Below are 57,308 nucleotides of genomic sequence, written 5' to 3'. Positions count from 1 at the left end.
CCAATGTACAGCAACTCGCCCCGCAATGGACCGATCGCATTCCCTTATCTCGCGTAAGATTTCCTCTAAATCGTCTCAGATGTAACTTCAGTAACAGAAATAATCAGTTGAGCGGCCCCACCGCCTCCTCCACCGCGGCGATGAGCGCACCGCTCTGGATGAGCTCCGCGGCCGCCGCGATGTCGCGGTAGAGGGGGCGGTCCTCGGTGAGCCCGGGGACCACGCGGCGGATGGCGGCGTGGGCGGCGGCGACGCCCGCGCTGGGGCGGAGCGGGAGCCGCTGGTCCACGCCCTGGGCCGCCGTGATGAGCTCGATCGCCAGCGAGCTCCGGACGTTCTCGATCACCTGCGCGAGCTTTCGGGCGCTGATGCTGCCCATGCTCACGTGGTCCTCGCGGCCGGCGCTCGAGGGGATCGAGTCGACGCTCGCCGGGTGGCAGAGCACCTTGTTCTCGCTCACCAGCGAGGCGCTCGCCACCTGGGCGATCATGAACCCCGAGTGCAGCCCGCTGTGCGGCGCCAGGAACGGCGTGAGCCCGGTCGAGAGCGCGGGGTTGACCAGCTGCTCGACCCGCCGCTCGCTGATGTTCGCGAGCTCCGCCGCCGCCATCGCGGCGAGATCCAGGGCGAGCGCGACCGGCTGCCCGTGGAAGTTGCCGCCCGAGATCAGCTCGGCGCCGCCATCCGCCCCATCCCCGAGGAACACCGTGGGGTTGTCCGTGACGCTGTTGACCTCGCGGGTCAGCACCTCGGCGGCCCAGGCGACCGCGTCGCGCGTCGCGCCGTGGACCTGGGGCATGCAGCGGAGCGAGTAGGCGTCCTGCACCCTGGGGCAGTCCGCGTGGCTCTGCATGATCTCGCTGCCCCCGAGCAGCGCGCGCAGGTTGCCGGCCGTGCCGGCCTGACCCGGGTGCGGGCGGACGCGCATCAGCCGCTCGTCGAACGGGCGCTTCGAGCCCATCAGCGCCTCGAGGCTCACCGCGCCGGCGATGTCCGCGACCGTGCACAGCGCGGCCGCGTCCCGCAGCGCCAGCGCGCCGAGCGCGGTCATGTACTGGGTCCCGTTGATCAGCGCGAGCCCCTCCTTCGCCGCCAGCTCGATCGGCGCGAGGCCGGCCTTCGCGAGCGCCACCGCGCTCGGCAGGAGCTGCCCCTCGAAGCGCGCCTCCCCCTCGCCGATGAGCGTCAGCGCGAGGTGCGCGAGCGGCGCCAGATCGCCCGACGCGCCGACCGACCCCTGCGCTGGGATGCGCGGGCTCACGCGGCGCTCGAGCAGGGCGGCGAGCAGATCGAGCACCTCCGTGCGCACCCCCGAGTGCCCCAGCGCGATCACCTGCGCGCGCAGGACGATCATGGCGCGCACCTCGGCCTCGCCGAGCTCCGGCCCGACCCCGCAGGCGTGGCTCCGCACGAGGTTGCGCTGGAGCGCCCGGATGTCGTGATCCGCGATGCGCGTCTCCGCGAGCGCGCCGAAGCCGGTGTTGATCCCGTACACCGCCGGCGCAGCGTCGCCCGCCGCCGCGATCGCGTCGATCGCCCGGCGCGAGGCCGCCGCCCGCTCGCGCGCCTCGGCGCAGATCGCCACCGGACGACCGCGCCGCGCGACCTCCTCGAGATCCGCGAGCGAGAGCGATCGGCCGAGGAGCAACGGACGTGACGGATCTGACGGAGGTGACGAAGGCGGCGAAGAAGGAGAACCAGCGGCGGCGCTCGGCGTGGAAAGGGTCACGAAGGCGCACGCTAGAGCGGCGGATGCCCCGCGAAAAGCCAGCTGCTCGCCGTTGGCGGAAGAATCCAGTGCCCCGCGGGGATCGATCCGCCTATCCTTCGGGCGCGCGTTCCCGGCCGGGCGCTGGTGAGCGGCTGCTTGCTTCCGATGCGCTTCGCCTTTGTCACCCTCGCCCCCCTTGCGTTTGCTGTCGCGCTCGCCTCGCCGAGCGCCGCTCAGCCCGTCGAAGGAGCGAGCACCGAGCAAGCCTCGCCGAGCGGCGCTCAGCCCGCCGAGGGAGCGAGCTCCGGGCAAGGCTCGCCGAGCGGCGCTCAGCCCGCCGAGGGGGAGAGCGCAGGGCGAGGTTCTCCGCCGGCCGCGCCGGCCGCGCCGGCCATCGACGACTTCGAGGAGCGGCTCGTGCTCGACACCGGCCGCAAGCCGCCGCCCCCGCCGGATCCCACCCGGTCGACGTTCTCGCTGCAGGGCGAGTACCAGCTCCGCTACCGCGCCATGAGCGATCTGCCGCTCCGGGCGCCGCCCCTGTCGGCGCCGGGCGCGGCGACGCTCGGGCAGAGCCAGTACATCGCCCACTGGCTGCGCCTCTCGCCGCGCTTCCACTTCAAGGACAAGGCCTCGATCGTGGCGCAGATCGACGTCGTCCGGGGGCTCATCGCCGGGGACACCACGCGCGACGTCGAGCAGGTGCGCGACGCGCGCGCCGCCCTCGCGTGGTACGAGGTGCACCCGCGCACCCTCTACCTGGAGCTGCCGTGGGCGCTCGGCGTCGTCCGGGTGGGCCAGCAGAGCGCGCACTGGGGGATGGGGCTCGTCGTCAACGACGGCGAGCGCGCGAGCGTCTTCGGCGACCACGAGCGCGGATCGCTCATGGAACGCGTCCTCTTCGCGGCCACGCCGATGGGGAAGGGCGGGCCGCTCCACGTGACCGTCGCGGCCGACCTCGTGTTCGAGGACAACGCGGCCGACCTGCTCGGAAACGACGTCGAGGGGCAGGACGAAGGCGAGGGCGATCGCGCCGTCCAGGCGGTCGTGTCCGCGCTCTGGCGAGAGCGGTACGGCGAGATCGGGATCTACGGCGCCATGCGGCGGCAGGCGCGCGAGCGCCGCGCGAAGACGAGCTCGGCCCGGTTCAACGAGGTGCTCACGGCCGGCATCCTCGACGTGGCAGGCAAATTCAACGCGCCCGTGCCGGGGGGCGGCGCCCACATCTACGGCGAGCTCGAGGCCGCGGTGATCCTCGGGTCGGCGTCGTTCGCTCCGAGCGGGCCCCCGCCGCCTTCCGGCCACGGGTTCGGGCGCTCGCCCGTGGTGGTGCGCTCGGTCGGCGGCGCGGCGACGCTCGGCGCGGTGCACGTCGCGGGCCGCGGGGGGCGGCCAGGCGGGCGGTGGGGGCGCGTCGTCACGGAGATCGAGGCCGGCTACGCCTCGGGCGACGACGACCCGACGGACGGCGTCTCGCGGCGCTTCACCTTCGACCCGAGCCACAACGTCGGGCTCCTCCTGTTCGACGAGGTGCTCGCCTGGAAGACCGCGCGCGCCGCCACGATCGCCGAGCGGGAGCTCTTCGCCGCGTCCCCCGAGCCAGGCATCAGGTCGCTGCCGTCCAAGGGAGGCGTGCCCGGCGCCGCCTACGTGAACCCGCGCATCCTCGTGCGGCCGGCGCGCTGGCTCGACCTCAAGGCGGGCGCGGTCATCGCCGAGGCGACCTCGGATCTGGTCGATCCTTACGGCGCCCCGCGGGCGGGCGGCAGCCTGGCCAACTACGACGGCGGCGACAGCCGCCGCCGCGATCTCGGCGTCGAGCTGGACCTCGGCGTCGACGCGCGCATCGCGATGGGCAGGCTCGTCACCCTCCAGTTCGGCACCGAGGCCGGGGTCCTGTTCCCGGGCGGCGCCTTCGACGACGCCGCGGGCGCCGAGCTCCCCGATCAGTACCTGCTCACGCTCAAGCTGGGCGTGATCCACTGAGCTGGCCAGGGCGCGCCGGGCCCTCGGTCGAGCTCGCGCGTGACACAGCAGACGAGGGCCGCCCAGGGTGCTAGAGGGCGGTTGCGAGGGCCGCCCGCCCGCGCGCAGCAGCGGGCGCCCCTGGCAGACAGCAGGGAGAAACGATGCGCAAACGACTCGCGCTGAGCCACCTTCCGACACCGATCCAGCGCCCGCAGCGGCTCGCCGAGGCGCTCGGCGTCGACCTCTACGTGAAGCGCGACGACATGACGGCGGGCGCGGAGGCCGGCAACAAGATCCGCAAGCTCGAGTACCTGCTCGCCGCCGCGCGGGAGGAGGGCGCAGGCTGCGTGATCACCTGCGGCGGCCTCCAGTCGAACCACGCGCGCGCGACCGCGCTGGTGAGCGCCTCGCTCGGCCTGCGCTCGGTGCTGTTCCTGCGCACGAGCGATCCGTCGGCGGCCGCGCCGCTCGAGGGCAACGTGCTGCTCGACCGGCTCGCCGGCGCGGAGATCCGGCTGATCTCGCCCGAGGCGTACAGGGACCGCGGCGCCCTGATGGCCGAGGCGGCCGCCGAGATCCGCGCGGCGGGCGGCCGGCCGTACGTGATCCCCGAGGGCGGCTCGAACGGCCTCGGCGCGCTCGGCTACGTGCGCGCGATGGAGGAGATCCGGAAGCAGCTCGATCTCGGCCTCGCGGGGGGCAAGCCGTTCGACGTCATCGTGCACGCGTGCGGCTCGGGCGGGACGGCGGCGGGCACGGCGCTCGGCGCGGCCCGCTACGAGGTCGCCGGCGAGGTGCGCTCGATGGCGGTCTGCGAGGACAGGGCGACGTTCGCGCGGATCGTGGTCGGGATCATGGACGACGCGCGCGCGCTCGAGCCGCGCCTCGGCTCGCCCGCCCACCTCGTGATCGACGACTCGGCGAAGGGCCCTGCCTACGGGGTGTCCACGCCGGAGCAGCGAGCGCGGATCCTCCAGGTGGCGCGGCTGTCGGGTCTCGTCCTCGACCCCGTGTACACGGGCAAGGCGTTCTCCGGGCTCTGGGACCTGGCCGAGCGAGGCGAGCTCTCGGGCAAGCGGGTGCTGTTCCTGCACACCGGCGGTCTCCCCGGCCTCCTCGCTCAAGGGGCGACCTTCGCCGACGCCCTCTAGAACAGAGCAGAGCCCTCAGGGCGCGCCGCGCCACCACGCGTCGGCCATCGACGCGTCTTCCAGGGTGTCGATCTCCATGTAGCCGCCGTGGGTGTCGAGCTTGTGGAGGTCGGCGCCGGACTCGATCATGTGCTGGAGCAGATCGATGAGGTAGGCCCGCTGGAACGTGCGGCCCTCGCGGAACTCCGGCCGCTCCGAGAAGGCCTCGCGCGCGGCGTCGAAGGCGGCCAGGAACTGCCCGGCGCCCCGCGCCGAGAGCTTCATCACCCCGATGAACTCGCCGGTCGCGGACTCCGGAGGGATGCGGCGCGAGATCTGAAGGACGCGATCCCCCCCGGCGCCGCCGGCGCGGAGCTTCTCGGCGTCGGTCTCGGGGTGCTGCGAGCGGCCCACGTAGCGGCGCCGCCAGTCCGTGTCGCAGGCGAGCGCGATGTCGTGCGGAGAGCGGACCAGCCCCGCCACGATCTCGGGCCGGTAGACGATGTCGGCGTACGTCGAGACGAAGCCGCCCTCGAGGTGCTCGCGCGCGCAGAGGAGCGAGAGAAGGATGTTGTTCTGCTCCCAGTCGCGGTTCTCGACGTACGTCAGATCCGGGTAGGCGGCCCGGATGACGTCGGCCTTGTAGCCGCAGACGAACACGATATCCGACCGCCGGAAGCCGCCCGCGGCGAGCGCCTCGAGGATGCCGTCGAGCATCGGGCGCCCAAGGATCGGGACCAGCGTCTTCGGCAGCTCTTCGGTCAGGTGACGCAGCCGGCTGCCCCGGCCCGCCCCGATGATCACGGCCTTCACGACACCGCTGTTACCATGAACGGACTCGATCAATCACGGACAATCACAGAGAATCACGGGGAATCCCGCGGACATAGAAGCGACCCGCGGCCGCGCGGACCCGGCGCCCGTTACGGAATCGTGACCGTGAGCTGACCCCCTGCCGCGCGTCACCGGGTTAGGACGCGAACATGGAGATCGCGATCGTCCTCATCGCCCACTCTACGCTCTCGGTCTTTTTCCAGACCTTCTTCCTGCACCGGTACGCCTCGCATCGGATGTTCACGATGTCGAAGCCATGGGAGCGGATTTTCCACTTCCTCACGTACCTCACGCAGGGCTCGTCGTACCTCGTGCCCTGGGTTTACGCGATCTTGCACCGCATGCACCACGCGTACAGCGACACGCCGAAGGATCCTCACTCGCCGCGGTACTACTCGAATGTTGTCCGGATGATGCTGGACACCGCGCACCGCTACGACGCGATCTACGACCGCACGGCCGACGTGGAGCCGCGCTTCCTCGGCGGCTACCCCGAGTGGCCCACGCTCGACCGCATCGGCAACGCGTGGATCGGCCGGCTCGCGTGGGGCACCGGCTACGTGCTCTTCTACGTGGCCTTCGCCTCGCACTGGTGGCAGTTCCTGTTCCTCCCGCTCCACTGGACCATGGGCCCGCTGCACGGGGCGATCGTGAACTGGTGCGGCCACCGCTACGGCTACCGCAACTTCAACAGCGACGACGACTCCCGCAACACGCTGGTCCTCGACTTCGTGACGCTCGGCGAGCTCTTCCAGAACAACCACCACAAGTACGCGATGAGCCCGAACTTCGCGGTGCGATGGTTCGAGATCGACCCCGCGTATCAGGTCATCCGCGTGCTTGCCTGGGTGGGGATCATCCGGATGTCCGACAAGCGCCAGGTCGCCCGGCTGGAGCCCGAGGTCGCGCAGGCCGAAGGGTAGGGATGACTGGCCGCCGGCCGCGCGCGCAGCGCGGCCGGCCGTGAAGCGCGGCGCGCGGAGCCGAGGCCCCGCGCGCAACGGCTCACGCGAACAGCTGCCGGAACGCGCCGGGGACGTCCTTCGGACCGATCTGCTCCTTGCGCTTGTTGAACTCCGGCAGACACGCCTGGTAGGCCGCGTCCACCCGCAGATCGCTCCCGTCCCAGCTCGGACGCCAGATCTCCATCGTCTCGCCCGCGAGATCGATGACGTCCTTGAACTGCCCGCGCTCCTTCAAGATCTGCGTGCTGAGCCCGTACATCAGCAGCCCGCCGGGGATCGCCCCGAGCGCCGTCGTGGCCAGGGCCGGATAGCAGATGCGCGCCGTCTTCGCCCCGAACCGCTCCCGGATCTCCGCCATCGTCTTGCGCTGGAGGATCTTCGCGCCGGCGAGCGGGCCCATCGCGTAGACCGGATCGTCGCTCGGGTAGTCGTAGTCGCAGAAGGACACCACGCTCTCGCCCTTCGCGATGAGCCCCGCCGCGGCGAGCGGCTCGACCCACAAGAGCGACGACGTGCCCATGAACTTGTTGGTCCGCTCGATGTCCGCCTCGTTCGCGACGTCCACCTCGACGAGGCCGAGCTTGCGGATGTTCTCCGGGCGCGAGAAATCAGGGATCTGGAGCACCGGATCGAACGCGACGTCGAGGTCCTTCACCTTCGTCGGCCCGTGCTCCGCGTACCGCTTCATCGCGCCGGCCGCGATGCCGTTCACGAGGTGCACCGCCCGATACCGCTCCTTCAGCGCGGCGACGACCTCGTCGATCACCTGCGGCCTCGTGGCGTCGTTGTTCCAGAAGCGCGCGGTGAGCCCCTCGGCCTCCGCCGCGTCCGAGATCGCCTTCACGTGGTGCGGGCCGATCTGCATCTTCTCGCTGTCGAAGTGCACGGCGAAGACCGCGGCCCGCTCCCCGAAGAGCAGCTGCAGGGCGAGCGCCCGGGTCATGCCGTTCGAGCCGCCCAGGATCAGCACCGCCGTGTCCGGCGCGATGCGCGCGCCCGCCGGGCTGATACGGGCGCGGTGCGCCGCGAGCTGCTCGGTCGCCACGCGCGCGCCGTGCTCGGCCAGCGAGCCCACGAGCGCGCGGCGATCGAGGCCGCCGAGAGGAAGCTTCTTGAAGGTCTCTAGGTCATCCATCACGTCCGGGGTCTTACCGTCTCCAGCGCTCGGCGTCACGACTGGACAGCTGCAGGCCGTCCGAGCGCTCCCTGGGCGGCGCTCGAAGGGAAGCCCCGCCTCCGTCCGAGCCGTGATAGATAGATCGCGTGAAGACGGTTCTTGTCACTGGCGGCAGCGGGTTTATCGGGCGCGGTCTCGTGAAGGATCTGCTCGCGCGGGGTGATCGGGTGACGGTGCTGACGCGCGACGTGGCGCGGACGCAGGCGGCGCTGCCCGGGGCGCGCGTCGTGTCGTGGAGCTCGGACGCCCCGGGGCCGTGGTTCGAGGAGGTCGACGGCGTGGACGCGGTCGTTCACCTCGCGGGCGAGACCATCGTCAAGCGGTGGACCGAGGAGGCGCGGCGCGAGATCCTGAGGAGCCGCGTCGACACGACCCGCCTCATGGGCGAGGCGATCGGCAAGGCCAAGCGCAAGCCCAGCGCGTTCCTCTGCGCGTCCGCCGTGGGCTACTACGGCCCGCAGCCGGGCGACAAGGTGCTCGACGAGGACGCGGCGCCCGGCGAGGGCTTCCTCGCCGACGTCGTCGTCCGCTGGGAAGAGGCGGCCCGCGCCGTCGAGGAGCAGCACGGCGTCCGCTCGGTGCAGCTGCGCATCGGCGTCGTGATCGGCGAGGGCGGCGGCGCGCTCGACAAGATGATCGCCCCCTTCCGGTTCTTCCTGGGCGGGCCCGTCGGCGACGGCAAGCAGGTCATCTCGTGGATCCACCGCGACGACGTCGTGGGGATGACCCTGCTCGCCCTGGACAACGACGCGGTGCGCGGCCCCTTCAACATGACCGCGCCGCACGCGCAGACCGGCGACGAGGTCGCGCAGGCGATCGGCGCGGTGCTCCACCGGCCGTCGTGGCTCCGCGTGCCCGAGGCCGTGGTGAAGCTTGGGATGGGCGACGCGGCCGAGATCGTCACCACCGGGCAGCGCGTCTACCCCAGGCGGGCGGAAGAGCTCGGATACCAGTTCCGCTACGCCCGCATCGTGCCCGCGCTCGAGTCGATCCTCCGCAGCTGAGCGCCCGCGCGCGGGCCGAGCTCTCGCCGCCCTGCGCCCGGGCGCGGCCGCGCTCCGGCCGCCGTCGGAGCGGCGCGCGCTGGCGGGCAGCTGGGCGCCGCGGCACGGCGCCCAGCTGCTGCGCACACGAGACAAGAGCCGCCGGTGGCGCGCTGAGAAGTCGACCTCTGTCGAGCAGCGCACCATCGGGAGCCCGGACGGCGGTTTCCCAGCGCTCCCCCAAGCGCTCCGTCCGCTTCCATGCTTACGTCATCGCGCTCCGAGAATCTCTCGGGATGAGTTGGATTGGCGCGTGCAGGGTATCCCGACTGGATGTCGACGTGCACCCTCCAGAAGCGCCGCGAGAACCAAACTCGTTAGGGGAATCCCCTTGCCGCAGCGCACAATCGCGGGGTTGCTCGTCTGAGGCTCGTCCGAGGTGCGGTTTTTGGTGCGTGTGAGAGAGGGGAGGAGGCAGGCGCAGTCTGCGCTCGCTGCCCGGACAGCGGATCACCCCCGAGCTGCTCCGTTGTGGTTCGTCGTGGGCCTCGGCGCGGCTAGCGGGCGCGCGGTCGTGCAGGCGCGTGGTCGTGCAGGCGCGCTCAGGGGCTGAGGCCACGACTCTGGAGGATCTCTCGCACCACCGCCTGCGCGGAGCCTGTCAGCTCGGAGAGCGAGCCGCGGGCGAGCTCCACGAACTTCATGCCGCGCACGCGCTTGAGCGCCTCGACGGCCACGGCGCGCTCCTCGGCGCCGTCGTGCTGGAGGATGCCGAGGAGCATCTCGCCGGCCTCGAGGGTGTCGATCTTCGCGATCGCCCGCACGGCGCTGGCGCGCACGGCGGCGGCCTGCGACTCGCGGTAGATGCGGGCGAGCGGATCGAAGGCGTGGGCGAAGCGGAGCTCTTCCAGCGCGCGGGCGGCCTCGTGGACCACGGTGGGGTCGGGATCCACGAGCGCGTCGCGGATGGTGATGAACGTGCGCTTGTAGAGGAAGTGGGAGAGCGCGCGGACGACGGCCACCCGGATCTTCGGCTCGGCGCGGCGGAACAGGCGCTCGAGCGGCGAGAGGATCGTGTAGAGCTCGACCGTCGCGAGCTGCTCCGCGAGGCTGATGAGCTGCTGCGCGGGGGTGGCCTCGGGCGTCGCGCCCTCGACGGCGAGCGCGGTGAGCCGGGCGAGCATGGCGCGGCGGCGGGTGACCTCGGACCACTGCGCCGGGTCGAGCACGATGTCGCCGCACGCCTGGGCGGCGCTGCCGGCTTGCTCCCACTCGACGAGGTCGATGTGCCAGACGTCGGGGAAGCCGAGCTCGTGGCGGAGGTGCGCCGGCAGCGGAGCGGCGTCGATCGGCAGGTCCTGCGCGTTCACGTAGCGGCGGCCGGCGCGGGCGTAGTGCTTCTTCCGGGTCTCCTCGAGCGGCAGCTGCGTGAGCGCGCGGTAGACGCCGCCCACCTTGCTGTACTGCCCCGCTTCGCCGAGCGCGATCACGGCGGCGAGCAGCGCGTTCTCGGCGATCTCGGGGGGGGCGGCGCGCTTCTGCGAGACGGCGGACACCTCTTGCCACAGGCGGGCCTGCGCGAGCACGGCGAAGTTGGCGACGGCGGCGAGCCCCTCTTTCCGGGCGTACGCGGCCATCTCGCGGGCGAGCGTGGCGGCGGCGGAGATCTCGCCCTGCTTCTCGGCCGCGGCGACGGCCTCCTCGTAGGACTGGAGCGCGTAGTAGCGCAGGTGGTCCTCGCGCAGGATGCGGATGACGTTCACGTAGCCCTCGAGGACGTGCTCGAAGGCGCGGCTCTCGCGCCCGACGGCGATGAGGACCTGGTAGCAGTCGAAGGCGCGCTCGCGCTGGCCGATGGTCTCGTACCTGTCGGCGGCCTCCTCGAGCAGGTGGACGGAGGCGAAGACGGCCTCGCGCGCCGCCGCGGCGTCGCCCGTGCGGAGCGAGGTGCGGGCGAGGTTGAAGCGGGCGAGGCCGGCGGCGTAGAGGTCGCTGCCCGACGAGGAGAGCAGCTGGGCGAGGCGCGACCAGAGGGCGCGGGCGCGGGCGAAGTCCTGGCCGCGCTCGCGGGCGATGGCGGCCTGCGCGACGAGGCCGGCGGCCTCGTACTCGTCGGCGGCGCGGCCGTAGAGCCGCTTCTGCCGCTCGGGGTCCTGCTCGCGCTCGGCCCAGGCGAGCACGGTGCGCGCGCGGTCGATGGGCGGGACCTTGGCGATGAGCGGGCGCTGGCTCTGCTCGTTGCCGCCGTACCAGGAGACGGTGAGCGCGCTCCGCGCGTCGCCCAGCCGGACCAGCACGTCGCGGAGCTCGTCCGTCATGGCGACGTACTCCTCCTCGCGGGCGATGGTGTGCTGGAGGGCGCTGAAGAGCGCGTCGCGCGCGCGCGTGAGATCGCTCCTGGCCAGCGCGGAGCGGGCCTCGTCGCGGAGCTCGTGCAGGGGGCGGACGCCTTGGGTCATGCCGGGAGCGAGCGTAGTACACCGGCCCTGGCCGAGGGAGCGGCCGGCGCGTGCGCGGGCGACGTCGCCGGCCCGGCCGCCGGCGGCGCGGGGCGCGAGGGCGTGGCGTGTGGGGCGAGGGCTGAGGCATCCCCTCAAATTCTTCGGAAAATTCACAAGGAGACGGGGAGGCGGGGAGGGAAATCTTCAAATTACTCCCTGTCTCCCCGCCTCCTTGTTCAATTTCCCCGCTGAAAAGGGCTGCAAAATGAGGGGATTCCTCAGGGGCGCGGGGATGGAGTAGCCGTCAAATGGTGCATCGCGGGCTCGGCGTGAGGCGGCCCGCGGAAGCGTCAGAACCGGGCTGTCGATGCGGCGGCGGGCTGCTAGAGCGCGGCCGATATGAAGCTGTTTCACCAGACTCTGATGCTCGCCTGCTCCGCCGCGTTCTCCATCTCTTGCGGTGGCGCGGCCGAGCGCGCGCCGTCGCTCGACGAGGTGGGGAGCGCCGAGCTCTCCGCGTCGGCCGCGCCCGGGGCGCAGCGCGCGAGCCAGGCGACGCCCGCGCCGGGCGATCACCGCTTCTGCGGGTGGCTGCACGAGTTCCTTGGAGATCCCGAGTCGACGGAGCTCGGATATGACACCTTCGCGGCCCACGCCGGGGCGTTCGACGCCGTGCACCCGAAGTGGTGGCGCGTCGCCTCGCCGACCACGTTCGAGAACCACCCGCGCGGCCGGGAGGCGCCGTTCGCCGGCTTTCACGACCGGCGCGTCCTCGACCGCACGACGGCCGGCGGCGCGCGGACCCGGCTCATCCCCCTCATCGCCGCCATCGACCGGCCCGATGTCGTCGCGGTGCACGCCATGCTCCACGACCCTGTGCTCCGCGCGAGGCACGTGGAGGGCGTCGTCGCGCTCGTGATGGAGAACGGTTACGACGGGATCGACATCGATTACGAGCACCTCTCGTCCGTCCTCGGGCCGGGCGAGACCGTCCGGGCCGAGCGGGCCGCCTTCTCGGCGTTCGTCGACGAGCTCGCGCGCGCCCTCCACGCGCGTGGAAAGGAGCTCTCGCTCGCGGTGCCGGCGGTCGCGTCCGCGAACGGCGTATTCGACTACGAGGCGCTGAGCGCCTCGGCGGATCACGTGCACGTGATGAGCTACGACTACCACTGGCACGGCGGAGCGCACGTGGGCCCGGTCGCGCCGCTCGGTTGGCTACAGGAGACCGTCTCGTACATCGGGTCGCTCGACGGCGGCGCGCGCCGCGAGAAGTTCATCTTCGGGCTGCCGAACTACGGTCTTCTCGGGCCGGAGGCGCCGGGGAGCGGGGGCGCCGTGGTGGGGTGCGAGCCGCTCAGCAAGTGCCTGGATCTCGCGGGCGAAGGCTACGAGACGAGCACCGAGCACATGAGCCGGTGCCCGGACGACGAGGGCGGGCGGCTCGCGGCGGGGAGATCGCCGAACCGGCTTCTCTCGAGCGGGGAGCGCCTCTTCTTCGAGGACCTCGCGTCGCTCGAGGAGAAGGTCGCCGTTGCCGAGCAGGGCGGGCTCGGCGGGGTGACGTACTGGAGCATCGGCGGCGAGCCGGGCGGGGCGGCGTTCTTCTCGATGATCGAGCGCCACTTCCCGAGGTGATCGCCGCGCCCCGCGGCCGCCTCGGCGCCCTGCTGGAACAGGCGTTCAGACCTCGAGGGAGGTGCCTCGGCGGTGGAGAGGGCAGGGGAGCGCGAGCCGCGCGAGCCAGAGGACGGCCGCCGCGGGCGCGGAGGCGGGGGAGGTGTTCAGCGGCGAGGGCCGCGGCGTGGTAGGGTGCGCGCCGTCACAGCGAGAGGAGAATCCTGTCATGGCACGCACCCCGTCCACGATGCTTGAGCTGGGCACCCCGGCGCCCGACTTCAGGCTGCCCGACTTCACAGGAAAGCAGGTCGCGCTGTCGGATTTCAAAAGGCAGCGGGCGCTCCTCGTGATGTTCATCTGCAATCATTGTCCGTTCGTCAAGCACATCCGCCACGAGCTCGCCCGGCTGAGGCGCGATTATGGTGCTGACGACGTGGCCATCGTGGCCATCAACTCGAACGATATCGTCGCGTATCCAGCGGACGACGCCGAGGCGATGGCCAGAGAGGCGCGCGAGGTCGGCTACACGTTCCCGTACCTCCTCGACGAGGCGCAGCAGGTCGCCAGGGCTTACCGGGCCGCGTGCACGCCGGACTTCTACCTCTTCGGCCCCGATCGTCGGCTGGTCTATCGTGGTCAGCTCGACGACAGCCGCCCTGGCAACGACGTCCCCGTGACGGGCCGTGATCTCCGCGCCGCCATCGACGCGGTGCTCGCGTCGGCGCCCATCTCCCCGGACCAGCGCCCGAGCATCGGTTGCAACATCAAGTGGAAGCCCGGCAATGAGCCGGCGTATCACGGTCGTAGCTCATAACATCTCACCGCCACGCGCCGCGTCGCCCCAGCGCCCGTCGATTCCGCCCCGTAGGCCCGAGAAGGCAGTTTCCGCCGCACGGCGCCTGCGGGATGGGCCGCTCCCCATCTCCCCATCTCCCCATCTCCCCATCTCCCCATCTCCCCATCTCCCCATCTCCCCATCTCCCCATCAATTCCCGTAGGCCCGAGGAGGGAGGTTCTGCCGCACGGCGCCTGGGGGATGGGCCGATGTCTGAGCACGTGGCCTGAGCCTTGCCCAGCGGGCAAGGCTCAGGCCACGTGCGAGTTCGGCGGGGCCCCCAGGCGCCGTGCGGCAGAACCTCCCTCCTCGGGCCGGTCCTGCCGGTCTTGTCGGTCTTTCTCCCCAAGGATCGCCTTGGCCGCGCTAGCCCGAGCCGCCCCGCTCGCCACCGTCGCGTGGTCGACAACCCAGTGCGCGTCCAGCAGATCCAGGTAGTCGAGGTCCAGCTCCCCCCCCGACGGCAGCATGAACACCGCCGAGATGTGCGCGTGGCTCTGCACTGCCTGCACCATCTCCCGCGGGATGTAGAGCGCCGCGTGCGTGAAGAGGTGCACCACCGGCGTGCGCGGGTCGTGGTGCCGTGTCAGGTCGAGATCCGTCGCGAGCTCCGCGAACACGCGCGCCGGGTTCCTGCCCCGCTCCCCCTTGAACGACAAGAGGTGCGCCGTCGGCAGCTGCCCGTTCTTCGCCCGGTAGAGCTCGTACAGCCGCGCGTCGAAGAAGCGGAACGCCACGTCCTCGCCCTCCAGCAACAGCCGCTTGCCCGTCGCGATCGCCATCCCCCGGGCGAACGTCTGGCGATCGCCGCGCATCGACGCCGACGCGTCGATGAGCAGGTAGTGGATGCGCCGCTGCTCGTCCCGGCTCTGCTCGCGCGCGAAATACAGCACCTCGTTGTCCGCGATTCGGCGCGCCAGCTCCATGTCGTCCCACGCGAGCTCCGTCAGCACCATGCTGTCGATCGAGCCGCGCGTGCCCAGCCCCGAGTAGCCGTGCGCCGCCGTCGTGCCCGCGGCCGGGCGCGTCTTCGTCTCGAGCACGCTCGGCAGGATCTCCAGCGAGAAATTCACGATGTCGTTCGCCTCCGGCGACGAGAGCGCCGCGAGCAGATCGACCTGGGCGAGCGCCCCGGCCGACGCCTCCGAGCCCAGCATGCCGAACAGGCGCAGCGTCTCGATGTCGAGCGCGTCCGACATCGTGAGCACGTACAGCCGGGAGACGTCGAGCGCCTCCAGCGCCCGCTGCTCGAACTCGCGCCGCGCCGACAGGAACAGCCCGCGGAGCTGCGGCTCGATCCTCTCGAAGAGCGCCGCGTCCGCGGGCAGCATCGCGCGGTAGGCCGGCGGCGTGTGGGTCCGCGCCGCGACCGCGCCGAAGAGGCGCGACAGCACGACCGTGACCAGGTCGTCGCTCATCCGGAGCTGCGCCGCGCATCGCGCGGCCTCGCTCTCGGCGAGCTCCCGGAGCACCGCCCGGTACCCCTCCACGATGCGCTCCGCGTCCCGGAGCCGGCCCGCGAGCTCCCTCGGGTCGCAGCGCGGGCCGAGCTCCAGCTGCTCGCGCGGCGTCGAGAAGAGCAGGCCCGCGTCGTGCACCAGCGCGAAGGGCAGGACCACCCCGAGCCGCTCCAGGCTCTGGTGCCACCGGATCGCGCGCAGCGCGAGCGACGAGCTCAGCGGGCGCACCTGCGAGAACGCCAGCGTGCCGAGCGGGCCGGCGATGGAGGGGTTCGCGAGCTGCGACGTGGGGACCGGCACGGCTACAGGCGCGCGGCGCAGCGGAAGCCGATGCCCGGCGCGCTCGCCGTCGCGAGCTGGTGGTAGCGGAACGCCGGGTTGAGCCAGAGCGCGAAGCCGCCGTTGTAGGCGCCGCCCCGGATCGCCTTGCGATCGCCGGCCGGCGCCCCCTTCGGGTTCACCTGCTCCTCGTCCTTGTAGGTCTCGAACCAGTCCGCGGTCCACTCCCACACGTTGCCGACCACGTCGTCGGCCCCGAACCTCGTCTTGCCGTTCGGGAACGAGCCGACCGGCGACGTGCCGGAGAAGCCGTCGTCGGCCTCGTACATGCGCTCGCTCGGCGTGAGCCCGCGCGCCTTCTCCCACGCCGTGCACTCGGTGCCGCACGCGTTCATGAAGGTCTGGTCGCCGGGCTTGTCGCCCCAGGGGAACCTGCGCCCGTCGGAGCCGCGCGCCGCGTACTCCCACTCCGCCTCGGTCGGCAGGCGCTTGCCGTGGACCTCGCAGTAGGCGTTCGCGAGGCTCCACGGCAAGCAGTTGATCGGGTGCTTCGCGAGCTCGGGCTTGCCGAAGGTGCACTGCTCGGCGAGGGCCGTCAGCGTCTTCTGGTGCGCGGCGGCGGGCGCGCCGCTCGCGTTCGGGAAGTCGGGCGCGGCCGGGGGCCGCTTGCACTCTCCCTTGTCCGAGCACGCCTTGTAGTCGCCCGCGGTCACCTCGTGGACGTCGATGCAGAACGTGTCGATCGTCACCTTGTGCGCGGGCTGCCACAGCTTGAACTCCGGCTCGTCGGAGCCCATGAAGAACTTGCCGCCCGGGACGAGCACCATGCCTGCAGGGCACTCGGTCCGCCGCTCGGGGAGCGCGGCCGCCGCGGCCGTGGCGCTCGCCGTCGGCGCCGCCGCGGTGGCGGACGCGGTGGCGACCGGCGCGCTCCGCGACGCCTCTTCCGCGGGCGGCGCGCCGCGCAGCAGGCTCCAGGTGATCGCGCCGCCGGCTGCGAGCGCGAGCGCGACGCCGCCGAAGAGCAGCGGGCCCTTCGACCTCGGCGCCGCCGCGTCGCTCGCCGCGCTCGAGCCGGCCACGGCGACCGGCTGCGACGTCAGCGCGGGCAGCGGCCCCGGGGCCGTGGAGGGCGCCGCCATCGTCGGCGCGGTCTGCGCCTGCAGCGAGATCCGCGGCGAGGACGGGAGCCGCGGCGCGGACGCGCGGGGCGACGGCGCGCCGGCCGGGGGCGCGAGCGAGCTGCCGCCCGTGGCGAGCGCCCAGGCCGGGTCCTCGGGGAAGACCGCCCGGTGCAGCGCCGACCAGAAGCGGCCCATGGTGGGGAAGCGGTCCGCCGGCGCGACGGCGAGCGCCTTCGCGAAGACCGCCTCGACCTCGTCGCTGACCGTGAGGCCGAGCGTCCGCGGGGTCGGCCGGCGCGACGGATCGCGGCTCGCGACCGCGAGCTGGAGGTAGTCGTCGCCTTGCAGCGCCGGCGCTCCGCCGAGCATCACCTCGATCATGATGAGCGCCATCGCGAAGACGTCGGTCCAGGGCCCGGTCGCGCCGTGGGTCCGGCTGAACTGCTCGGGGGCGCCGTAGCTCGGCGTGAACGCGGTGATGTCCTTGCCCGTGTGGGCGAGCGCCGTCGCGGCCGCCGCGTGATCGGCCATCACCTTGGCGATGCCGAAATCGAGCACCTTCACGAACGTCGAGGCGTCGCGCGGCTGGCCGATGACGAACAGGTTCGCCGGCTTGATGTCGCGGTGCGCGATGTTCCGCGAGTGCACGAGATCGAGCGCGATCGCGGCCGACTCGAGCAGCGCCATCGTCGCGCGCAGGTCGCGCGGCGGCGCGCCCTCGCTCGTCTCGTCGAAGAGGGCCTGATCGAGCGGCCTGCCGTCGAGCCACTCGAGGACCATGTAGGGCAGCCACTGCCCGTCCGGCGCGTTGAACGTGCCGATGTCGCGGGCCTGGACGATCGCGGCCGAGCGGCTGGACAGCTCGGTCATGAGCTTGCCCTCCTGGATGAACGCCTGGAGCAGCTGCTCCCGCTGCTCGGCCGGCGCGCCCCCGAGGAGGGTGAAGCACTTGACGGCGACGGGCTGCTTCCAGATGACGTGCTCGGCCCTATAAACGACGCTGAAGCCGCCTTCGCCCACGGCGTGATCGATCCTGTACTTGTCGGCGATCAGGCTGCCGGCGATGTTGAGCGGATCGCTGCGGTCCGGGTTCTGGCTCATGAGATCCCTACGCACCGCGGCGGGGCCCCGATCGGAGCGCCTCGCGCGTGCGTCGGGGCCATCTTAGTTGTCTCGCCGTCGGTTGGAACCCTTTCGCGCGATCCGGCGCCCTCGCCGATCCGGAGGCGCTGCCCGCTCCGGGCGTCCGATATGGCGGATATTCCAAGGCCCGTTGGATGGTGAGCGAGCCCGCATTCAGGGATTCTTGTGGGCGCGATCCATCTCTTGACAGAGATCTTCGTCCGTTATATTGGATGACACATTCGGTGGTTCCCTGCTGGCGTCGCTGCTGCCCAGCCGGGTGCTCCTGACGGCGGCCTCTCGCCTGCGCGTCGTGCGTGGCGCGCGGAGCGCAGGTCGGGGAGCGATGGTCCGCCGCCTGCGAGGGCGCGGTGCGCGTTCGCGCCGGCGGCTGGTGCCGGCCGTGCGCGCCGCGCGTCGTGCGCCGTGCGCCGTGCGCCGTGCGTCGTCAGCAGCTGGTTTGATCCGAGGAACAACGCGCTTGAAATCGATCAACGGAAAGAAGTCGCACACGGTCCGCGCGGCAGCGGCGCTCTCGCTCGTCGCCGCCGCGCTCCCCTCCCTGGCGTCCGCTCAGCAGCCCGCGGCGCCGCCCCAGGCCCCGGCGCCGCTTCCGGCCCCGGCGCCGCAGGAGATCGGGGCGGCGGCCGGCGTCGAGCCGCTGAGCCGCCGGGTCGCGGAGCTCGAGCAGCAGCAGCGCGCGCTGATCGAGCGCCTCGAGGCCGAGCGCAAGGCGGCCGCCGAGGAGCGGGCGAGCGCGGCGAAGGACAAGGGCAGCGGCGTCAAGGTGACGGCGGCTCCTGGAAAGGGCTTCACCGTCAAGACGGCGGACGACAAGTTCTCGTCCACGATCCGGGCCCGCGTGCAGCTCCGCGAGACCATCACGCACACGGGAGAGGACGACACGAACGAGATCAACGTGAAGACGGTGCGCCTCACGACGAGCGGCCATGTCCTCTCGCCCGATCTCAAGTACAACGTGCAGCTCGCCTTCGGCGGCAACGACTTCGAGAAGGACAGCCCTTCTCCCATCTTCGACGCCTTCGTCGAGTACACCGGGATCCGCGATCTCAACGTGCGTGTCGGCCAGTTCCTGACCCCGTTCGACCGGGCGCGGACCCTGCGCGAGGTCTCCCTCCAGCAGACCGATCGCCCGATCGCCGTCCGCGAGTTCAACCTCGATCGCGACGTCGGCCTGATGTTCTCGTCGCCCGATCTCTTCGGCTTCGGAGGCAAGCTGTCGTACAACCTCTTCGTCGGCGGAGGCGAGGGGCGCAATCGCTTCGGCGGTCAGAAGCACGGCCCGCTCGCGGTGGCGCGGCTCGCCGTCCGCCCGTTCGGCGCGTTCGACGACGACCAGGACGGCGACCTCCCTCGCGAGGCGAAGCCCCGGCTCGCGGTGGGCGTCACGGGCGGCTACAACCACCAGACCAACCGCCAGAACAGCACCTTTGGCACGACGCTCACGCTCGGGGCGGCCGACTACCTGCACGGCGCGGCCGATCTCGTCTTCAAATATGCCGGCTTCTCGCTCTCGGCCGAGGCCGTCATGCGCCACGCGAAGCGGGATTCCTTCGAGGGCGAGGTCGACGGCGCGGCCGTGCGGGAGTGGACCCGGTCGGGCTACGGCTACTTCGCCCAGGCGGGCTACCTGCTGACCGACCGGGTCGAGGTCGCCGCGCGCTGGGACCAGATCTTCGCGGAGCGCGGCACCGATCCGAAGCTCGTCGATCTCGTCGACGCGCAGGGCAAGCAGGTCGGCGGCGGGCTCAATGTTTACCTGAACGGATATGCGCTGAAGATCCAGGGCGATTATTTCTACATCTTCGGCAAGGAAGGCTCGGACGCGCGCCACGTCGGCCGGCTCCAGCTGGATGCGTCGTTCTGAAGGAGGAGGGCCGCGCTCGGGGAGCGCGCCCTCCAGATAGATGCGGCTAGGCTAGGGCTTTCTGCGAGCTGGTGGGAGCAAGCATCGAGATCGGCGCGATAGCGGCGCGCCTGTTCGCGGCCCGGCGAAGCGCGCTGCACGGCGGTGAAGTCGTCGGGGACCTCGCACTGCCAGGCCGCTGCGTCAAAGTTCAATAATTGAAATTGCGAACGAGGATGAGCGCCTTCTCATTCCCGTCCATGTCGTCCTCCCAAGCCACCACGAAGCGGCCCTGATCATCCATGGCAGTTACAGGCAACCGTTGCTGGCCGCTCGAGTCGCTGTTGATGGTGAAATCCGCCCGATGCTGCGCGCCGCCGGCGGTGAAGTCGCGCCCCAGGATCTGATACACGCCGTTGTCGTCCTGGTCGTCTTGCCAAGCCACCGCAAACGCACCGTCGCCGCGCATCCCCACGCTAGGCGCAAGCTGTTGACCATCGGCCACGCTGTTCACGGCCATCACCCCGAACCGCTCCGCGCCGGTGATCGTGAACCCGCGTGCATAGATCTGGTAGTAGCCGTTGTCGTCCTGATCGTCCTCCCAGGCCACCACGAAGTTCCCGTTGCTCGCCATGCCGATCGACGGCATGGTGTGCTGCCCCGCCGTGTTCGTATTGACCGCTCTCTGAGCGAAGCGGTTGCCGCCCGTGGCGGTGAAACCTCGATGATAGATCTGGAAGTTGGCGTCGTCGTCCTGGTCGTCTTCCCAAGCGACGACGAAGTCACCATCCGCATCCATGGCGATGGCCGGATTGAACTGCTCACCCGCGGCGACGCTGTTGACGGTGAAGGTCGCGACGCGCTGAACGCCGGCCGCAGTGAAGCCGCGCGCCAAGATCTGATAGTACCCGTTCCCGTCCTGATCGTCTTCCCAGGCGACGACGAAATTGCCGCTTCCGTCGCAGGCCACCGCGGGCCTCGACTGCTGACCGCCCGACACGGTGTTCACCGTAAGATCGTGGAAGCGCTCACTGCCATTGGCATTGAAGCCGCGCGCCACGATCTGATAGGCGCCGTTCCCGTCCTGATCGTCTTCCCACACCACCACGAATCTCCCCGAGTCGTCGATGGCGACGTTCGGGTGCCTCTGTTGGCCTGAATCCACGCTGTTCACGGCGATCTGCGAGAACCGCGCGTTGCCGTCCGGGTCGAAGCCGCGCGCGTAGATCTGACCGACGCCGTTGTCATCGTGGTCATCTTCCCAGACCACCACGAAGTTGCCGTTCGGCGCCGTCGCGATCTTGGGATCGAAGTGCTTGCCCGTCAGCTGCACGTTGGCCATGCGATCCTTGAACAAGATATCGTTGGCTGTGTAAGCGTACGCGGGCAACGCAGCCTGCATGTCGTAGCTGATGGCGTAGTTCTGTTGGTTGTGCTTGGTCGCAGTCGGGCTCTGCGCCTGGTTGTAGTTCAGGTACAGCGTCGCCTGGCAGTTCGCGAAGATCGCGCAGTTGCCGTCCTCGACGCTCAGCGTCTCCACCGTGATCTGATTCTGCGCCGGCTCGAACGTGAGGACGCGCAGCCAGCCGTTGCCCAGCGCATGGCCGTTGCCCAGGACCGGCTCACTCTGAAAGTCGTTCAGGATCTCGTGCACGATGTTGCCGTTGTTGCCGGTGCGGCGGCGATACGACACCCCCTGGATGTGTCCGCTCACGGACATGAACACGTTGCTGTGGCGCTGGATCAGCTCTTCCCAGAGGTCCACGCCGTCGCGTCCCTCGAGGTTGTAGCTGTCGGCGCAGCCGCTCGCGTGCTCAGCGTTGTTGTTCATGTGGCAGTGCGTGGCCACGATGACGCGGCGGTCCGGGTGGTTCGCGATGACCTGATTCGCCCACGTCACGACGTCCTTGCGCGGCGCGAACTCGAGGCTCACCACCATGAACTTGAGCCCGCCGGCCTCGAAGTACGTGTAGTTGTTGATGTTCGATGCGTCGTAAGCACCGCCGTAGAACGGCTCGCCCTCGTAGCGCGGCCGACCGAAGTAATCCGCATACAGCGAGTCGCGCTTGTAGGCTTGGTTGCTCGGGTAGATGTCATGGTTGCCGATCGTCATGCTGTACGGCACGCCGGCGTTGTCCAGCAGCGTGTGCGCGGCGCTCGCCACGTCGTACTCGATCGCGGTGTCGTGGTTGGTGATGTCGCCGAGGTGCACCGCGAACTTGATGCTGCGCGCGGCGCGGTTGTCGACGAGCCACTGCATCTGGTGTTCGTAGACTTCGTACGAGGAGAACTCGCTGTAGTTCTGGGTGTCGGGGATCAACACGACCGAAAAGGCGGCTTGCGCGCTCGCGGAGCGTGTCGCTACACACCACAACGCGAAGGCGGCTACAGTGAGCATCAAACGATAGGTTTTTGTCATGTACGGGTGCTCCCCTGGCCAAGACGGACGAGCCTGGCTCTGTTCGCTGCCGCACTTGTATGCGGTGCAGGTTGCAACTCCGTGCGGCTCCAGTTACCTCTCGTTGCCGCTCGGCATACGCTGCGCGGCGAGGTCTCGTCGTCCACCGTCAAGTCGCGACGCCGTCGCGCTGGTGAAACAGAGACGCCACGGAGCACGGGTAGCCTCCGCCGGGCTCGCCAGTCCGCGAGCCGGATACGCTGCACTCTCGAGAGCCATGACTCGAACCGCCGCCCCTAGAGCCGCCGACCCGACCGCGTTCGAGCGGGCATCGGGCCGCACGGCCAAAGATGCCAAGACCCTCGTCGCTTTGTCGCGGCGCATCGCTTCCGAGCCCTTCGTTCACTTCACGCTGCTCGGGGCGCTCGTGTTCGCCGGACATCTCCAGGTGACCCGCGCGTCCGACGTGCCCACGCTCGACGTGTCGGCGTCCAAGCAGCGAGAGCTCGTCAAGCTGTTCGAGCAACGCCAGGGCAGGGCCCCGAACGACACGGAGCGCGAGCAGCTGATCCGACGCCACGTCGAAGATGAAGCGCTGTTTCGCGAGGGCCTGCGCCTGTCCCTCGTGCACACGGACCCGATGCTGCGTGCGCAGGTCATCGCCCGCGTGCGCGGCATGCTGCAAGCCGAGCTCAGCCAGAAGCCGCCCACGGACATCGAGCTACAAACCTACCATGAGGCGCATCTCTCGGACTACGCCGTCCCTGAGACCATCAGCTATCGCGAGTACCTGATTCGCAGCGGGCCGGACGCCGACGGCGACGCGCGGCGGCTCTTGTCGTTGCTGGAACGACAAGAGCCGGCCGACGGGCCGGGGCTGCCCATTCCGACCGACTATTCGCAACGCTCCGAAGCTCAGCTGGCCTCGTTGTACGGCCCCGAGCTCGCACACGAGCTCTGGATTCTGCCGAGCGGCAGTTGGCGAGAGCTGCGGTCCAGTCGCGGAGTTCACATCGTGCGCGTCGCTGAGCGCACCGCGGCGTCGGAGCCCTCGTTCGAGACCATCCGCGAGCAGGTGAGCGTGGACTATCGCAAGGATCGGACTGCACGCGCGTTTCAAGCGGAGCTCAGCCGCATCACATCGCAGTGGCGCGTCCAGATCGCGGAGCGGCCATGACGAGCGGGAAGTGGCTGCGTGCGGCGGCGGTGCTGTGGATCACCCTGTGTTCCCTGTGCGCAGGGGCCGCGCACGCCCACACGCTCTCGCTGAGCGTGCTGGCGCTCGACGAGCGCTCCCCGGGCGAGTTCATCGCCAGCTGGGAGCGCACGCAGGGCATCCAGGACGTCAGCGCGGCGTACGACTTGCTCAAGCCCGTGTTCCCTGGGCACTGCCGGTTCGAGGCGCCGCGCCTCGATTGCGGCGCGCGCGGGCTGTCAGGTCGCGTCGGGTTCGACGGCTTGGGCGATCTCTCTACCTCCGGCATGATCAAGATCCGGCGGGTAGATGGCGGTGAACAGATACTGAGCCTGACTGCCGCGCAGCCGCACGTCCGAGTGTCAGAGTCCAGGCTCGATACCAGGGCGTTGCGCGGGGTGTCCAATTTCATCTGGATCGGGATTACGCACATCTGGCTCGGCCTGGATCACTTGCTGTTCGTGGTAGGGCTGCTCTGGCTGCTGGACTCGTGGCGCGTGCTGATCAAGACCGTCACAGCGTTCACGGTCGCGCATAGCTTGACGCTGGGAGCGGCGACCTTCGGGCTGCACGGCCTGCCTGCCGCCCCCGTCGAAGCCGTCATCGCGCTCAGCATCGCATTCGTCGCCGTGGAGATAGCTGGCGAGGCACGCACGAAGCGGCCGAGCTTGACGCGAAAGCGGCCCTGGTTCGTGGCGTTCTCGTTCGGCCTCTTGCACGGCTTTGGTTTCGCCAATGCGCTCGCTGAGCTGCAGCTCACCAACGCGGATCGCCCGATCGCGCTGCTCTGCTTCAACGTCGGCGTGGAGATCGGGCAGCTGGTGTTCATCGCAGGCTTGTTGGCGCTCCGCGGGGCGTTGCGTAGGCTCGGGCGCGCGTCGGGCGTCCGCCTCGCGACCGCCGGTTACTACGCGATGGGCACGCTGGCGATGTACTGGTTCTTTGAGCGGATCGCCGCTTTCGTACCCGACGTCTGACCGTCTAGCTGCCAGGCTCGCGGCGCCGAGCCCTGTCGCCAGGTACACCGGCTTCGCCAAGCCGGAGAGCGTGCTGTACGACGCGGACAACGACCGCTACCTCGTCTCGAACATCAACGGCAATCCGGACGACAAGGACAACAACGGCTTCATCTCTGTCCTCTCACCCGACGGTCAGGTGACGAACCTGAAGTGGATCGAGGGCGGCAAGGCCAAGGTCAAGCTCGACGCGCCGACAGGATCGGCGATCGCGAAAGGCGTGCTCTACGTCGCCGACCTCACGACCGTCCGGATGTTCGACCTCAAGACCGGGGCGCCGAAGGGGGAGATCGCCATCCCCGGTACGACGTTGCTGAACGACGTCGCGGCGGCTCCGGACGGCAAGGTCTACGTGTCCGACTCCGGCTTCACGATCGGCGCGACCGGCAACCTCGAGGCCACGTCGAGCGACGCCATGTACGTCATCGAGAAGGGCAAGGCCAAGGCGCTGGTGAAGACCACCGATCTGCGCATGCCGAACGGCATCGCATGGTCCGACAAGGGGCTCGTGGTCTGCTCGAGCGGCGCTCCCGAGGTCTTCCGCCTCGACGAGGAGGGCGCCAAGCAGGACGCGACCACCACGGCGCCCGGCGGCCGCCTCGACGGCCTGATCTCCCTCGGGGACTCGCTCCTCGTGACCAGCCACGAAGCGTCGGCGGTGCTTCGCGGGAAGCTCGGCGGAACCTTCGAGGTCGCGATTCCCGAGCAGAAGACGCCCGCGGACATCGGTTACGACACGAAGCGTGGACGCGTCCTCGTGCCCCATGTGATGGTGGACACGGTCGACGCCTACGAGCTGAGGTAGTCTGCGGACGAAAGACCCTTCGCGGTGGAGGAAGACCTCCTCGAGGCGACGATGGAATGCTGACGCCCCACGGGCGTCGAGCTGTTCACCTCCTCAGCTCTCGGCGCGCCATCGCGCCACGAGGTCGCGCGCCGCCGCCGACCACTCGGTGAAGGCGAACGTGAACCCGGCCTCGCGCAGGCGTCCGGGGACGACGCGCCGGCTCTTCAGCACGAGCTCGGTGTCCGTGCGCATCACGAGCGCGCCGACCTCCAGCATCCATTTCGTCGCAGGCAAGCCGAAGCCGATACCCCAGGCCTCGCGCAGGGCGCGCATGAAATCACGGTAGGGGAGCGGCCCCGGCGAGGCGAGGTTGACCGGCCCGGAGACGTCATCCCGCTCGATCAAGAACCTCGTCGCTCGCACGAAGTCGCGCTCGTGGATCCACGACACGAACTGCTGCCCTCCGCCGGCCGGACCGCCAAGGCCCCGCCGGGTGAGCCCGAGCAGCACGTCGAAGATGCCGCCGCGATCAGGGCTCATCACCATGGAAGCGCGGATCGCGATCTTGCGCGTGTGCGGCGTCCTGGCCTCGTCCAGCGCCTGCTCCCACGCTCGGGCGATCTCGACGCTGTTGCGCCAATACGAGGGGACGTCCGGCTCGTCGCCGCCGAGGAGCCCGGTCGCCTCGTCGTTGGGCGCGTCGTGGCGGTGCGCGTAGATCGTGGCCGTGCTCATCTGCAGCCATACGCGCGGCGGTCGCGCGGCGGCGGCGAGCGCCTCGCCGACGGCGCGCGTCGAGTCCACACGAGAGCTCCTCATCGCGAGGAGGTTCTCGTCCGTGTAACGGCAGTTCACGCTCCGGCCAGCGAGGTTGAACACCACGTCGGCGCCGTCGAGCTCGCTCGCCCAGGGGCCGAGCGTGCGTCCATCCCACGGCACGACCCGCCCCGCGGGCACGCTCGCGCTGCGGCAAAGGACGATCACCTCATGTCCGTCGGCCGCGAAGGCGCGCGCAAGGATCTGACCTACCTGTCCGCTCCCGCCCGGAAGGATGATCTTCATGCCGCGAGCCTACCTCGGGCTGCCGCGAATGCACAGCCCGGCGCGACCACGAGAGCTCGCCGCGCCAGCGCCTGGCGAGGGCGCACCAATCCCGGGCGCGCTGCCGGAGCGACCGCGCCCGGGAGCGCATGGTGGCCTGTTCGTCCAGCCCCTCAGGCGGCGGCGCGCGGGCGGGCGCTCGTCATGCTTCGGCCTGCTCCTTGAGGAATTGACGCACGAACTTCCCGTAAGCCTCCTTCATGGGCAGATCGTCGTCGACGCGAAGCCTGCGACGGGTGGCCGGGACGCTCTCTCCGGTCCTGGGGTTCTTCCCTACCTTGGCTATCGTCTCCCAATAAACGCCCGACCCCCGGCGCTGCCACGCGGGCACGTCGTTGAAGTTGATCCCACGAGAGAAGAGCAGCTCGTTCTTTCCAGCGACGGAGAGGCCGAGCATCGCATGGGTGGCTTCCTTGACGCTCTTGCCCTCTTTTCGAAGGGTCCAATAGCACCAATTGTTGAGAGCGGATCGCGTCGCGTCCGCCTGCCGCCAGCGAAAGTAGTCGACCACGTCTCCGCGCCGGGCGCCGAGCCACAGGCGCGCGTCGAACTCCACCGGCGCGCTGAGCGAGAGCGAGAGGCTGGCGGTGGCAGAGCTGGCGGCGATGGAGACCAGCTTCTCTACCTGGCGATCGAAGACGTTGGTCTCGTGGGGGAGCAGGATGGAGATCTCGTCGCTTTGCGTATGGGCGTAAGAGCCGTGGAGAGAGGTGAGCACGGCCTTCGCGGCGTCCGTCATCTTGTGATGGAACCCCGTGTCGAATGGTTTCTCGCAGGTGCGCTCCGTCAGCCGCGAAAACGATCGGCCGTCCACCCGAATGACGATGTACGCGCCCCGCAGCGCGCGCAGCTCGTGAAAGCACTCGCCCAGTCGCATCTTCGCATCCATCTCGTCACTCTTCATTCGACTGCTCCTGCCAGACCTCCTGCGTGAAACCATCGTTCGTCATCGTCACGTAGTAGAGCTCGTCGAAGCCTTCGCTCGGATGCGGGCGTCGAAGCCTCTTCGCCACGTCCAGCACCCCCACGTCGGGGACGCGCGCCCGCCCCTCGCGCAGCGCGTTGCGGGCGATCGAGTCTGCCACGCGCGACGAGAAATAATACCCGACGACGCGCGCTCCATGGGCGCGGGCGATGGTGATGAGGGGCGCCCGTTCGGCCGGGGAAGGGTTGGTGTTGTCGACGACGACAGAGAGCCCTCGCGAGAGGGCCTCGGTCACCAGGCGGGCCTGGCGCACGTCGCGCTTCTTCGCGTTGGGAAAATTGTCCTTGCTGACATGCACGTGCGTCCCGGAGAAGTGGGTCCGGAAGAACGTGGTCTTGCCCGATGCCGGCAGGCCAACGAAGAGGATCACTGCCGGCGAGCCCATCGATTGGCGACCTCAGCGGGGCGTGCGCGCGTCGCCGAGGTAATAGTCGCGCTGCGCCGGATAGTAGTCGGCGAAGCTGGGCAGCGGCTCGCCGAGCCTGGAGGCGACGAGCATGTCGAGGTAATACTCCCAGCCCGGCCCGACATCGCCGGCGAGCGCTGGATCGGCGAGGCGCTGGATGAAGGTGAGCTCGGTGATCTCACCCTTCGCCGCGAGCGACAGCTCGAGCCGCCACTCGCCGTGATCGTCCTTGGCCGAGAGCGCGAGGCGATGCGGCGGCTCGCATGTATCGATCGACATATCGCTCCACGGTGCCCCCTGCTCGAACGCCATCTGAAGGCGCACCGTCTTGCCGGGCCCCGCTTCGCCCTCCCACGGGCCGATCCAGCGCGCCGTGCTCTCGGAGGCGGTGACGCTCTGCCAGACATCCTCGATGGGGGCGCGAAAGCTGCGCGTGATGATGAGATCGGCGCCTGTCGCCGTGCTCCGGACGCGGCCTGTGGGTCGGGGGCTCATGCGGTCTCCTTCCTTCGTTTCGCTTCGTTGCGGGACGGGGGGGCGGTCGCCATGCGCCGCTCCCGGCCGACGCGGTGCACCTCGGTCTCGAGGGCGTCGAACCGGCGGTGCCACGGGCTCGCCGCGTGCAACTCGCGCAGGAACGCCTCGAGCTCGGCGAGCGCACCGAGCTCGAGGCGGTACTCGCGCTCGCGACCGCACTGGACGTCGCGCACCAGGCCCGCCTCGCGCAGCACGCGCAGGTGCCGGCTGACCGCCGGGCGGCTGACCGGAAACGCGCCGGCGATGGCGCCCGCCGTGGCGGTGCGATCGCGCAGCATCCGCAGGATCTCCCGCCGGATCGGATCCGCCAGCGCCTGGGCAACGGCGTCCATCGGCATGATATGTAACGGATGTGTTACGCGTTCGTCAAGCCGCACGGCCGAGCGCGCAGGTGAATTTCTTCCAATACGCGGTCGGCGCGATGCTCCAGGATGAGCGCCAACCCGGATCGCCGAGGCGACGGGCGCCAGGAGAGGCTCGCCTTCCTCCTGGCGCACGGGCGCGCGAGGCGCGCCGCTCGACCGTCAAGGCAACTCCCGCCGTTCCCCCGGGAAAGGCCATGATCCACTACGAGCACGAAGGAGCGCGACGATGACGAAGAGCAAGATCCACCCCGTCCCGGATGGTCAGACGTGCTTCCCCTACCTGAGCGCGCGGAGCGCCGCGGAAGCCATCGAGTTCTACAAGCGCGCGTTCGGCGCGCGCGAGGACTCGCGCATCCCGATGCCCGACGGGCGGATCGGCCACGCCGAGCTGTCCATCGGCCGAGCCCGGTTCTTCCTGTCGGACGAGTATCCCGAGCTCGGCGCCATCAGCCCCGAGACGCTGGGAGGCAGCAGCCCGGCCGTCGTCGTCTACGTGGAGGACGTGGACGCGCTCGTCGCGCAGGCCGCGGCGGCAGGCGCGACCATCGATCGCCCGCCGCAGGACAAGCCGTTCGGAGACCGGACGGCCTGGCTCCGCGATCCGTTCGGCCATCGCTGGTCCTTCGCGAGCCGGATCGAGGACGTCTCTCCCGAAGAGCTGCAGAGGCGCCTCTCGGCGATGTAGCGAGCCGTCACAAGGGCGGCCCCGGAGCGGGCGGGGAGGGCGAGCGCGAGAATTGCGGCGCTTCACGAGGGGGAGCTTGCTAGGGTGTGCGGACGTCCATGCTCCCTGACGAACGCGCTCCTCTCCCGCTGCCGGCTCCCGCTCCGCTCACGCCTCCGGAGGGCTTCGCGGAGCGCCTCGCGGCGATCGGTGTCCCCCTCGACGCCGGGGTGATCGCCAAGCTCGGCGATTACCTCGCGCGCCTGCTCGCGATGAACGAGCTGATGAACCTCACCTCGATCACGGATCCGGTCGAGGTCTGGGAGAAACACGTCCTCGATTCGCTCACGCTCGTGCCGCTTCTGGAGGAGCTGAGCGCGGGGGCGCGCCTCGCCGACATCGGCTCGGGCGGGGGCCTCCCCGGCCTTCCGCTCGCCATCGCTCGGCCCGATCTGAAGGTGACTCTGGTGGAGGCGACGCAGAAGAAGGCTTCGTTCCTCGTCGCGGTGGCCGCGGGCCTCGGGCTCACCAACGTGTCGGTGCGCGCCGAGCGCGCCGAGCAGCTCGGCAAGGGCGATCTCCGCGGCGCGTTCGACGCGGTGACGGCGCGCGCGGTGGGGCGCCTGGTCATGCTGATCCCCCTGACCGTGCCCTTCGTGCGGCCCAACGGGCTCGTGCTGCTGGTGAAGGGCCAGCGCGCCGAGGAGGAGCTCGCCGAGGCGAGCTGGGTCCTCGGGCGACAGCGGGCCGCCTTCGTGAAGACCGTGGGGACGCCGACGGGGAAGATCGTGATGCTGCGGAAGTCGGGGGAGGAGCCGAAGCGCCATCTCGGGCGGTGATCCCCGGCGGTGTTCCTTCCAAGCCCCCGGGGTGACTGGCCGGGGCGGCGCGAGCACACGCCTGCTGGGCTCAATCGGAGACCATCGCGCGGGCCTCGCCTTCGAGCGGAGGCTCGCGGCTCCCCTCCCTGGAGAGGGTCGCCCAGAGGCGAACGGCGCGGCCCAGGTACAGCGACGGGTCGCCGTCGTTCAAGAACGCGCTCAGGCCCACCTCCTGGCGAACGCCGTCCTCCACCTCCCGGAGCCGCACCCATCGCTGCAGACCGTAGAACGTGAGCAGCTCGCCGGAGGAGGCGTCGTCCACGCCATAGCTCAGGATGCCCTCGGGCGCGCATACGCCGGAGCGGACGCTGAGCCAGATACGGTATCCTCCTTGGCCCCCCGTGGCGCGCACCTCGCCCTCGTGGCTCACGCGCACCATCGATCCATCGCTCAGCAGGGCAAACTCGGCTATCTGCCGTTCGGCATGCTGTGCTGGGTGTGGTGGATCCACCACGCGCATCTGTGCGGCGTCGATCCGGCGATCGACGTCGTCGCAGGGGCCGGGCCGACGCTCGCTCGTCCCCCAGCGCCAGGGCCCGAGAGAGGGCGCCCCGCTCAGCGGTCCGGCAAGGCCACGATCCCGACATAGGTGGGCTCGGGGACCTCGGTGACACGGCCTGTCGGCTCGAGGGCGCCCGTCGCCTCGTCCACGCGAAACGCGACGATGTTCCCCGAATCCTGGTTCGCGACGAGCATCAGCTTGCCTGTCGGCGAGATCTGGAAATGGCGCGGCGTCATGCCCTGCGTCGAGGCATGGCCGGCGGGCGTGAGCGTGCCCCGCTCGGGATCGACCGCGAAGATGGCGATGCTGTCGTGGCCGCGGTTCGACCCGTACACGAACTTGCCCGACGGGGAGACCTGGACCTCGGCGCAGAAGTTTCCCTCGGCGCTCACGCCGTCGGGCAAGGTCGAGACGGTGGCCATGGAGGTGAACGTGCCGCGCGACGAATCGTAGCTCAGGGTGGTGATCGAGCCGGCAGACTCGTTGATCACATAAGCGAACCGGCCGTTCGGGTGGAACTCGAGGTGTCGAGGCGTCGTGTCCGCGGGGAGCGAGAGGGCTGGCGGATCGTTCGGCTCCATCTGGCCCGTGTCCGCGTCGAAGGTGAGCTGCGCTATCTCGTCGAGCCCGAGGTTGGTGACGAACGCAAACCGGTTCGCCGGATCGGTCATGGCGTGGTGCGGCCTCGTCCGGCGACCGAAGGACACGTCGAAGGCCGCCTGGCCGAGCGCGCCGTCCTGGCCCACGGGGAGCACCGCCGCCGTCCCGCCGCCGTAGTTGGCGACGAGGACGAAGCGCCCGGAGCGATCCGTGGACAGGTGGGCGGGGCCCGCGCCCTTCGAAGAAGCCCTGTTGATGAGCTCGAGCGTCCCGCCCTGAGGATCGATCCGGAACGCGCTGACCGCTCCCGACAGCTCCCCGTCCACCTCGTTCAGCTCGTTCGCCGCGAAGAGGCGCTGGCGCGCGGGGTCGACGGCGAGGAAGGTCGGGTTCATCTCGGCGTCGAGCGGGCCCTGCACGGCCGAGAGCGCGCCGTCGGCGCCGTCCAGGCGGAAGACGAAGAGCCCCTCGTGACCACCGACATAGACCACGAACGCGCGTTCGGCCGGCGAGCCGCCGCCGCCCGCGCCGCCGCCGCCGCCCGCGCCGTTGCCGCCCGCGCCGCCGCCGCTCATGCTGCTGGCGCTCGTGCTGCCGACGCTCGCGGCGTCGCCCTGGCTCGCGCCCTCACCGCCGCCGGCGGTCACGCCCGTCGTGGCGCCGTCGTTCGGCGCTCCGGCGCCGGAGCTGCTGCATCCGAGCCACAGTCCTGCCGCCAGAAAGAGGAGCGCGCGCTGCATCGACCCGGTTTCTCCTGCCTCCTGCGTTAGACCTGGGCAGCGCCGCGGCGCAAGCGCCACGGCGCGATCCTCTTCGCGGCGCGCTGCGGCAGATCCGCGGCGGTCGCGCCGCCTCGCAGCGATGGCCGGGAGGACGCGCGAGGCCGTGCGGCGCCTCACGCTCGCCCGCGCAGCGCCCCGGCGGCGGCGCCGAGGAGCGCGCCGGCCGCGATGGGCACGCCGTGGGCGAAGGCGACGTGGACGACCTCGTCGAGCGAGCAGTGCGCGTGGATGCCGAGCGCCGCCCCGAGCCCGCACAGGGCCCCGATCGCGGCGCCCCGCCACGCAGGGGCCGAGAGGAACGAGCGGCGCAGCACGAGCGCCGCCAGCGCGAACGGCACGAGCGCCATGCTGAGCGCGACCGCGCTGCACTCGAGGTGCACGATCAGGGGCGCCAGCACGTCGTCCACACGCGACGTGACGACCGCCGCGGCCAGGAACCCGACCGCCACCGCGGCGACGAGCACCTGGAGCGCCCGCACGCCGGCCGGCAGGCCCCGGGCGCGCGGCAAGAGCGCGAGCAGCAGGCCGAGGCCGGAGAGCGCCGCCAAGAGGACGAGCGGGAGGGCGACCCGGGGCGACCCGAGGTCGTCGCGGAAGCCCTCCCACCACGTCAGGAGCAGGATCCACGCGAGCCCCGCAAGGATCGCGCCCACGACGCGGCGCTCGCGCGCCGGGCGTGTCGGCGACGGCTCGGCCGGCGCCTCGACCTGGGCCGGCGGCGGGCCAACGGCGAGGTGGGCCGCGGGATCGGGGATGTCCTTCAGCTCGCTCAGCAAGTCGCGATCAGTCGACATTGGCACCTCCCCGGACGCGCCCCTGGCTCTTGCCCCGGCGGCGCTCTTCCGCGCCTCCTGGTTCCGCCTCGGGCCGCCGCTTGAGATCATCGAGCGCCGCCCGCAGCGCCTCGTAGGCGCGGAACGCGCGGAGCTTCACCGCGCTCGCGGTCGTCCCCAGGACGGCCGCGGCGTCCTGCACGCTGAGCCCCTCGTACCGGATCAGGATGAACGCCTCGCGCTGCGAGGCCGGCAGGCCCGCCAGCGTCCGCTCCACCGCCCGCGCCGTCTCGGAGGCGATCGCGACCGCCTCGGCGTCCGCGCCGCGCGCGTCCGGCGGCTCCGCGCCCGGATCGCTCGGGAGGCGCTCGGTGCCGCGGTGCTTCTGGGCGCGCGCGTGATCCAGGTAGACGTTGCGCGCGATGGCGTAGGCCCACGGCGCGACGGCGCCGCCGCGGGCGAAGCTCGATCGGGCGCGGTGCATCCGCAGGAACGTCTCCTGCGTCAGGTCGCCCGCGAGCGTCTCCGAGCCGCTCATGCGGGTGAGGTACGCGAGGAGGCGCGCCGCGAGCGCGCGGTGCAGCTCCGGAAACGCGCGCGCGTCGCCGCACGCGTACCGGTCCATCGCTTCGTTCAGGGCGAGCTCATCCATGGCGGTCCTGACGGCATACACCGTCTGCGCCCCGGCGATCATCGCGACGGCCCGAGGAGCGCCCCGCGCTCGGCGAGGTCGCTCAGCAGGGCCGCGGTGCTCTCCAGCACCGGCCCGTCGACCGGGTGTCCCAGCGCGGCGCAGCCCGCGACCACGGCCTCCCCGAGCGCGGCGCCCGCGAGGAGGCGGCCAAGGATCTCGGCCGCGAGCGGCGTGAGCTCGAGGAAGCGCACGTCGTGCGCGGCGTCGCGGTACACGAGCAGGCGGGTGGGCTCGCGGGCCGGCACGTCGCGCGCCGACGCGTCGCCCTGCAGCCTGTGGACCGCGTGCTCGTAGCGCACGAGCGCCGCGGCCCGCTGGAAGCGCGCCCCCCGGTCGAGCGACAGCGCTTCGCCCAGGGGCCCCGGCGCCTCGTCGCCCGGCGTCCCCGGCGCCTCGTTGCCCGGTGTCGCTGGTGCCTCGTCGCCGAGCGGCCCTGACGCCCCGCCCGCGCCGGCCTCCTCGTCCTGCTCGGCGCACGCCGCCGCGAACGCGACCAGCTCGTGGCGCGCGAGATCCGCGAGGTACGCGGGGACCTCCGGATCCCCGGCCCAGCGCGGCGCGGCGAACCCCACGAACTCGAACGCGATGTCGCGGAGGTAGCGCGACCGGGGCGGCTCCGCTTCGATGAAGCGCGCCACGTCCGCCTCGAACCGCGCGCCGAGCCGCGCCGCGGTCCGCGGGATCCCGGCGCGGATCGCGCCCGTCAGCCCGCGGCGGATGAGGCTCCGGTAGAGCAGCAGCCGCTTCGGCGGGAGCGCCGCCATCGCCTCGAGGTCCGGCCCCTCGAGCCCGGCGCGGGCGAGCCACGCGCGCGGATCGGCCGCGATCGCCTCGCCGTCCGGCGCGGTCACGCTCCGCTGGAGCGCCCGCTCCAGCGCCGCGAGCTCCGGCGGCGGCGTGTTCGACGTCTCGCGTGTCTCGCACGTCTCGCACATCTCGCCCACCCCGCGCGCCCCGCTCACGCTTGCGCCTCCCGCGCGGCGAGCCCGCGCCGGTACGCCGCGTCGACCTCGGCGAGCTCGGCGAGCAACGCGCCGAGCGGCGGCACGTCGTTGTCCCGCTCGAGCACGACCGGCACCGGCCCGGTCCGCGCGACCGCGCGGGCGAGCAGGTCGAGCACCGGGGCGATCGCCGGCGCGCCGTGCGTGTCGACGAGGACCTCCGCGTCGTCGCGCCACGCGTGCCCCGCGACGTGCATCGCGGCCACGCGCTCGGGAGGGATCTTCTCCAGGAACGCGACCGGGTCGAAGCCGTGGTTCCGGGCGTTGACGTAGACGTTGTTCACGTCGAGCAGGAGCCGGCAGCCGGCGCGCTCGAGCACCTCGACGAGGAAGTCGGCCTCGTCGAGCGAGGCGCGGCCCGGGACCAGGTAGTAGGTGATGTTCTCGATCGCCATCGGGCGCTCGAGCCGCTCCTCCGCCTCGCGGATGCGGGCCGCGGCGTGGGCGGCGGCCGCGGACGTGTGCGGGAGCGGCAGGAGGTCGTGGAGGAACGCGCCGTCGACCCCGGAGAAGCAGAGGTGGTCGCTGTGGAAGGGGGGATCGAGCCGCTCCAGGAACCCCCCGAGCGCGCGCAGGTAGCCGGCGTCGAGCGGATCGAGCCCGCCGACGGACAGGGTGAGCCCGTGCGTCAGGATCGGGCGGTGCTCCCGGACGCGCTCGATCGCGGCGGGGAAGTAGCCGCCGCGCCGCATGTAGTTCTCGGGGGAGAGCTCGAAGAAGGGGACGGGCAGCGCCGCGTCGCGCGCGACGTGATCGGGCGCGTCGAGCGCCGCGAGCACCTCGTCGAGGAACTCCCATCGGAGCCCGAGGCCGACGCCGGTGAGCGCGCTGCCGGTCATGGGGGTACGGGGAGGGCGCGGGAGGCCGCGATCAGCCGCAGGTGCCCTGGCCGCAGCCCGCGTGGCCGGGCTTCTTCGCGGCGGCGCCCGTCTTCTTGGCGGCGGGCTTCGCCGGGGCGCCGGTGGGCGGCGTGGGCGGCGCGGCCGTGGCCGCCGGGGTGGCCGTGGGGGCGACCTTCGGCGAGGTCGCGGCGGACTGCGCGTCGCTCGGCGGCGCGGGCTCGGCCGGGGCGGCGGGGACGTTCGCGCCCGCGGCGGCGTCGCCGGTGGCGGTCTCGGCCGGCGCGGGCGCGGGCGCCGGCGCGGGCGCCGGCGCGGGCTCGGCCGGGGCGGCGGGGGCGGCCTGCTCTGCGGGGACCTCGCTCGCGTTGACCGGCGCCTGCGCGCCGGCGCAGCCGCTCATCACCATGGCGCCGGCGCTCAGCGCGGCGAGGGTCTCGTAAATGCTCTTCTTCGACAGCATCGTGTGGCTCCTCTGGTTCTCGTCTCGACGGGCCTGCGCCCACCGTTGTCGTCTCGACGGGCCTGCGCCCTCCGGCGGGCGAGGCGTGATCCGGCTTCCGGCGGCTTCCGGCGGCTTCCGGACCGCCGTGTCATCTCAGAGCCGCTGCGTCGCCGCAACGGCCCACTTTCGGGCGGCGCGCCGCGCTCACCGCGCGCCGCCGTCCGCTGCCGCCGCCGGCGCCATGGGGGCCGCGCCGGCGGTCGCGGTCAGCTCGAGCGTCACCATCGCCTCCTTGGCGACCTTGGGCGAGAGCACCTCGAGCGTCTTCTGGGCGAGCTTGCCGAACGCCTCCCGCGGGCGGACGTCGTGTTCGGCGAGCCCCACCGGGAACGGCTTCGCCGTCTTCACGGTGACGCTCGCGGGCCTTTCGCCCTCGTACCTGAACGTGGCGATGAGCTCCACGGTCCTCGGGGACTGCCGCTGGTGCAGCAGCAGGTCGCCCGACGCCGTGACGGTCACCGTCCGCTCCGCGCCGGACAGCTTCGAGAGGTCCTTCTCGCCGGAGGTCGAGATCGACCGGATCGCGAACTGGGCCTTCTCGTTCTTCGCGCGGACGTCGTCGGGCGTGTCCTTCGAGATCTCGAGCCAGGTGCGCGCGTGCTGGTTCTGCAGGTCGCTCTTCTTCTCCTCGCCGGGCTTGCCGTCGTCGCCCACGGCGGTCTGGAAGAGCTCGATCGTGGAGAGGTCGACCGTGATGAGGCCCGTCGTCCTCGTGACGTCGGCGGGGTCGACCTGGAGCGTCCCCGCGGCGGCGCCCGCGATCCGCCCGCGGATCTTCTCCTGCGGCGCATCCATCACGAGCTCGACCTTGCTGCCCGCGCGGTCGATCGCGAAGGTCGCCGCGGCGGGCGCCTTCGGCTCCGGCGCCTTGAGCTCGGTCGCGGCGGGCGCGAGGCTCGGCTGCTCCCCCTGGCACGCGGCCGCGCCAAGGCCGGCGGCCGCGAGCGCGAGGAGGAGCAAGGCCCTTGTCCGGATCGTCTTCACGCTCGCCTCCTGCATCTCTCGGGTTGTTGCGCGCCCGCGCACGAGGGCGCGCGGCGGTCTCCACTTGAACAGGAAGGCCGGCGCCCGGAAAGGGAGATCGGGGTCATCGCCATCGCTCGCCCGCCCGCTCTGCGCCTCGGTTCCATGAGTTCCATGTCCGAGATACGTGCGAGCGGCGCCGCGGTTTCGGTGGCGCCGCGGTTTCGGCGGCGCCCGGCTGCGCGGCGCAAGGCGGAGCCCGCCGGGCCTGGGCTGCACAGCCGCGTGTGGCCTGCGGTGTGCACGAGGCGGTCGTCGAAGACGGAACGAGCCAACCGGAGACAACTGCAATGAGCACGCGACGACTCGCGGCGGCCGCCATGACCGCCGCCGGAATGATGGCGCTCGCCGGCGCGGCGGAGGCGCAGGGCGCGGCGGGCCGGGATCAGCAGGTCCGGCCGACAGGCAACCTCCCTCCGGCGGATCAACCGCTCATCCGGCGCATCCCGGAGCCCACTGTCGCGGTGGAGGGCGGCCTCGGCGTGCTGGGCTTCCTGGGCGGCGCCGCGGGCGTCGGGCCGAGCTGGAACGTTCGGGTGACCGGGAGCATGTCGCCGCGCGTGGCCGTCGAGGCCAACTACACCGGCTCGGTGAACGAGCGCGCGATCGTGGGGAAATCGCTGGTGATGACCTCGCTCGACGCGGGTCTGCGCTACAACATCCTGCGCGCTGACGAGGCGATCGTGCAGCCGTTCGTTGTCGCGGGCGTGGGCTACGTGGGCTGGGCGGGCCGCGGCGGCGACGCGTTCGCGCTGTCGGTGCCGCTCACCGCGGGCGTGGAGCGGCTCGTCACGCGCAACGTCAAGCTGGGCGCTCGGTTCAACTTCCGTCCTGCGTTCTTCGACGACCTGAGCCTCGGCGGCGCGACGACCCAGACGGGCGGCGACACGTGGGCGCTGCTCGCGCACGGCGGCGGCGCGTTTTGACCTGGCCATCGGGTCTTGACCTGGGCCGCGCCTGCGGGGCGAGGCGAGCGTGGGCCGGGACCCTGTCGTCCCGTGGACGTGGAGTGGAGTACGCTGCCGCCCGCTCGGGCGGCGACCTGCCTTCGGGGTCCCTTGGCCGGGCTTGATCCACGGAGAACGACGGTATGAACACGCGCAGCGACTCGCCCCGTCGGGGCCTGAGCCTCTTCTTCACGGGGCTCGCGCTCGTCTCGAGCGCGGCTTGCTCCAGCAAGCAGCCGGCGACCCAGGGGACGTCGACGGTTGCGGCGGGCGAGCAGCGGGAGAACGGCTGTTCGACTGGGCCGCTCCTCGAGTGCCCCGAGGGCCAGCTCGACGGCTGCGCCAACGGGACCACCACGGAGCATCGATGTGTGGACGCGGGGCGGGGGAGGTGCCTCGACATCCGGGCGGCGCTCGTGAAGTGCCTGGACGGCGAGATCCTGACGCACGACGGCTGCCCCGAGCCGGCCTACATGCAGCGGTGCGCGCCCAGGTCCGCGCAGCTGCCGTGAGGTGGCGCGGTTGTCGTCTGAAAAGTTCAGGGGTCGACTTGATTTCTTCTCGCTGTCTGCAGCGCTCACCGGTCGCCCTTGTGTCGCGCCCGCTGGCCGGGCGGATCAACCCTACTTCCCCGCTACCCCGACGCGCGGGGCGACCTCGGCGCGGAGATCTTCGTATTCGAGATGATCGGCCCCCCCGCGTACGAGCCGGCGCCGCCTTCGCTGCCCCAGCTATCGACCTCGTCGGGCGGAGTGTCCTCGAGCTCGCCAGACGGCGTGATCGGCCCGCGGACGCCCGGGACATCCGCCTGCGGGAGAGGCCGCTTCTCCTCGCTGACCTCGTGCGCGAGGCGCGGGTCGCCGGGCGGATCGTGCGTTGTATCGACTCCCATGTCTCCTCCTTCCCGAGGGCTCCTGGGACCGGCGCGCTCGATCGTCCACTCCTCCCTTGCGGCGGCTGTCCCGTCTGCCCGCCGCCCCCGGCTCACCCCTCGTCCATGACGGGGATCGTGAACCTGAACGTCGTCCCCACGCCCACGCGGCTCTCCACGTGGATCGTCCCCCCGTGGGCCGCCACGAGCTCCCGGGCGATGGCCAGCCCGAGCCCGGTGCCCTTGTAGCCGTTCCGCTGGCCGCGCCAGAACCGCTCGAAGAGGTGGGGCAGCTCGTCCTCCGGGATCCCGGGCCCCGTGTCGGCCACCGAGAAGACGACGTGCTCCTCCCCGCGCTCGCACCGCAGCGTGATCGCCCCCTGGGCGCCCGTCACCTGGAGCGCGTTGCTCAGGAGGTTGGTGAGCACCTGGAGCACCCGATCGCGATCACACGTGACGAGCGGGACGTCGTCGGCCGCCACGACCCCTAGCTGGACCCCCTTCTCCTGGGCCTGCGACTCGAACGTCTCCACCGCCTCCCTGCCGATCTCCCGCGGATCCTGCGGCTGCCGGCGCAGCGCCAGCCGGCCGGCGCGCAGGCTCGCGAAGTCGAGCAGGTCGTGGAGCAGCCGATCCATCCGGTGCGCCGAGCGCTGGATCGCCTGGATCGCCTTCGTGTCGCCCTTCTCTCCCCGCGTCGCCGCGCGCTTCGTCATCACGGCGGCCGCCGTGAGGATCGCGCTCAGGGGGTTCCTGAGGTCGTGGGACACCGTGGCGAGCACGTTGTCCCGGAGCTCGATCGCGCGCTGCGCCGCCTCGTACAGGCGGGCGTTGTCCGCCGCGAGCGCCGCCCGCTGCGCCAGGTCGTGCGCCACCGCGAGGTCCGCCTCGTCGTAGACCCGGCCGGACCCCGCCGTCGCCAGCGTGATGCAGCCGAAGGTGCGGCCCCGCGCGACCATCGGGACCACCAGGGCCGACGTGATCCCGAGCGCCCGGGCGAACCGGCGGAAGGCGCCGTTCTCGTCGAGCGAGGCGACCAGCGGGTGCGACAGATCCCTGATGAGCTCCGGGCGCTCGCGGCAGAGGGCCCGCTCCAGCAGCGCCATCAGCGGCGGCGGGGGATCCAGCTCGCGGAAGAGCGCGCGCGCCCGCTGGAGCTCCTCGGGGCGCGTGTGGGTCACCGTGATCCCGCGCGCCTGCTCGAGGTCCGGGAGCGTCTGGATGACGCACCAGTCTGCCAGCTCGGGGACCGTCAGGTGCCCCACCCGGTCGAGCGTGCCCTGGAAGTCGAGGGTGTCGCTGAGCGCGGCGCTCGCGGCGGCCAGGAAGCGCTCCCCCCGCTCGACGCGCGTCCGCTCCGTGATGTCGAAGAAGGTCACGACGGCCGCCATCACGCGCCCGACCGGATCCCGGACCGGCGCCGAGCGCACGAGGATCCGCCCCTGCGCGCCGTCGTCGCGGACGATGTCGATCTCCTCGTCGATCACGACCTCGCCGGTCGTGATCGTCCGCGCGAGAGGCCAATCCCGGGCCTCGTACGGCCTGCCCGACCGAGCGTCGAAGCCCCGGCAGACGGCGTATCCATCGATGTCGTGGATGTCCAGGAGCGGCAGCCCGAAGATCGCCCCGGCCTGGGGGTTCGAGAGGAGGACGCGCCCCGTCGGCGGCTCGGCGATGACGAGCCCCGCCGGCATCTGCTCGACCACGGTCGCGAGCAGGGCGCGGGCGTCGTCCGCCTGGCGCCGCGCCGCGCGCTCCTTCGCGACGAGCTGCGCCTGCACGATGATGCCGGTCGCCCGGCTGGTCATCGTGCGCAGCATCAGCGCGTCGTCCTCGGAGAACTCCTCGGCGTTGCGGGAGCCGAGGATCGCGACGCCGATGGAGTGCCCCTCGTGGATCAGCGGCACGCCGTAGACGGCGCGCAGCCCCCTCGCCCGGATTTCCCGCGCGGTGACGGGCAAGCCGCCGGCCGCGGCGTCGAGCGACGTGGGCCCGCGCAGCGCGAGGACCGCGCGGGCGAACTCCCGCGCCGCCTCGAGCGGTGGCCCGGGCAGCGGCCCGTCGTCGATGCCCGCGGTCGCGTGGACCTCGAGGGCGTCCCCGTCCCCGAGCAGGACGATCGCCACGTCCACGGCGGCCGCCGCCTCCCGGGTGGCACGGAGCAGCGCCTTCAGGAAGGTGTCCAGATCGCTGCTTCCGAGCGCGGCCGTCGAGATGGCGTCGAGCGCCTGGAGCAGGCGCACGCGCGCCGCCTGGTAACGGGACACCGCGTCGGCGATCGCCTCGTCGATCGTCCCGTTCAGCTGGATGACCTCACGCCCCCCGTCCCCGCCGCCGTCCCGCTCCCAGAGCTCCAGGATCACGACGCGGAGCGCCGCGTACTCCATCACGACGTCGGCGAGATCGTACCCGTGGGCGAGCCGGCTCAACGCGTGGAGCCCAGGGAGCCCCCGGTGCTTCCGGTCGGCCGCCGCCGCCGTGCCCGCGCTGCGCGTGCCCTCGGCGATGTAGGCGAGGATGTCCGGGAGGTGATCGGTCGGTCTCGGCGCCGGCAGCCGCCGCGCCGGGCTGAGCGCCTGGACTCGGTACTTCCAGGCATCCAGGAGCGCGTCGTGGTGGCGCTGGATGAAGTCGGAGAGCCGCTTTGGGTTCGGTCTACCGAGCAGATCCATCGGGGACCTCACGATAGCGCGAATCCTTGAGCGCGTGTTCACCTAGCACCGACTCGAATCGACGAAAGAGCGCCGCTCCCAGGCGGAGCTTGCTCGCCGCGCGCGCCGCACGCCGCGCGAGCGCACGTCGGCGCGGGTCAGCTCCGGATGCCTGGCGCCTCGTGTCCGCTCTGGGCGACATACTCCAGGTATCCCCCGCCATACACACGCGGCCCGTCGGGCAGGAGCTCCAGGACGCGGTTGGACAGCGCGGCGAGGAAGCGGCGATCGTGCGAGACGAACAGCATGGTGCCCTCGAACGAGGAGAGCGCCGCGACGAGCATCTCCTTGGTCGCCATGTCGAGGTGGTTCGTCGGCTCGTCGAGCACGAGGAAGTTGGGCGGATCATAGAGCATGATCGCGAGCACGAGGCGCGCCTTCTCGCCGCCGGACAGGATGCGACAGGGCTTGTCGATATCGTCGCCCGAGAAGCCGAACGCGCCGGCGAGCGTGCGGAGCGAGCCGATCGAGGCCTGCGGGAAGCTCGCCACGATGGACTCCCAGACGGAGCGGGTCGGGTCGAGGAGCTCCATCGCGTGCTGCGCGAAATACCCCAGCTTCACACTCGCGCCGACGTTCACCCCGCCTGCGTCCGGGGCGGATGCCCCCGCGACGAGCTTGAGAAGGGTGGATTTGCCGGCGCCGTTCACGCCCATCACACACCAGCGCTCGCGGCGGCGGATCAGGAGGTCGAATCCGTCGTAGATGGAGCGCCCGCCGAAGGACTTCTTCACCCCGCTGAGCCGCGCCACGTCGTCGCCCGAGCGCGGCGCGGGCTTGAACTCGAAGCGGATCGTCCTCCTGCGCTTCGGCGGCTCGACCTTGTCGATCTTCTCCAGCTTCTTCACGCGCGACTGGACCTGCGCCGCCTTGGCGGCCTGGGCCTTGAAGCGCTCGATGAAGCGCATCTCCTTCGCGAGCATCGCCTGCTGGCGCTCGTACTGCGCCTCGGCCTGCTGCTCGTTGATGGCGCGCTGCTGCTCGTAGAACTCGTAGTTGCCGGAGTAGCTGGTGAGCTCGCCGCCGTCGATCTCGATGATCTTGGTGACGATGCGGTTCATGAACTCTCGGTCGTGCGAGGTCATGACGAGCGCCCCGGCATACTGCTTCAGGTACCCTTCGAGCCAGATGATCGACTCGATGTCGAGGTGGTTCGTCGGCTCATCGAGCAGGAGCGCGTCGGGCCTCATGAGGAGGATGCGGGCGAGCGCGACGCGCATCTTCCACCCGCCCGAGAGGGCGCCCACGTCGCCGTCCATCACGGCCTGGCTGAAGCCGAGCCCGGCGAGGATCTCGCGCGCCTTGGCGTCGAGCGCGTAGCCGCCGAGCTCTTCGTAGCGGGCCTGGGCCTGCCCGAAGCGCTCGATCAAGCTCTCCATTTCATCCATCCGCTCGGGGTCGGCGAGCGCGGCCTCGAGCTCGCGGAGCTCCGCGGCGACGTCGGAGACCGGGCCGGCGCCGTCCATGGTCTCGGCGACGGCGCTCCTGCCCTTCATCTCGCCGACGTCCTGGCTGAAGTAGCCGACGGTGACGCCGCGATCGATGGCGACCTGGCCGCCGTCGGGCGCCTCCTCCTTGGTGATCATCCGGAAGATGGTCGTCTTGCCCGAGCCGTTGGGCCCCACCAGGCCGACCTTCTCGCCGCGGTTCACCGCCGCGGAGGCCTCGAGGAAGAGGATCTGCTTGCCGTGCTGCTTGCTGATGGAATCGAGACGGATCACGAGGGGCGCTGCCGCTGGGGGCGGCTCCTTTCCGCGCCCCCTATACCAGACGGCCCGTCGCGCGATGCGGCATTTCGTCCGCCGCCGTCGGCGCCGGCGCGCGCCATGAACCGCCCGCGGTCAATCGGTGCATTGCTCGTCTTCGGGCGCATTCCGGGCGCATTGCACAGGAGCCCTTTTTTTTCTCTCCTGCTATGCGCGCGCTTTCCATCTCCTTTTTCGCGCTCATCCGCGCTTGATGTCGCGCGGTCGAGGGGGCAGAAGGCCCGGCATGAGCAAGGTCCAGATCCTCTCTTATGCCGGCTGCAGCACCTGCAAGCGAGCGCTGAAGTGGCTCGGCGAGCGCGGCGTCGACGTCGCCGTGCGCCCCATCGTCGATGAGCCGCCGACGGCCGCAGAGCTCGCCCGGTGGGTCCCAGCGAGCGGGCTCTCGGTGCGCCGGTGGCTCAACACGAGCGGGCAGAGCTACCGCGCGCTCGGCAAGGCGCGGGTGGACGCCGCGAGCGACGACGACGTCACGCGGTGGCTCACCGAGGACGGGAAACTCGTGAAGCGGCCTGTGCTGGTGAAGGGAAACCGGGTGCTCGTGGGCTTCCGCGAGGACGACTACGCCGCGCTGTTCGGCTGAGCCTCAGGGGGCCGAGGTGAAGCGGCCTCCCCGGACCTGGCTCAGCTCGAACGAGCTCTCCGGGTCCAGGTTGTTGTCCGTCGTGCCGCTGCGCGAGCGGCGGATCACGACGTCCACGTCGCAGCTCTCGGGCTCCTGTGAGCTGGTCGCCTCCAGCTTGCCCGCGTCGATGGTGTACGTCCCCGGGTCGCCCCCCACATCGAACGTCTTGGAGAAGATGCAGTCGCCCTTCACGTCGATCACCATGTCGTCCCCGGACGCGCTCGGCGACCAGGTGATCGTGAGGTCCTCGCCGCGCGGGACTGGCTCTCTGGGCAGCGCCTCGAGGTCGAACGGATCGGGGAGCGTCCCCACGTTGTTCGTCGCGTCGTCGTCGTCCTCGTCGTCGCGGTCCAGCAGCACCTTGATCTCGGTGCCTCCTGCGCCGACGTCGACGCCAGCCTCGTAGACCCCATCGCTCTCGGCGGACATCGCGACCGCCTCGCCGTCCACGGTCGCCGAGATCCGATCTCCCGCGCTCAGGATGACGTACGTGTTGCTCTCGTCGCCGCCGGCCTTGAGGGTGGCCCGCAGGGTCGTCGACGACGCGCTCTCGGCGATCGCCTCCAGGGTCGCAGAGATCCCCCCGGTCTTGATCTGCTGCGAATCGAGCGTCTCCGTGCAGCCTGCGAGCAGACCGGAGGCTGCGACCCCGAACATGGCCATCGTGGTCTTCGTGATCATGAGTTGCCCTTTCCTCACCGCCTCACCCGCCAGGGCGCGTCGGCCTGTAGTTTTCCATGGGATACTACGCTCGGCCGCGCCCCAGGACGAGGCGCAAGGTTCCGACGGTGCGCGGCGAGGCGGTCGTGGATTTCCCTTGGACGTCGCATCGCAACGCGGCTTCGAGGCGGCGTGAGCGTGCGCCGCGCTACCGTGCGCGCGCGAAGGCGGCGACAGGCGCGGGCTGGTTCACCACTGGCTGCGCACCACGACGCCGCCGCCGGTCGGTCCCGCGAGCAGCGACCAGCTCATCGCGCCTGCTGGGTGGTAGGGCGCGGCGCCGGCCTGCGCGCCGGTAGTCGCGCTGGCCTGCGAACCGGACGAGGAGGGCTCCGTCAGGAGGAGCACGAGCGCCGTGCCGGCCAGCGCCGCCCCGGCGCCGAAGCCGATCGTGCTCACCAGCCCCAGGTCCTTCGCGCGCTTTCCAGCGGCCTTCCCTTCGGCGGTCTTGCATACCGCCCTGCCGGAGCCGACGTCGTCGCAGTCCTCCTCCGCGTGGCGGCCCTCGCTGAGCGCCATGGCTCCCGTCACTCCCCCGGCGATCAGCCCGCCCAAGGCGAGCCCGCCCGTCACGTACGTCAGCACGCGCCGGCCGCTGGTCCCGGTCGGCGCCGGCGTCCGCGACGCGCCCTCGTCGTGCCGTGACGGCGGCGGGGCGGACTGCTGGGGCGGCTGATCCGCCGGCGTCGCGGGGGGCGGCGCCTCCGGGAGCTTCACCTCGAGCTCGATCGTCTTCTCCTCCGACTTCTCGATCGTGAACCGCACCTCGTGGGTGGGCCCGCCAGGCGCCTTCGTCGTCACGACGTGCTCGCCCGGGTTGACGGGGAGCGCGATCCCGAGCGAAGGCCCCTCCAGCGTGATGCCGTCGCGCTGGACCATCGTCCCGGCGGGCGCGTCGGCCGGCAGCGACAGCGTGAGCTGTGGCACGAGCGGCACGAGCGCGTCGCGCTGCTCGAGCACGAGCTTGTAGCGATCGTACTGCTTGAGCTGCTCGGACTCGGATAGGCGGGAGTAGAGCGAAAGGAAGTCGTTGTAGCGCGCGACCGCGGTCGCGGTGCGCCCCCACTTGGCCTCGCACTCGGCGAGCGTGAACAGCCGCCCTGCGCGAGGATCGAGCCGGTAGCTCTCGGTGAGGGCAGGGCATCCGGTCTGGAACTTCCCCGCCAGCATGTCCGCGAGGCCGCGGTTGAAGAGCGACTCGGCCACGGCCACGGCGTCAGGCTGCGCGTTCGCCGGCGCGGTGACAGCAATGCACAGTAGTCCGCTCAAGACGGACCCGGGCCAGAAGGTTCGCATCGGAGGTAACATGAGATACCTCCTTTGGGACCGCCCCAGGCAAAAAATCAGCGGGTTGTGGGGCCGCGCTCAGTCTGCGCCGTAGAGCGACTCCCGGGGTTTCGCCGCGGGGGCGGCGGAGGCGGTCGGCGCGATCTTGCGCCAGGCGCCGGGCGGCGGCGCCGGGGTGCGCGGCGCCGGCGAGGCCTTCGCGCTCGCCAACACTTCGGGAGCGATCGCCAGGCTGCTGTTCGCGGGCGGCGCGGCGGCGGGGCTCGCCGGCGCCGCGAGGTCGGTCGACCTGGGCGTGCCGGCCTCCTTGCCGGCCTCCTCGGGGCGGGCTGCGCCCGGGGCGGCATCGGGCGGCGTGGAGGGCGGCGCGACGGCCGCAGCCTGCGCCGCCTGCGCGTGCTCGGTGGGGCCGGGGGCCGGGGACCTGCCCTTGCTGAACGCGGCGAAGGCGAGGGCGCTGCCGCCGACCAGGGCGATGGCCGCGACGACGAGCGCGGATCGGCTCCGCGGCGCCGCGGTGGTGCCGGTGCCGGTGCCGACCCGGGTCTCCACGCCCGTGCTGGACGACTGGGCGGCCACCGGCATCGACGACCCGGGCCCCTGGCTGGCATGGCTATACCGCGGGATCGGCGTCTCCAGCGTGGCCAGGCGCGACGACCTGACCGTCATGGGGGCGATGTCGAAGACCTCGGCGAGCGCCTCCACCGTGGACGAAGCGGTCGGGAAGCGCGCCCCGGGCTCGCGCGCCGTCGCCTTCGCGAACCACGCGTCGAAGCCCGGGGGCAGCTTCACCCCCTCCTTCTCCGCGCGCACGGACGGGGGCTCCTGCGGGCCGTGCATCGCGATCACCGCGAACGCCAGCGAGTTACTGTACTCGCGCATGTCGTTCAGCCAGTAGGCCTTGCCGACGAGGGTCGTATACGCGATCATGCCGAGCGCGAAGAGATCGACCGCCCGTGTGATCGTCTCGCCGCTGAACTGCTCGGGCGCCATGTAGAGCGGCGTCCCGAGGGCGGCGGTGTTCGCCCCTTCGACAGCCGTCTCGGCGACCAGCTTTGCGATGCCGAAGTCAAGCACCTTGATCCGGATCTCGTCGTCGTCGTCGCTCGCCGCGAGGAAGAGGTTCGCGGGCTTCAGATCGCGGTGGACCACGCCGGCCGCGTGCGTTTTGTCCAGGGCGTGCGCGGTCTGGCGCAGGTAGGCGATGGCGTTCTCCGGCGGCAGGCGCCCGCCGCGGCGGATGCGCTTGCTGAGCTCCTCGCCGCGGAGCAGCTCCATCACGAGGAACGGCATGCCGGTGTCCAGGTCGATCCCGGCGTCGAACACCTCGACGATGTGCTCGGTCGCTATACGCGCGGCGATGCGCGCCTCGAGCTTGAACCGCGCGTGGAACTCGGGGTTCTCGGCGAGGTGCGGGTGCATGACCTTGAGCGCCCGCCGCCGATCCGTCTCGACGTGGACGACCTCGTAGACCGCCCCCATCGCACCCGTCGCGATGCTGCGCACGACGCGGTACCTACCAGCGAACAGCATCCCCTCGTTGAAGTTCAGCGACATAGTCTCACCCGCGTCGAACGAGGTTACACCACCTGGTCGGACGGCCGCACTCGTTAACTTGCAGACCTTACAAACTTGTGGGCCGTAAGACTCCCCACATGGAACTCCCCAATGTAGGCGCGTTCGTTAGATCTGCGCGCACCAGGTAACAGGTAAGCGCCCTGCGCTGATTGGCGCCGCTTGCGCCGCTCGCGCGGAGCCCCGACCGTCGTCGCGAGAAGATCCCGTGATTCCGTGGCTTACGGGGCTCTCCAGCGGTGATGTGGTGCCCGTCCGTTCTGATCGTTTTTCACGACAGACACATCGACATCGTCAGATGCACGGGCGGAGCGCGGGCGCCGCCTGTCCCGTCAGAGCACGAGCACCGCCAGCAGCCGGGGCCCGTGGAACACGTCGAACCCACCGAGTTCGAGCTTGCGACCGATCGTGTAGATCGTCTCGTCTCCGCGTCTGGTCGCGTGGATGCTCGATAGGATACCCTGGCCGATCGCCTCCACGTTGTAGGACAGCTCGGTGAGCAGGCGGAGCCGGCTGAGGTACGAAGTCAAGCGGAGCCGGAGCCCCACCGACACATTGCCGGAGAGCGCGATCATCGTCGCCTCGTCGACCTCGCGCGGGGCGCCGGGGACCGCGGGATCCGCGGAGAAGGCGTAGCGCACCGGGCCGGCGCCGCCGTAGAGGCCGAGATCGCCGAACGGCGCGAGCCGCGGCCACTCGCCGTTGCCCATCCGCACGCTGAAGCCGCCCTGGTAAAACCGCGACGTCACGCTCTGGGCGGGGCTTTGCCGCTCGAAGACGTAGACGTCGCCCTCGCCCGGGTCCCGCTCGCGGAGCGCATAGAAGATGCGCGGGAGCTTGTAGTCGATGTACCTGAAGCCCGCGAGCAGCTCCTCGAGGTAGAGGTCGTCCGCGGCCTCCGGGAAGAGCTTCGTCAGGTCGAAGCCGACGTCGATCTGGCGGAGCAAGAGCTGGAAGGGCGCGCTGGCGACGGCGCCGGCGTCGCGGTCGGTCGCCGGATCGACGGCGAGCTCGGTCACGTTCCCGGCGGTGAAGCGCGCGATCTTGAGGCTCGTGCTCACGCCGGCGAGGTCGGCGCCGATGTCGAAGACGTCGCTCGCGAAGCCGTTCAGCCCGAGGAGCCTGCCGAGCGAGCCGTCGTACTGGATGTCGCCGCCCGACGAGAACAGCCGGTCGGTCTTGAAGCCGGCGTTGAGGCGCGCGGCGTCGCGCACGTGGTCGAAGTCGTACGTGAGCAGCGCCCGGCCGCCGACCATGAACACAGGATCGACGTCGTAGGCGAGCCGCCGCGTCCTGCCCCGGTAATCGTTGACGCCGCCGGAGGAGCCCGCGCTCGCGAGCTGGTGGAAGAACAGGAGCTCGACGTCGCCCTTCAGCTTCAGGTGGACGGCGTCGAGGCTGATCGCCCGGCCCTGCTCGAGCAGGCCCTCCTGCGCCTCGAAGCCCGCCGTGTCCTCGAGCGGCGTCTGCGCCGGCGCGGAGAGCGCCTCGGCGCAGGCGGAGAGCGCCGCGCGCTGCTCCTCGAGCACCCTGGAGATCGCCTCCGCGCGCGCCACGGCGGCCCTGTAGCCGGGCTCGTCCCGCGCCACCCGCCGGGCCTGCTTCACGACGTACGGCGCCACGGCGAGCGCCTCGATGTGCATTCGCAGGACGAACGACAGCACATGGAGGGCGTCGCGCGCGATCGTCCGGGCGGGCTCCTGCCCTGCGCTCGCCGCGCGGAGCGCGGCGGCGGCGAAAGCGACGTCCCGGTGCGCTCCGGCGAGCGCCCGTCGCCGCGCGCCGGCCCTCGCCTTCGCGGCGGCGATCTCGGGCGTGTCGGGGGCGCCGAGGGGCCTCCCGGCCGAGAGCCGCTCGACGCTCCGCTCCTCGGCGGCGAGCGCCCGCGCGTGCTCGGCGAGCGCCTGCCACGCGGCCGGCAGGCGGCTCGCGGCGCGAGCCTCGCGCGACGGCGCCGCGAGCTCCGCGAGCGCGTCGAAGAGGCGCGCGAACGCGGGCGGCGCGCCGCGCTCACCGCGCGCCGCCGCGCGGGCGAGCGCCTCGTCGAGCTTCGCGCGGTAGAGCTTGGCGAGCGGGACCTCGTGCTCTCCGTCGTAGGGGGGCGTCTTCTCGAGGCGCGCGCGGAGCCGCTCGCCCTCGTCGTCGTCGAGGCGGAGCGCCGCGATCCACGCGTCACCCGGGGAGTACGGGGTGCTCGAGAGGACCTCGTCGGCAAGCCAGGCCGCTCGCTCCAGATCCGCGGCGCGATCGTCGATGATGGCGCGGCGGGCGTCCTCGTTCGCGAAGGCGCGGGCGGCGCGGGCGTTGTACGTGGTTGGCCCGCAGGCCGAGGCTGCCGCGGAGGCGAGGAGCAGGAGGCCTGCGAGCGCCGGGCCCGGTCGCATCGGCGAGAGCCTACCATGGCGTGCGAGCGCACTGGACGCCGCGCCGCCGGCCTGCTCAGAATGCGCGCCCGTGGCTCCCAGCCGACCCAGCGAGATCGACGGCGCGCGGGCCCGCGGCCTGCGATTCGCGGCTCGCGGCTTGCTGACCCGTCGTCCTGGCCGCGCAGCACTGCGGTCGCTGGCGGCGAAAGAGCCACGTGTGAAGGAGAAGAACCGGGATGAATGATGCCACATCCAGCTGCGACATCGGCATGATCGGGCTGGCCGTCATGGGCGAGAACGTCGCGCTCAACATGGCCGACCACGGGTTCAAGGTGGCCGTGTACAACCGCACGGTGCAGGTCGCGAAGGACTTCGTCGCGAGGAACCCGAGCACGCCCGGCGGCCTGGTCTGCTGCGAGACGCTGAAGGACTTCGTCCGCGCGCTGAAGAAGCCGCGCAAGGCGGTGATCCTGGTCAAGGCCGGTCCGCCGGTGGACATGGTGGTCAAGCAGCTCATCGAGGCGGGCGTCGAGCCGGACGATATCGTCGTCGATCTGGGCAACTCGCTCTGGACCGACACGATCCGCCGGGAGCAGGAGTACGCGAAGCAGTGCAAGTTCTTCGGCTCGGGCGTCTCCGGCGGCGAGGTGGGGGCGCGCTTCGGCCCCTCGCTGATGCCCGGCGGTGATCCCGCGTCCTGGCAGCACCTGGAGCCGATCTGGCGCGCGATCGCCGCCAAGGTCGATCCGGCGACCGGCAAGCCGATCGAGGGCGCGTCCCCCGGCAAGCCGGTGGAGGGCGGGGTCCCCTGCACGGCGTACATCGGGCCGAACGGCGCGGGCCATTACGTGAAGATGGTCCACAACGGCATCGAGTACATCGACATGCAGCTCATCTGCGAGGCGTACACGCTCCTCGACGGGCTGCTCGGGATGTCGAAGGACGAGATGTCTCGGGTCTTCTCCGAGTGGAACAGCGGAGATCTCGACTCGTACCTCATCCAGATCACCGCCGATATCCTCCAGCAGAAGGACCCTGTCCAGAAGGACAAGCCGTTCGTCGATTTCGTCCTCGACACGGCGGGGCAGAAGGGCACGGGCAAGTGGACGAGCAGCAACGCGCTCGACATGGGCATCCCTGCGAACGCCATTGCGGAGGCGGTGTTCGCCCGTTGCCTCTCTGCGCTGAAGGACGAGCGCGTCGAGGCCTCGAAGCACCTCTCTGGCCCGACCCCGACCCCGGTCGCGGACCGGCAGGGGACGATCACGGCGATCCGCGACGCGCTGTATTGCTCGAAGATCTGCGCCTACGCGCAGGGCTTCCAGCTCATGGCGGCGGCGCAGGCGGAGTACAAGTGGACGCTTGATTTCGGCACGATCGCGAGCATCTGGCGCGGCGGCTGCATCATCCGCGCCCGCTTCCTCCAGAAGATCACGGAGGCGTACACGCGCAATCCTGGCCTGACGAACCTGCTGCTCGATCCGTACTTCAACGATCAGATCAAGCAGGGGCAGGCGAACTGGCGCAAGGTGGTGTCGATCGCCGCGCAGAACGGCGTCTGGGCGCCTGCGTTCATGTCGGCCCTTTCGTATTACGACGGGTACCGTGCGGCCCACCTGCCTGCAAATCTCCTGCAGGCTCAGCGAGACTACTTCGGGGCGCACACCTACGAGCGCACGGATCAGCCGCGCGGCAAGTTCTTCCACCTCGACTGGCCGGACCCCTCCCGTCCTCAGCTGGACATCAAGGGCACCGGCGGCGGGCACTGACGACCAGCCGGATCCCCGTCCTCATCGCCGCTCCGCCGGCGTCGTCCCGCCTCCCTCGTCCCTCTTCTATCTTCCGTCTTCGAACTCACGCCCTCGTCCGGCGTGCGCGTGCGTGTGCTCGCCCTGGGTCGAACGAAATTGGATGGATCGCCACGGAAGACGGCAAATCGGGGGCCCAGTTCCCCGCCCGTCTCGCTGCCAGGTCGCGGTGCGCAGGGCCGCGACGGCGGGAGCCATCACCCCGTCCCTCCGGCGCGGCTGTGAAGCGCGCCCGACGGCGCCTGTCGGTTCGTCCGCGCGTTCGGGCTCGGCCGGCTGCTCTCCCGTACGGGCTCGCGCGGCAGCTCCACGATGAACGTGGCGCCCGCGCCGGGCTCGCTCTCGATCCGGATGTTCCCGCCCAGCGCGTCGACGACGCGCCGCACGATCCACAGCCCGAGGCCGAGCCCGCCGAAGTGGCGCTCCGACACGCCGCGCTCGAACCGCCCGAAGAGCCGCGCCTGCGTCGCGCGGGGGATGCCGGCGCCGCGGTCGCGCACGACGAGCCGGGCCCAATCGCCGTCGCCCTCGGCCCGGACATCGATGGGCTTCCCCTCCCCGAACTTGACGGCGTTCGACAGCAGCTTGTCCACCACCTGCCGGAGACGCGCACGGTCCCAGACGCCCACGACCCCCGGCTCCGCCGCGACGGACAGCGTCGAGCCTGCGTGCTCGAGCGCCACCGCGTGGCTCGCCGCGACGTCGCGGACCACCTGTGACAGATCCACCGGCTCCATCTGCATCTCGGGCTGGCCCGCGGAGAGGCGCGCGACGTCGAGGAGATCGTTCGCGAGTCGCTCGAGACGCGCGATCTGGCGTACGGCGCGCTCCAGCTTCGTGGCCGCGCGCTCCGGCCCCCCGGCCCTCGTCCCGCCGGCGCGCGCGTCCCGGAGCAGGACCTGGACTTCCATCAGGAGCGGCGTGAGCGGCGTCCTCAGCTCGTGCGCGGCGAGCGTGAGGAACGTGTCGCGCGCCCGAACCCCCTCTTCGGCCAGCGCGAGCAGGCGCGTCCGCTCCTGCAGCAGGCGCTCGAGATCGTCGTAAAGGAACGCGTTCTCCAGCGCGACGGCGGCCTGGGCCGACAGGACCCCGACCACCTCCACGCGCTCGGCCGTGAACGCGCCCGTCGCGAGGTCGTTCTCGATGTACAGCACGCCGCGCAGCGCGCCCCCCGAGAGGACGGGGGCGCACAGCATGGAGCGGGTCTGTCGCGACACCACGTACGGATCGTCGCGCGTCGCCGGAGACGTGCGCGCGTCCTCGAGGACCATCGGCGCCCGGGTCCGCGCCACCGTGCGCACGGCGGATAGGCACGCGCGATCGCCGGCGCGCTCGACGGGTACGCCCCCCGCGCGGACGGCCCCGCGGGACGGGTCGCCGGCCGCCTCGAGGACGAGCGCGCCCTCCCGCTCGACGAAGAGCGCCCCCCGCTGCGCGCCGGCGTTCTCCATGACCGTGGAGAGGAGGCGCGTCGGGAGCTCGTGGAGCGTCAGGCTGCTCGTGATGGCGTGCAACGCCTTGAAGAGCGACGCCGCGTCGAGCAGGACGGCCGGCGCCTGCGAGGTCGTGAGCAGCGCGCCCATGGGGGCGTGCATCGGCAGGAGGCTCGCGTACTGCTGCTCGAGCTGCGCGACCTTGGCCACGGCGCCCCACCGGGCGTAGAGCCGCCGCGCTCGCTCCAGGTAGGCGCGCGCCAGGAAGGCCTTGCCGGACGCCAACCAGAAGCGGCCGGCGAGCTCGCACGCGAACGCGGCGTCCTGCACGTAGCCCTCCGCCTCCGCCCCGGCGACGGCCTCGTCGTAGAGCCTGGCCGTGGCCCAGGGATCGTCGCTCCGGAGCGCAGACCCGATAGCATCGAGCAGCGCGACGTGGTGCCGGAGGTTCGCCGCGCCGGACCGCGTCGCCGCCCGCACCTCGTCAAGGATGGCCTCGGCGCGCAGGATCAGCGCGGCGCGACCGTCCCCGACCTCGTCCGCGGCCAGCATGAGACACGATAGCGCCACCGCGACCTGTAGCCGCGGATAGTGGACAGGCAGCCCGCGCCCGGCCAGAAGCCACGGCTCGGCTCGCTCGAGCTCCTCGAGCACGCCCCGGAAGTCGCCGAAGAGACAGAGCAGCAGGATCCGCACCATGGCGACCACGAACAAGCTCATGTGCTCGCCGTTCGCCTCCATGATGGGGCGCATCGTCCGCTCGTCATAGGCCTCGCCCTGGAGCACCGTCGGCTGTCCACCCTCCCCGAGCAGGTTCATCGTGGCCTGCTCGAGGGCCGCGGCTTCGCGCGCGGTCGGCTCCTGGTGGAGCTTGTAGAAGGCGCGGGCCATCCCAATGATCTCGTGCGAGAGCCCGCGGAGCGGCGCGCCGGCCAGGTAGGCGTACATGCAATACGCGAAGCCGCAGTAGGCCGCCCACTCGAAATCTCCGTACGCGACGCCCTCCTGGTACCCCAGGCGCAGCGGCTCGAGCGTGTCGCGGAAGTGCGCCGTGCGCGCGTGGACCACGCCCTCGATGAGGATCGTGATCTTGGCCAGGAGCTCGCGGGACCCGAGCCGCGGCATCACCTGCATGACGAGCCGGCCAAAGCGCCCCGCGCCCTCGACGTCCCCGTGGAGGTCGAGGAGCGCGGCGAAATACGCGTACCACAGCGGGGTGGATGGAGCGGTGCCGTGATCGATGGAGAGCCGCACGAGCTGCGTGACGAGGAACGGGTGGCGCTCCGGCGCGTACTGGAACACCAGGGCCATGATCTGGCTGGCGATCTCTAGGGCGAGCAGGATCCTGGGGTCGCGCATCGGGGGCAGCGCCGCGAGCTCCTCCACCTCCCTGCCCGAGAGCCGCTCGCGAATGACCGTGATGGCGCGTTGCACGTCCTCGGCCGTGGGCTTGTCGGGGAACGTGAGCCCGAGCCGCTCGAGCGCGCGGAAGCCCAGGCGCAGGGCGTCCATGTTCCGGTCCTGGGCCTGCGCGCTCCGGATGCGGAGGCCGTCGGCCTGGACCTCGTCGAGGACCGATGTCGCGTGGGAGGAGAGCACGGAGGCGAGCCGCTCGACGCCGTCGAAATCACCAACGAGGCAGGCCGAGAGCCCCGCTGCCCGGTACAGCGAGACGGCGAGCTCGCGCGCCCGCGCGAAGCCCTGCTCGCCCAGCACCCGGGCGCCGGCGCCGAGCAGGCTCGCGGCCGCCTCGAACGACGCCGCGCCGAGCGCCCGCTGGCCGCCGCGCAGGAACAGCCTGGCCACCTCGATCCGCTCCCCCTCGTCCGTGAGCAGCGCCTGCCCGGCCTTGAGCTGGTCCAGGATCACGAACAGGCGCTCGTCCAGGCGCTCGGCCGGCGTCGTCGCGAGGAGCCGCTGTCCGAGATCGAGGTGCACAGCGGGCCGATCCCGCTCCTCGATGAGCGCATAGGCCGCCTCCCGGATCCGATCGTGCGCGAACGCGAACGTCGCGCCCGAGGAGTGGCCGGCGGGCGCCCGGAGGCGGAGCGGGATCAGCATCCCAGCCTCCACCGGCTCCCGCAGGTCCGAGAGCGTGTCCTCCATAGCGGCGCGGCGGAGGGCCGCGAGCGTGCCGATGTCGAACGTGTCGCCGAGGCACGCGCCCACACACAGCGCCTCCCTCGCGGCCGGCGAGAGCTCGCCGAGCCGCGTGCGGAGCAGCTCGGCGGCGTTCTCCGCCATCGGAGCGGCCTCGGCGCGGGCCTCGTCCCACGTGAAGGAGCCGGAGGCCGGGTCGAACGTGATGACGCCGTCGAGGTGCAGCCGCTGCAAGAGCTGGCCGATGACGAACGGGTTGCCCCCCGTCTTCCGCTCCACGATCCGCGCGAGGCTCGCCGCGCGCGGGGCCGGGACCCGCAGCGCGTCGGCGATGAGCTCCACGACGGCGCGCTCGGGGAGCGGCGAGAGCGCGAGCGAGGTGCCCCGCGCGGCACCGTTGTGAATGCGCTCCATCGCTGCGCGCAGGGGGTGCCCCTCGGAGAGGTCGTTGTCGCGGTATGCGAGGATCATGCAACAGAAGCGCAGGTCCGGATCGGCGGCGAGCTCGCAGAGCAGGTCGAGCGTCGCGGCGTCCGCCCACTGGAGGTCGTCGAGGAACAGGACCAGCGGCTGGCTGTCCCGGCACAGCGCGCGCACGAACCCGCGGAGCACCAGCGTCGAGCGGTTGCGCGCCGCCACGGGATCGAGCTCCCGCACAGGCGGTTGCGGCCCGATCAGCAGCGAGAGCTCCGGCACGAGCGCGGCGACCAGGGCGCCGTTCTCGCCCAGCGCGGAGAGGAGCGCCTGCCGCCATGACGCGACGGCGTCGGGCTCGGCACCGAGAAGGTGCCGCACGACGTCCTGCAGGGCCCTGGCGAGGACGTCGTACGGCGTCGCGCGCTGGAGCCTGTCGCATTTGCCCGTGGCGAACATCCCGCGCTTGCCCGTCAGGGAGCGCAGCAGCTCATGGGCCAGCGCCGATTTGCCGATCCCTGGCGGTCCGCCGACGAGCACGAGCTCCGCGCACCCCTCGGCGGAGCGCTCCAGGGCGAGCGTGACGGCCTCGATCTCCTCGTCGCGACCGTACAGCCGGCGGGGGATCGCCAGCCGATCGGGGACGTCGCGCCGGCCGAGCGGGAAGGGCTCGATCCGGCGCGCACGGCGCCATGATTCGACGCACCAGCAGAGGTCCGCCTCGACGCCCCAGGCCGTCTGGTAGCGATCCTGCGGCTCCTTGGCCATCAGGCGGAGCACGATGTCGGACACGACCTCGGGAATACGGGGGTCGACCTCGCGCGGCGGGGCGGCCGCGCGCGCGAGGTGGCAATACACCAGATCAAGCGGGTCGCTCGTCTCAAAAGGCCGGCGGCCCGTGAGCATCTCGTACAGCGTCACGCCCAGCGCATAGAGGTCGGCGCGGGCGTCGAGCGGCCTGTTCATGCGGCCCGTCTGCTCGGGCGCCATGTATGCGAGCGTCCCCTCGATCTGGGACGGCGGCGCGAGCTCGGCTTGCTCCAGCGCCAGCTCGCTCGCGACACCGAAATCGATCAGCTGAACAGCGCCCGTGCGCTCGTTCCACACGACGTTCGAAGGATTGACATCCTTGTGGATGACGTGGCGGCGGTGCACCTCGGACAGCTCGCCCGCGACCGCAGCGCCGATGGCGAGCGCTTCATCGATCGTGAGCCGCCGCCGGGCGCAGACGCTGCCGACGGAGACACCACCGATGTCCGGCGTCTCCAGGCACCTTGTGCCGCCGAGGGTGAGGAGCTGAAAGGTGCGCCTCAGGCGGCGGAGCACCGCGGTCTCTCGGTCAGGGCCGTCGCTCTCGTCGGTGTAGATCTTGAGAATCACGGAGCGGACGGCGCGCCCGTCCGACGGCGCGACCGCGCGGAACACCGCACCCGATCTCGTGCGGGCGACCGCCTCGAACTGCTCATAGCCGGAAGAACCCAAGGCTTTGACGAGCTGAGCTGTGACGTCGTCCATGGGCCTCGTGCTGACCGCCCCCGTTCACGCGCGAGCGGCCGGATGCGCGGTCTGCGCTCGGCGCGAGGGGGAGAGCATAGCGACATCTCGGCGCCGCGCTGGGCACCGGCGCCCGAAACCCGCAGCGCGGGAGCCCCGATCGCCGGGCCGTCGCGACGATGGACGAACAGGATGGCCCAGGCATCGTCCTCGCCGTCGTCCCGGCCGCGGTATGCGCACCCGCGACGATGGCGAACGGCCTGCCCGATCCGAGCACGACCTACCGCCTCGTGGAGCTGGAGCACGCCACCCTCGAGGCCTTGCGGAAGCGGGCAGCGGAGCGGGTCTCAGAAGCCGAACCTCCGCGAGCTCGAGCGCTGACGTCGGACGGTCGTGTGAGGACGGCAGGGGCTGATAGCCTGTCTCACGTGCGGATATGCCCCGGTCGAAGATCAGCTTCAAGCTGGCGCAGTACCCGGAGCGTCCTCCCGCCTCCGTGGACGCGCATGTCGATGATCGCCTCGGCCATCGGAGCCCCTGCTCGTCGTCCGGTTCAGCGCGACATGGACGAGGAAGCCGCACAGGAGCGCGTTGATGGCCGGAATGCCGGCGTGGATGAGGTAT

Annotated in this window: 45 protein-coding genes (1 of these 45 only partly in view); 16 read left to right on the top strand and 29 right to left on the bottom strand. The window is 71.3% G+C overall.

Translation table 11 applies throughout. The features are described 5' to 3' along the window. Window positions 1–103 precede the first annotated feature (103 nt). Complete coding sequence (gene hutH / locus WMF39_RS32990; RefSeq protein ID WP_437740450.1) at window positions 104–1,648, bottom strand: histidine ammonia-lyase; 1,545 nt, start codon at window positions 1,646–1,648, stop codon at window positions 104–106. A 228-nt stretch (window positions 1,649–1,876) separates the two neighbouring features. Between hutH and WMF39_RS32985 the strand changes: the two genes are divergently transcribed. Both WMF39_RS32985 and WMF39_RS32980 read left to right on the top strand, forming a co-directional pair. Next, on the top strand, window positions 1,877–3,697 hold the full coding sequence (locus WMF39_RS32985) for a hypothetical protein (RefSeq protein WP_437740449.1): 1,821 nt from the start codon (window positions 1,877–1,879) through the stop codon (window positions 3,695–3,697). Window positions 3,698–3,840: 143 nt separating this feature from the next. After that, complete coding sequence (locus tag WMF39_RS32980) at window positions 3,841–4,830, top strand: D-cysteine desulfhydrase family protein (protein WP_012238709.1); 990 nt, start codon at window positions 3,841–3,843, stop codon at window positions 4,828–4,830. A 15-nt stretch (window positions 4,831–4,845) separates the two neighbouring features. Here WMF39_RS32980 and WMF39_RS32975 read toward each other — a convergent pair whose 3' ends face one another. Beyond that, window positions 4,846–5,622 (bottom strand): NTP transferase domain-containing protein, encoded by a 777-nt coding sequence (locus tag WMF39_RS32975; RefSeq protein WP_437740448.1) that lies wholly within the window; start codon window positions 5,620–5,622, stop codon window positions 4,846–4,848. Between the two features lie 170 nt (window positions 5,623–5,792). Between WMF39_RS32975 and WMF39_RS32970 the strand changes: the two genes are divergently transcribed. Next, window positions 5,793–6,566 (top strand): acyl-CoA desaturase, encoded by a 774-nt coding sequence (locus tag WMF39_RS32970; RefSeq protein WP_437740447.1) that lies wholly within the window; start codon window positions 5,793–5,795, stop codon window positions 6,564–6,566. Window positions 6,567–6,648: 82 nt separating this feature from the next. Here WMF39_RS32970 and WMF39_RS32965 read toward each other — a convergent pair whose 3' ends face one another. Further along, the gene (locus WMF39_RS32965; protein WP_437740446.1) at window positions 6,649–7,743 is read right to left on the bottom strand and encodes a hypothetical protein; all 1,095 of its coding nucleotides are present in this window, start codon (window positions 7,741–7,743) and stop codon (window positions 6,649–6,651) included. Between the two features lie 128 nt (window positions 7,744–7,871). Here WMF39_RS32965 and WMF39_RS32960 point away from each other — a divergent pair, with 128 nt between their 5' ends. Continuing rightward, entirely contained in the window at window positions 7,872–8,789 is a 918-nt protein-coding gene (locus tag WMF39_RS32960; RefSeq protein ID WP_437740445.1) for a TIGR01777 family oxidoreductase, read from the top strand. Between the two features lie 581 nt (window positions 8,790–9,370). Here WMF39_RS32960 and WMF39_RS32955 read toward each other — a convergent pair. Next, window positions 9,371–11,227 carry a HEAT repeat domain-containing protein gene (locus WMF39_RS32955; RefSeq protein ID WP_437740444.1) on the bottom strand — a complete coding sequence of 619 codons (1,857 nt, stop codon included), beginning with the start codon at window positions 11,225–11,227 and terminating at the stop codon, window positions 9,371–9,373. A gap of 381 nt (window positions 11,228–11,608) precedes the next feature. Between WMF39_RS32955 and WMF39_RS32950 the strand changes: the two genes are divergently transcribed. Both WMF39_RS32950 and WMF39_RS32945 read left to right on the top strand, forming a co-directional pair. Beyond that, window positions 11,609–12,844 carry a glycosyl hydrolase family 18 protein gene (locus WMF39_RS32950; protein ID WP_437740443.1) on the top strand — a complete coding sequence of 412 codons (1,236 nt, stop codon included), beginning with the start codon at window positions 11,609–11,611 and terminating at the stop codon, window positions 12,842–12,844. 208 nt (window positions 12,845–13,052) lie between these two features. Beyond that, entirely contained in the window at window positions 13,053–13,640 is a 588-nt protein-coding gene (locus WMF39_RS32945; protein ID WP_437740442.1) for a thioredoxin family protein, read from the top strand. Window positions 13,641–13,912: 272 nt separating this feature from the next. Here the strand turns inward: WMF39_RS32945 and WMF39_RS32940 are convergent, their stop codons facing one another. Together WMF39_RS32940 and WMF39_RS32935 are read right to left on the bottom strand one after the other, a co-directional pair. Next, on the bottom strand, window positions 13,913–15,421 hold the full coding sequence (locus WMF39_RS32940) for a hypothetical protein (RefSeq protein WP_437740441.1): 1,509 nt from the start codon (window positions 15,419–15,421) through the stop codon (window positions 13,913–13,915). Window positions 15,422–15,423: 2 nt separating this feature from the next. Continuing rightward, a complete protein-coding gene (locus WMF39_RS32935) occupies window positions 15,424–17,625 on the bottom strand; it encodes an SUMF1/EgtB/PvdO family nonheme iron enzyme (protein ID WP_437740440.1) in 2,202 nt (733 codons plus the stop codon). 502 nt (window positions 17,626–18,127) lie between these two features. Here WMF39_RS32935 and WMF39_RS32930 point away from each other — a divergent pair. Continuing rightward, on the top strand, window positions 18,128–19,534 hold the full coding sequence (locus WMF39_RS32930) for a porin (RefSeq protein ID WP_437740439.1): 1,407 nt from the start codon (window positions 18,128–18,130) through the stop codon (window positions 19,532–19,534). A gap of 190 nt (window positions 19,535–19,724) precedes the next feature. On the opposite strand, the gene WMF39_RS32925 is transcribed toward WMF39_RS32930, so the two are convergent. After that, window positions 19,725–21,932 carry a metallophosphoesterase gene (locus WMF39_RS32925; protein ID WP_437740438.1) on the bottom strand — a complete coding sequence of 736 codons (2,208 nt, stop codon included), beginning with the start codon at window positions 21,930–21,932 and terminating at the stop codon, window positions 19,725–19,727. 256 nt (window positions 21,933–22,188) lie between these two features. On the opposite strand from WMF39_RS32925, the gene WMF39_RS32920 reads away from it, so the two are divergent. The 3 genes from WMF39_RS32920 to WMF39_RS32910 all read left to right on the top strand — a co-directional run bounded on the left by WMF39_RS32920 (window position 22,189) and on the right by WMF39_RS32910 (window position 24,927). Beyond that, window positions 22,189–23,088, top strand: coding sequence for a peptidyl-prolyl cis-trans isomerase (locus tag WMF39_RS32920; RefSeq protein WP_437740437.1), 900 nt, complete (start codon window positions 22,189–22,191; stop codon window positions 23,086–23,088). Next, window positions 23,085–24,083 carry a HupE/UreJ family protein gene (locus tag WMF39_RS32915; RefSeq protein WP_437740436.1) on the top strand — a complete coding sequence of 333 codons (999 nt, stop codon included), beginning with the start codon at window positions 23,085–23,087 and terminating at the stop codon, window positions 24,081–24,083. The genes WMF39_RS32920 and WMF39_RS32915 overlap by 4 nt, the downstream gene beginning before the upstream one ends. Before the next feature lie 70 nt (window positions 24,084–24,153). After that, the gene (locus WMF39_RS32910) at window positions 24,154–24,927 is read left to right on the top strand and encodes an SMP-30/gluconolactonase/LRE family protein (protein ID WP_437740435.1); all 774 of its coding nucleotides are present in this window, start codon (window positions 24,154–24,156) and stop codon (window positions 24,925–24,927) included. Window positions 24,928–25,020: 93 nt separating this feature from the next. Here WMF39_RS32910 and WMF39_RS32905 read toward each other — a convergent pair whose 3' ends face one another. From WMF39_RS32905 to WMF39_RS32885, 5 genes are all read right to left on the bottom strand, one after another. After that, entirely contained in the window at window positions 25,021–25,971 is a 951-nt protein-coding gene (locus WMF39_RS32905) for a DUF1731 domain-containing protein (RefSeq protein ID WP_437740434.1), read from the bottom strand. Between the two features lie 181 nt (window positions 25,972–26,152). Then, entirely contained in the window at window positions 26,153–26,914 is a 762-nt protein-coding gene (locus tag WMF39_RS32900) for a tRNA(His) guanylyltransferase Thg1 family protein (protein WP_437740433.1), read from the bottom strand. Next, window positions 26,904–27,380 carry an AAA family ATPase gene (locus WMF39_RS32895; RefSeq protein ID WP_437740432.1) on the bottom strand — a complete coding sequence of 159 codons (477 nt, stop codon included), beginning with the start codon at window positions 27,378–27,380 and terminating at the stop codon, window positions 26,904–26,906. Before WMF39_RS32895 ends, WMF39_RS32900 begins: the two co-directional genes overlap by 11 nt. 12 nt (window positions 27,381–27,392) lie before the next feature. Next, entirely contained in the window at window positions 27,393–27,896 is a 504-nt protein-coding gene (locus tag WMF39_RS32890; protein ID WP_437740431.1) for an SRPBCC family protein, read from the bottom strand. Further along, entirely contained in the window at window positions 27,893–28,270 is a 378-nt protein-coding gene (locus WMF39_RS32885) for an ArsR/SmtB family transcription factor (RefSeq protein WP_437740430.1), read from the bottom strand. Before WMF39_RS32885 ends, WMF39_RS32890 begins: the two co-directional genes overlap by 4 nt. Window positions 28,271–28,529: 259 nt before the next feature. Here WMF39_RS32885 and WMF39_RS32880 point away from each other — a divergent pair, with 259 nt between their 5' ends. Together WMF39_RS32880 and rsmG are read left to right on the top strand one after the other, a co-directional pair. After that, window positions 28,530–28,988, top strand: coding sequence for a VOC family protein (locus WMF39_RS32880; protein WP_437740429.1), 459 nt, complete (start codon window positions 28,530–28,532; stop codon window positions 28,986–28,988). A gap of 98 nt (window positions 28,989–29,086) precedes the next feature. Then, window positions 29,087–29,806 carry a 16S rRNA (guanine(527)-N(7))-methyltransferase RsmG gene (rsmG, locus tag WMF39_RS32875; RefSeq protein WP_437740428.1) on the top strand — a complete coding sequence of 240 codons (720 nt, stop codon included), beginning with the start codon at window positions 29,087–29,089 and terminating at the stop codon, window positions 29,804–29,806. A gap of 70 nt (window positions 29,807–29,876) precedes the next feature. On the opposite strand, the gene WMF39_RS32870 is transcribed toward rsmG, so the two are convergent. From WMF39_RS32870 to WMF39_RS32835, 8 genes are all read right to left on the bottom strand, one after another. Further along, window positions 29,877–30,227: a hypothetical protein gene (locus WMF39_RS32870; RefSeq protein WP_437740427.1), complete on the bottom strand. Its 351-nt coding sequence runs from the start codon at window positions 30,225–30,227 to the stop codon at window positions 29,877–29,879. A 176-nt stretch (window positions 30,228–30,403) separates the two neighbouring features. Then, window positions 30,404–31,690 (bottom strand): lactonase family protein, encoded by a 1,287-nt coding sequence (locus tag WMF39_RS32865; RefSeq protein ID WP_437740426.1) that lies wholly within the window; start codon window positions 31,688–31,690, stop codon window positions 30,404–30,406. 155 nt (window positions 31,691–31,845) lie between these two features. Continuing rightward, complete coding sequence (locus WMF39_RS32860) at window positions 31,846–32,526, bottom strand: NrsF family protein (protein WP_437740425.1); 681 nt, start codon at window positions 32,524–32,526, stop codon at window positions 31,846–31,848. Beyond that, the gene (locus WMF39_RS32855; RefSeq protein WP_437740424.1) at window positions 32,516–33,157 is read right to left on the bottom strand and encodes an RNA polymerase sigma factor; all 642 of its coding nucleotides are present in this window, start codon (window positions 33,155–33,157) and stop codon (window positions 32,516–32,518) included. The genes WMF39_RS32860 and WMF39_RS32855 overlap by 11 nt, the downstream gene beginning before the upstream one ends. A 38-nt stretch (window positions 33,158–33,195) precedes the next feature. Further along, on the bottom strand, window positions 33,196–34,161 hold the full coding sequence (locus tag WMF39_RS32850; protein ID WP_437740423.1) for an HvfC/BufC N-terminal domain-containing protein: 966 nt from the start codon (window positions 34,159–34,161) through the stop codon (window positions 33,196–33,198). Continuing rightward, on the bottom strand, window positions 34,158–35,039 hold the full coding sequence (locus tag WMF39_RS32845; RefSeq protein WP_437740422.1) for a DUF692 domain-containing protein: 882 nt from the start codon (window positions 35,037–35,039) through the stop codon (window positions 34,158–34,160). Before WMF39_RS32845 ends, WMF39_RS32850 begins: the two co-directional genes overlap by 4 nt. 31 nt (window positions 35,040–35,070) lie before the next feature. Then, window positions 35,071–35,502 carry a hypothetical protein gene (locus WMF39_RS32840; RefSeq protein WP_437740421.1) on the bottom strand — a complete coding sequence of 144 codons (432 nt, stop codon included), beginning with the start codon at window positions 35,500–35,502 and terminating at the stop codon, window positions 35,071–35,073. A gap of 186 nt (window positions 35,503–35,688) precedes the next feature. Continuing rightward, the gene (locus WMF39_RS32835; protein WP_437740420.1) at window positions 35,689–36,528 is read right to left on the bottom strand and encodes a hypothetical protein; all 840 of its coding nucleotides are present in this window, start codon (window positions 36,526–36,528) and stop codon (window positions 35,689–35,691) included. A 329-nt stretch (window positions 36,529–36,857) separates the two neighbouring features. Here WMF39_RS32835 and WMF39_RS32830 point away from each other — a divergent pair, with 329 nt between their 5' ends. Further along, entirely contained in the window at window positions 36,858–37,493 is a 636-nt protein-coding gene (locus tag WMF39_RS32830) for a hypothetical protein (protein WP_437740419.1), read from the top strand. Window positions 37,494–37,657: 164 nt separating this feature from the next. After that, a complete protein-coding gene (locus tag WMF39_RS32825; RefSeq protein WP_437740418.1) occupies window positions 37,658–38,026 on the top strand; it encodes a hypothetical protein in 369 nt (122 codons plus the stop codon). A 122-nt stretch (window positions 38,027–38,148) separates the two neighbouring features. Here WMF39_RS32825 and WMF39_RS32820 read toward each other — a convergent pair whose 3' ends face one another. From WMF39_RS32820 to abc-f, 3 genes are all read right to left on the bottom strand, one after another. Beyond that, the gene (locus tag WMF39_RS32820) at window positions 38,149–38,406 is read right to left on the bottom strand and encodes a hypothetical protein (protein ID WP_437740417.1); all 258 of its coding nucleotides are present in this window, start codon (window positions 38,404–38,406) and stop codon (window positions 38,149–38,151) included. A 92-nt stretch (window positions 38,407–38,498) separates the two neighbouring features. Then, complete coding sequence (locus tag WMF39_RS32815; protein WP_437740416.1) at window positions 38,499–41,069, bottom strand: ATP-binding protein; 2,571 nt, start codon at window positions 41,067–41,069, stop codon at window positions 38,499–38,501. A gap of 125 nt (window positions 41,070–41,194) precedes the next feature. Further along, a complete protein-coding gene (gene abc-f / locus WMF39_RS32810) occupies window positions 41,195–42,817 on the bottom strand; it encodes a ribosomal protection-like ABC-F family protein (protein ID WP_437740415.1) in 1,623 nt (540 codons plus the stop codon). A gap of 271 nt (window positions 42,818–43,088) precedes the next feature. Between abc-f and WMF39_RS32805 the strand changes: the two genes are divergently transcribed. After that, the gene (locus WMF39_RS32805; RefSeq protein ID WP_044966189.1) at window positions 43,089–43,445 is read left to right on the top strand and encodes a Spx/MgsR family RNA polymerase-binding regulatory protein; all 357 of its coding nucleotides are present in this window, start codon (window positions 43,089–43,091) and stop codon (window positions 43,443–43,445) included. Between the two features lie 3 nt (window positions 43,446–43,448). Here the strand turns inward: WMF39_RS32805 and WMF39_RS32800 are convergent, their stop codons facing one another. From WMF39_RS32800 to WMF39_RS32785, 4 genes are all read right to left on the bottom strand, one after another. After that, window positions 43,449–44,168, bottom strand: a complete 720-nt coding sequence (locus WMF39_RS32800) for a hypothetical protein (protein ID WP_437740414.1) — start codon at window positions 44,166–44,168, stop codon at window positions 43,449–43,451. Window positions 44,169–44,396: 228 nt separating this feature from the next. Next, window positions 44,397–45,476, bottom strand: a complete 1,080-nt coding sequence (locus tag WMF39_RS32795; RefSeq protein WP_437740413.1) for a hypothetical protein — start codon at window positions 45,474–45,476, stop codon at window positions 44,397–44,399. A gap of 96 nt (window positions 45,477–45,572) precedes the next feature. Next, a complete protein-coding gene (locus tag WMF39_RS32790; protein ID WP_437740412.1) occupies window positions 45,573–47,051 on the bottom strand; it encodes a serine/threonine protein kinase in 1,479 nt (492 codons plus the stop codon). Window positions 47,052–47,401: 350 nt separating this feature from the next. Further along, window positions 47,402–49,453 (bottom strand): hypothetical protein, encoded by a 2,052-nt coding sequence (locus tag WMF39_RS32785; RefSeq protein ID WP_437740411.1) that lies wholly within the window; start codon window positions 49,451–49,453, stop codon window positions 47,402–47,404. 218 nt (window positions 49,454–49,671) lie between these two features. On the opposite strand from WMF39_RS32785, the gene gndA reads away from it, so the two are divergent. Beyond that, complete coding sequence (gndA, locus tag WMF39_RS32780; RefSeq protein WP_437740410.1) at window positions 49,672–51,204, top strand: NADP-dependent phosphogluconate dehydrogenase; 1,533 nt, start codon at window positions 49,672–49,674, stop codon at window positions 51,202–51,204. A 236-nt stretch (window positions 51,205–51,440) separates the two neighbouring features. On the opposite strand, the gene WMF39_RS32775 is transcribed toward gndA, so the two are convergent. Continuing rightward, on the bottom strand, window positions 51,441–56,705 hold the full coding sequence (locus tag WMF39_RS32775; protein ID WP_437740409.1) for an AAA family ATPase: 5,265 nt from the start codon (window positions 56,703–56,705) through the stop codon (window positions 51,441–51,443). Between the two features lie 437 nt (window positions 56,706–57,142). Next, on the bottom strand, window positions 57,143–57,308 hold the final stretch of the coding sequence (locus WMF39_RS32770; protein ID WP_437748056.1) for a purine-cytosine permease family protein. Its footprint extends 1,178 nt past the window's final position; 166 of the gene's 1,344 nt are visible here — the last part of the coding sequence; its start codon lies beyond the right edge, outside the window; its stop codon occupies window positions 57,143–57,145.

Source organism: Sorangium sp. So ce1504, assembly GCF_051521635.1.
Lineage (GTDB): Bacteria > Myxococcota_A > Polyangia > Polyangiales > Polyangiaceae > Sorangium > Sorangium cellulosum_B.
The sequence above is the reverse complement of the archived record's forward strand: the minus strand, read 5'-3'. Positions and strand labels throughout refer to the sequence as shown.

What these genes read in the sequence shown, in the direction of transcription:
- WMF39_RS32785 (WP_437740411.1), bottom strand. Translation starts at nt 49,453, where the DNA reads ATGCGACCGGGCCCGGCGCTCGCAGGCCTCCTGCTCCTCGCCTCCGCG.
- WMF39_RS32965 (WP_437740446.1), bottom strand. Translation starts at nt 7,743, where the DNA reads ATGGATGACCTAGAGACCTTCAAGAAGCTTCCTCTCGGCGGCCTCGAT.
- rsmG (WP_437740428.1), top strand. Translation starts at nt 29,087, where the DNA reads ATGCTCCCTGACGAACGCGCTCCTCTCCCGCTGCCGGCTCCCGCTCCG.
- WMF39_RS32790 (WP_437740412.1), bottom strand. Translation starts at nt 47,051, where the DNA reads ATGTCGCTGAACTTCAACGAGGGGATGCTGTTCGCTGGTAGGTACCGC.
- WMF39_RS32805 (WP_044966189.1), top strand. Translation starts at nt 43,089, where the DNA reads ATGAGCAAGGTCCAGATCCTCTCTTATGCCGGCTGCAGCACCTGCAAG.
- WMF39_RS32955 (WP_437740444.1), bottom strand. Translation starts at nt 11,227, where the DNA reads ATGACCCAAGGCGTCCGCCCCCTGCACGAGCTCCGCGACGAGGCCCGC.
- WMF39_RS32880 (WP_437740429.1), top strand. Translation starts at nt 28,530, where the DNA reads ATGACGAAGAGCAAGATCCACCCCGTCCCGGATGGTCAGACGTGCTTC.
- WMF39_RS32830 (WP_437740419.1), top strand. Translation starts at nt 36,858, where the DNA reads ATGAGCACGCGACGACTCGCGGCGGCCGCCATGACCGCCGCCGGAATG.
- WMF39_RS32885 (WP_437740430.1), bottom strand. Translation starts at nt 28,270, where the DNA reads ATGGACGCCGTTGCCCAGGCGCTGGCGGATCCGATCCGGCGGGAGATC.
- WMF39_RS32800 (WP_437740414.1), bottom strand. Translation starts at nt 44,168, where the DNA reads ATGATCACGAAGACCACGATGGCCATGTTCGGGGTCGCAGCCTCCGGT.
- WMF39_RS32980 (WP_012238709.1), top strand. Translation starts at nt 3,841, where the DNA reads ATGCGCAAACGACTCGCGCTGAGCCACCTTCCGACACCGATCCAGCGC.
- WMF39_RS32900 (WP_437740433.1), bottom strand. Translation starts at nt 26,914, where the DNA reads ATGAAGAGTGACGAGATGGATGCGAAGATGCGACTGGGCGAGTGCTTT.
- WMF39_RS32985 (WP_437740449.1), top strand. Translation starts at nt 1,877, where the DNA reads ATGCGCTTCGCCTTTGTCACCCTCGCCCCCCTTGCGTTTGCTGTCGCG.
- WMF39_RS32950 (WP_437740443.1), top strand. Translation starts at nt 11,609, where the DNA reads ATGAAGCTGTTTCACCAGACTCTGATGCTCGCCTGCTCCGCCGCGTTC.
- WMF39_RS32915 (WP_437740436.1), top strand. Translation starts at nt 23,085, where the DNA reads ATGACGAGCGGGAAGTGGCTGCGTGCGGCGGCGGTGCTGTGGATCACC.
- WMF39_RS32970 (WP_437740447.1), top strand. Translation starts at nt 5,793, where the DNA reads ATGGAGATCGCGATCGTCCTCATCGCCCACTCTACGCTCTCGGTCTTT.
- WMF39_RS32855 (WP_437740424.1), bottom strand. Translation starts at nt 33,157, where the DNA reads ATGGATGAGCTCGCCCTGAACGAAGCGATGGACCGGTACGCGTGCGGC.
- WMF39_RS32925 (WP_437740438.1), bottom strand. Translation starts at nt 21,932, where the DNA reads ATGACAAAAACCTATCGTTTGATGCTCACTGTAGCCGCCTTCGCGTTG.
- WMF39_RS32865 (WP_437740426.1), bottom strand. Translation starts at nt 31,690, where the DNA reads ATGCAGCGCGCGCTCCTCTTTCTGGCGGCAGGACTGTGGCTCGGATGC.
- WMF39_RS32845 (WP_437740422.1), bottom strand. Translation starts at nt 35,039, where the DNA reads ATGACCGGCAGCGCGCTCACCGGCGTCGGCCTCGGGCTCCGATGGGAG.
- WMF39_RS32820 (WP_437740417.1), bottom strand. Translation starts at nt 38,406, where the DNA reads ATGGGAGTCGATACAACGCACGATCCGCCCGGCGACCCGCGCCTCGCG.
- WMF39_RS32860 (WP_437740425.1), bottom strand. Translation starts at nt 32,526, where the DNA reads ATGTCGACTGATCGCGACTTGCTGAGCGAGCTGAAGGACATCCCCGAT.
- WMF39_RS32825 (WP_437740418.1), top strand. Translation starts at nt 37,658, where the DNA reads ATGAACACGCGCAGCGACTCGCCCCGTCGGGGCCTGAGCCTCTTCTTC.
- WMF39_RS32840 (WP_437740421.1), bottom strand. Translation starts at nt 35,502, where the DNA reads ATGCTGTCGAAGAAGAGCATTTACGAGACCCTCGCCGCGCTGAGCGCC.
- WMF39_RS32935 (WP_437740440.1), bottom strand. Translation starts at nt 17,625, where the DNA reads ATGAGCCAGAACCCGGACCGCAGCGATCCGCTCAACATCGCCGGCAGC.
- WMF39_RS32895 (WP_437740432.1), bottom strand. Translation starts at nt 27,380, where the DNA reads ATGGGCTCGCCGGCAGTGATCCTCTTCGTTGGCCTGCCGGCATCGGGC.
- WMF39_RS32920 (WP_437740437.1), top strand. Translation starts at nt 22,189, where the DNA reads ATGACTCGAACCGCCGCCCCTAGAGCCGCCGACCCGACCGCGTTCGAG.
- WMF39_RS32775 (WP_437740409.1), bottom strand. Translation starts at nt 56,705, where the DNA reads ATGGACGACGTCACAGCTCAGCTCGTCAAAGCCTTGGGTTCTTCCGGC.
- WMF39_RS32905 (WP_437740434.1), bottom strand. Translation starts at nt 25,971, where the DNA reads ATGAAGATCATCCTTCCGGGCGGGAGCGGACAGGTAGGTCAGATCCTT.
- WMF39_RS32870 (WP_437740427.1), bottom strand. Translation starts at nt 30,227, where the DNA reads ATGGTGCGCGTGAGCCACGAGGGCGAGGTGCGCGCCACGGGGGGCCAA.
- gndA (WP_437740410.1), top strand. Translation starts at nt 49,672, where the DNA reads ATGAATGATGCCACATCCAGCTGCGACATCGGCATGATCGGGCTGGCC.
- WMF39_RS32945 (WP_437740442.1), top strand. Translation starts at nt 13,053, where the DNA reads ATGGCACGCACCCCGTCCACGATGCTTGAGCTGGGCACCCCGGCGCCC.
- WMF39_RS32890 (WP_437740431.1), bottom strand. Translation starts at nt 27,896, where the DNA reads ATGAGCCCCCGACCCACAGGCCGCGTCCGGAGCACGGCGACAGGCGCC.